Annotated in this window: 18 protein-coding genes (1 of these 18 running past the window's edge); 3 read left to right on the plus strand and 15 right to left on the minus strand. The window is 75.1% G+C overall.

Going from position 1 to position 57,671, the window contains the following annotated elements; translation table 11 throughout:
• Positions 1 to 126: 126 nt before the first annotated feature.
• From AB0N63_RS33715 to AB0N63_RS33755, 9 genes are all read right to left on the minus strand, one after another.
• A complete protein-coding gene (locus AB0N63_RS33715; protein WP_365535317.1) occupies positions 127 to 450 on the minus strand; it encodes a hypothetical protein in 324 nt (107 codons plus the stop codon).
• Positions 451 to 598: 148 nt separating this feature from the next.
• The gene (locus AB0N63_RS33720) at positions 599 to 1,711 is read right to left on the minus strand and encodes an NYN domain-containing protein (protein WP_365535320.1); all 1,113 of its coding nucleotides are present in this window, start codon (positions 1,709 to 1,711) and stop codon (positions 599 to 601) included.
• A 321-nt stretch (positions 1,712 to 2,032) separates the two neighbouring features.
• Positions 2,033 to 3,115: a hypothetical protein gene (locus AB0N63_RS33725; protein WP_365535323.1), complete on the minus strand. Its 1,083-nt coding sequence runs from the start codon at positions 3,113 to 3,115 to the stop codon at positions 2,033 to 2,035.
• Positions 3,116 to 3,277: 162 nt separating this feature from the next.
• Complete coding sequence (locus AB0N63_RS33730; RefSeq protein ID WP_365535324.1) at positions 3,278 to 18,085, minus strand: amino acid adenylation domain-containing protein; 14,808 nt, start codon at positions 18,083 to 18,085, stop codon at positions 3,278 to 3,280.
• Between the two features lie 17 nt (positions 18,086 to 18,102).
• Entirely contained in the window at positions 18,103 to 33,558 is a 15,456-nt protein-coding gene (locus AB0N63_RS33735; protein WP_365535326.1) for an amino acid adenylation domain-containing protein, read from the minus strand.
• Positions 33,555 to 39,827: an amino acid adenylation domain-containing protein gene (locus tag AB0N63_RS33740; RefSeq protein ID WP_365535328.1), complete on the minus strand. Its 6,273-nt coding sequence runs from the start codon at positions 39,825 to 39,827 to the stop codon at positions 33,555 to 33,557. Before AB0N63_RS33740 ends, AB0N63_RS33735 begins: the two co-directional genes overlap by 4 nt.
• Before the next feature lie 302 nt (positions 39,828 to 40,129).
• On the minus strand, positions 40,130 to 41,359 hold the full coding sequence (locus AB0N63_RS33745) for a cytochrome P450 (RefSeq protein ID WP_365535330.1): 1,230 nt from the start codon (positions 41,357 to 41,359) through the stop codon (positions 40,130 to 40,132).
• Positions 41,356 to 42,324 carry a TauD/TfdA family dioxygenase gene (locus AB0N63_RS33750; RefSeq protein ID WP_365535331.1) on the minus strand — a complete coding sequence of 323 codons (969 nt, stop codon included), beginning with the start codon at positions 42,322 to 42,324 and terminating at the stop codon, positions 41,356 to 41,358. The genes AB0N63_RS33745 and AB0N63_RS33750 overlap by 4 nt, the downstream gene beginning before the upstream one ends.
• On the minus strand, positions 42,324 to 46,370 hold the full coding sequence (locus AB0N63_RS33755; protein WP_365535333.1) for a PA14 domain-containing protein: 4,047 nt from the start codon (positions 46,368 to 46,370) through the stop codon (positions 42,324 to 42,326). The genes AB0N63_RS33750 and AB0N63_RS33755 overlap by 1 nt, the downstream gene beginning before the upstream one ends.
• Positions 46,371 to 46,558: 188 nt before the next feature.
• On the opposite strand from AB0N63_RS33755, the gene AB0N63_RS33760 reads away from it, so the two are divergent.
• On the plus strand, positions 46,559 to 47,209 hold the full coding sequence (locus tag AB0N63_RS33760) for a response regulator transcription factor (RefSeq protein ID WP_365535335.1): 651 nt from the start codon (positions 46,559 to 46,561) through the stop codon (positions 47,207 to 47,209).
• A gap of 63 nt (positions 47,210 to 47,272) precedes the next feature.
• Here the strand turns inward: AB0N63_RS33760 and AB0N63_RS33765 are convergent, their stop codons facing one another.
• The 3 genes from AB0N63_RS33765 to AB0N63_RS33775 form a co-directional block, all read right to left on the minus strand.
• Positions 47,273 to 47,530 carry a LysR family transcriptional regulator gene (locus tag AB0N63_RS33765; protein WP_365535337.1) on the minus strand — a complete coding sequence of 86 codons (258 nt, stop codon included), beginning with the start codon at positions 47,528 to 47,530 and terminating at the stop codon, positions 47,273 to 47,275.
• 243 nt (positions 47,531 to 47,773) lie between these two features.
• Positions 47,774 to 50,317: an ABC transporter permease gene (locus tag AB0N63_RS33770; RefSeq protein ID WP_365535339.1), complete on the minus strand. Its 2,544-nt coding sequence runs from the start codon at positions 50,315 to 50,317 to the stop codon at positions 47,774 to 47,776.
• Positions 50,317 to 51,087 carry an ABC transporter ATP-binding protein gene (locus AB0N63_RS33775; protein ID WP_365535342.1) on the minus strand — a complete coding sequence of 257 codons (771 nt, stop codon included), beginning with the start codon at positions 51,085 to 51,087 and terminating at the stop codon, positions 50,317 to 50,319. Before AB0N63_RS33775 ends, AB0N63_RS33770 begins: the two co-directional genes overlap by 1 nt.
• 258 nt (positions 51,088 to 51,345) lie before the next feature.
• On the opposite strand from AB0N63_RS33775, the gene AB0N63_RS33780 reads away from it, so the two are divergent.
• Positions 51,346 to 52,569, plus strand: coding sequence for a cytochrome P450 (locus AB0N63_RS33780; RefSeq protein ID WP_365535344.1), 1,224 nt, complete (start codon positions 51,346 to 51,348; stop codon positions 52,567 to 52,569).
• A gap of 40 nt (positions 52,570 to 52,609) precedes the next feature.
• Here AB0N63_RS33780 and AB0N63_RS33785 read toward each other — a convergent pair whose 3' ends face one another.
• The gene (locus tag AB0N63_RS33785) at positions 52,610 to 54,691 is read right to left on the minus strand and encodes an AarF/UbiB family protein (RefSeq protein WP_365535347.1); all 2,082 of its coding nucleotides are present in this window, start codon (positions 54,689 to 54,691) and stop codon (positions 52,610 to 52,612) included.
• Between the two features lie 244 nt (positions 54,692 to 54,935).
• On the opposite strand from AB0N63_RS33785, the gene AB0N63_RS33790 reads away from it, so the two are divergent.
• Positions 54,936 to 55,169, plus strand: a complete 234-nt coding sequence (locus AB0N63_RS33790; RefSeq protein WP_365535349.1) for a DUF6269 family protein — start codon at positions 54,936 to 54,938, stop codon at positions 55,167 to 55,169.
• Positions 55,170 to 55,331: 162 nt separating this feature from the next.
• On the opposite strand, the gene AB0N63_RS33795 is transcribed toward AB0N63_RS33790, so the two are convergent.
• A complete protein-coding gene (locus AB0N63_RS33795) occupies positions 55,332 to 57,446 on the minus strand; it encodes a BTAD domain-containing putative transcriptional regulator (RefSeq protein ID WP_365535351.1) in 2,115 nt (704 codons plus the stop codon).
• A 75-nt stretch (positions 57,447 to 57,521) separates the two neighbouring features.
• Positions 57,522 to 57,671, minus strand: partial view of an acyl-CoA carboxylase epsilon subunit gene (locus AB0N63_RS33800; RefSeq protein WP_365535353.1) — the 3' portion only. It continues 78 nt past the right edge of the window; the window shows 150 of its 228 coding nt (coding positions 79–228); its start codon lies beyond the right edge, outside the window; the stop codon is at positions 57,522 to 57,524.

A 57,671-nucleotide genomic window follows, 5' to 3' on the forward strand; every position in this document is an offset into this window, starting at 1 on the left:
GGCCGGCGTCTGCCGGGGGCCCACGTCCCCCGCGGCCACGGGGGGGGCGCCGCCACGGTGTGACTGGTTCCGGGCCCCGGCCCGTTCACGGCGGCGACGGCCGCACGGGCCGCCGGGAAGGGCGGATCAGCAGGGGACGAGGCCCACGTACCTGTCCGCGCTCCAGATGGCCTCGCTGGTCACGACCTTCTCGCCCGGCGCCAGGACGTGGCACTTGTCCGGGATGAAGGTCTTGCCGCCCTTGGTGTACTCGGCGTTCACCCGCTGGGTCGTGGAACAGCCGTTGGTGATCTCGACCCCGACGGTGACCAGGAGGAACGGCTTGCCCGTGACGCACGTGGGCACGGCGGCGGACGCCCCCGCCCCGGCCGCCTGCGCGGAGACCTGCGCGGCGCCGGCGAGCACGAGTCCGGCCGCCGCGGCCCCGATGACACGGGTGATTCTCTTCATGCGGAATACCTCCTGAATTGCCGACGGGATTTCCTGTGCCGCCGGACGGCCCGCCCGGCGGCGTATTTCATTCAATCGGCCCGTTCGCGGCCGGCCCAGCCCGTATCAACGAATTCGCTGTGGACCGTGCGGCCGGAAAGGGACGCGTTCAGCCGCGTCCGCAGTACCGGCAGCGGCCCCGCCGGCGCAGGTGGTACCCGTAGGTCGCCACGCCCAGCGCCGCTCCCCACACCGCCCAGAAGACCGCCGGGCCGAGCGTCCCCCACATGCCCGCGTCGTAGTCGCGGGCCGCCATCAGACCGGCCGGTACCAGCACCACGGCCACGATCGACGCCGGCACGACGGCCGTCGCCGGGTGCACCGGCCGGCCGCGCTTGAACCAGACCCAGCGCGGCCAGACCTCGCCCCAGTGGCCGACCAGCCCGTGCATCAGCAGACTGCCCAAGGTGGACACCACGCCCAGCGCCAGCCCCATGTCCAGCATGTGCGGGGTGTCCTGCATGTCCTTGAGGAACGCGCGGGTGATGCCGAGCGGCCAGCCGAAGTACCAGGCGATGCGCGTGATGTCGTAGGGCAGGGTGGACAGCACCGCCACCCGCACCGCCCACCGGCCCCAGCGCAGCGCCGCCGCCGGGTCGGTCCAGCCCGCCGCCGCCCGCTCGCCGCGCCCGCAGTGCACACAGCTCCCGCCGGTGCGGCGCTGGTAGGCCACGGTCGTGGCCAGCCACAGCAGTCCGCCGAAGAAGACGATGATCAGGTTGATGCGGTGCCAGTAGAGGATGTCGCCCAGCTCCTGCGGCCCGGGAACGCCGGTGAAGACGAACACCAGCAGCGCGGGCGAGAAGACGAGCAGCCCGAGCAGCGAGTAGTCCGGGACCAGGAAGGTGAGCGCGACGCCGGCCGTCCAGCCGAAGGCCAGCAGCGCCGTGCGCGCCCGGCCCGCGCACCGGCCGCGGACCATCAGCATCCCGGCCAGCACGCCCGCGGCGCCGAACGCCGCCATCACGGGAGCCACGACCGAGGCGCTGCTCGGCTCCAGGATCGACGAGGAGGACCGGTCCTCGATCGTCCTGGCGAAGGGGTAGCCGTCGCCGCCCAGGGCCCAGTACAGACCGGCCAGCCCGTACGCGAGCGACCAGAGGACCACCAGGCGCCCCGACCAGTCGGGCCACCGCCGCCACCAGCGGCGGCGCGGTCCGGTGTCCGCGGGCTTGCCGGGCGCCGCCGGGGCCGGTTCTTCTCCGAGGGCTGTGTCGGCCATGGAGCATTCCTCTCCTCACCGCTCGGTCGCGGCGACGGGGTCTGTGCGGACGGGAGTTCGTGGCGTCGGCCCGGGCTGGCGCGCCGCGGTCGCGGGCACGTCCGCCGATCGGCTCAGGCCTGCCCGGGCGCGGGCGCACGGGAAAGAGGCGGCCCCGGACCCGGCGGGGGATTGCGGGCCCGAGGCCGCCGGCCTGGTGGACAGCGCAGTCGGTGGGATCAGGAACCGGTGGGGACGCGGAGTCCGTGTGACGGACGCCCGGTTCGCGCTCCGCGCGTTCGCCGGGCCGCTGACGCGGGCCGCGGGCGCGTTCCGGGACCGTCAGCGCGAGCCGCGGCCGCAGCGCTTGCAGGCGCCGCGCCGGCGGAAGTAGTAGGCGAGCGTGGCGGCCGCCAGGGCGATGCCCCACACCGGCCAGATCGTCTCGGGCACGGTGGCGCCCCAGTTGTGCTTCGGGTCGTCGAAGGCGCCCTGGAAGTGCAACCGGATGTACATGATCCCGGCGGTCGTCACCATCACGGCGACGAGTGAGGCGGGCACGATGGCCAGGGCCGGCGGCACCCGCCTGCCCCGCAGCCCGATCATCCAGCGCGGGAAGACCTCGCCCCAGCGCTGCACCAGGCCGAGGGTGAGCAGCGAGCCGAGGGCGCCCATCGTGGCGAGGGCGGCGCCGAACAGCCACAGATGGTCCCGCTTGCCCTCCTGCCAGAGCTTGTCGGAGATGCCGAGCGGGTACCCCAGGGCCCAGGCCCACCGGGTGCTGGCGTACACCAGCGGCACCACGACGGCCGTGTACGCCGCTTTCCTGCCCCAGCGGGCGGCGGCGGCCGGCGAGGTCCAGCCGGCGCCCGAGTCGGTGCGCCCGCAGCTGACGCAGGCGCCGGTGATCCGGCGCTGGTAGGCCACGGCGGACATCGTCATGAGGCCTACGGCGACCACCGCGAACACCTGGTTGATCACCGTCCAGTTGATGGCCGAGAACCTCAGCATGAAGACGTAGGCGAGGTTGCCCAGGATGCGGAAGTCGGCGAGGGTGCCCAGCACCGCCGCGACGGCCAGCGCGGTGACGCCGAGCAGCACCGGGGCCGGGACCCGGCGGCGGCCGGGCAGCGCCAGCAGCAGGGCCACGGCGGCGCACAGCAGGAAACCGGCCGCCAGCCAGGGCGCCAGCTGTGCGCGGCCGATGTGCTCGAAGGCCGAGTACTCGGGGTTGGCGTCGTCGGCGCCGAAGGGGAACCCCCTGCCGCCCAGCGCCCAGTAGAGCTGTGCGAGGCCGTAGCCGATCAGGGCGAGGAAGGCCGCCCAGCCGACGGGGACCCGCGGCGTGTGCGCCGGATGCCGGTGTTCCGGCGGCGCGCCACGCCCGGCCCGTGGTGAGGGCGCGTTCCGGGTCGTCCGTGTCATGGCGCCTGCCTCCTTCGGTGTCCGGTGACCAGCATGGCCCGCGGCCGGGGGCCGCCACATCTGCCGATCGGCAGATCCCGCGCACCCTCCGGGCCGCCGAAGGGCCCGGCCCCGCCGGCCGTGAGCAGGCGGGGCCGGGCCCGGTGGGGCGGCGGGGCCGGTTCAGCCGCGGGCGGCGCGGAGCCGTTCCTGGAGCAGGCGGCCGACCTCGGCGACGGGGCCGGCCTGCAGCAGCTGCCGGTGCTCGCAGTCGATCTCGGCGACCTCCACGGCGCCGGTGACGAAACGGCTGAGCCGGGCCACCGAGCGCTCGGTCTTGTCCCCCGGGCCGTCCTCCTCCCGGGTGGCGACGATCAGGAGCACGTTCCCGTCGAAGACCCCGGGTTCGTAACCGATCGTCAGGTTCCAGTTGTTGTTGTTGACCGCGCCGATCCGCAGGATGTGCTCCTCGTCGAACGTCGCGAGCGCGCTGCCCTCCTCGCGCAGCACGGCCATGACCTCGTCGTGCCGCAGCGGGCCGTCCCCGAACGTCCGGACGTCGCGCCCCACGAAGTCCAGCAGGGCGAGCAGCACCTTCTGCTCGTCGGCGGCGACGTACTCGCCGTCCAGTTCCTCGGCGGTCATCGGCACCTGGTCCAGGTTGGCGAGCAGCGCGACCCGCTCCCCCTGCCGCTGGAGCCGGACGGCCACCTCGTGGGCGAGGATCGCGCCCATGGACCAGCCGGCCAGGTGATAGGGGCCGTGGGGCTGGACCTCGCGGATGCGGCGCGCGTAGTCCTCGGCCATCTCCGGCACCGAGCCCGGCAGCGGCTCCTCACGGGCGAGGCCCCGCGACTGGATGCCGTACAGGGGGTGGGCGCCGTCGATGTGGCGCATCAGACCGGAGTACATCCAGCTGACCCCGCCCACCGGGTGCAGGCAGAACAGCGGGGGCGCCTCTCCCCCGGCGCGCAGCGGGAGGACGACGTCGAAGGACTCGTCCCGGGTGCCGCCCTCGTCCAGCAGGTCCATCAGCGCGGCCACGGTGGGGGCCTGGAAGACCGCCCGGTTGGACAGCTCCACCCCGAAGACGGCGCGCACCCGGCTGGTGAGCTGGAGGGAGACGATGCTGTCGCCGCCCAGTTCGAAGAAGTTGTCGTCGATGCCGACGCGGTCCAGCTTGAGCAGTTCGGCCCACAGCCTGCACAGCAGTTCCTCGCGTGGGTTGCGCGGTCCGCGTCCCGCGGCCGAGGGGCCGAAGTCGGGAGCGGGCAGCGCCTTGCGGTCGATCTTCCCGTTGGCGGTGAGCGGCAGCTCGGCCAGGGGGACGACGGCGGAGGGGACCATGTAGTCCGGCAGCCGCCGCGCCAGCCGCTCGCGCAGGCCCGCGGTGTCCGCGCCGGGCGCCGGGACGACGTAGGCCACCAGCTTCTTGCTGCCCGGCCGGTCCTCGAGGACGGTCACCAGACTCCGGGACACCTGCGGCTGGGCCTCCAGGGCCGCCTCGATCTCGCCGAGTTCGATGCGCAGGCCGCGGATCTTGACCTGGTGGTCGGCCCGGCCCACGAACTCGATGCGGCCCTGGGCGTCCCAGCGCACCACGTCCCCGGTCCGGTACATCCGCTCCCCGGGCGCCCCGGACGGGTCGGCCACGAAGCGTTCCGCGGTCAGCCGCGGCAGCCCGAAGTAGCCGCGGGCCGTGCCCGTGCCGGCCAGGTACAGCTCGCCCGGCACACCGGGCGGCACCGGGCGCAGCCGGTCGTCCAGGACGTGGGCGCGCGTGTTGTCCATGGGGCGCCCGATCGGGACCGTGCGGCCGACGCGGTACGGGGCGTCCAGCGGCACACAGGTGGCGAAGACCGTGGTCTCGGTGGGGCCGTAGACGTGCACCACCGACGTGTCCGGGCAGGCGTCCAGCACGCGTTGGAACGCGGCGGGCGACACCTGTTCGCCGCCGGTCCAGATCTCGGCGAGCGGGGCGAAGCAGCCCGGGTCCTCCTCGGCGAGCAGGTTGAACAGGGCCGTGGTCATGAAGGCCGCCGTGACGCCGCCGGGCGCGGTGAGCCGGCGCAGCCCGGCCGCGTCCAGCTGTCCGGGCGGCGCCACGACGATCTCGCCGCCGCGCAGCAGGGTGGCCCAGATCTCGTACGTCGAGGCGTCGAAGGCGTGCGGCGAGTGCAGTAGCACCCGGTCGTGGCCCTCGCGCCAGCGGCCGTCCGCGGCGAGCGCGACGACGTTGGCGTGGGTGATCCCGATGCCCTTGGGCTGCCCGGTCGAGCCGGAGGTGTACATGACGTACGCCAGCTCACCGGGGTGGAGGCGGGGGCGCGGCGGCGTGCGGTCGCCGGCCGGGGCCGGGTCCGCCTCGGCGTCGACGACGACCACCTCGGCGGTGTGCCGGAACTCCACCCCGGCCAGGGCGCGGTCGGTCAGCAGCACCCGGGCGCCGGTCCGCTCCATCACGAGTTCGAGCCGGGAGACCGGATAGCGCACGTCCAACGGCACGTACGCCGCGCCGGCCTTGAGGACGGCGAGGGTCGCGACCACCAGCTCCGCCGAGCGCTCCTGGAGGATCGCCACCCGGTCCCCCGGCTCCACGCCGGCGTCGGCGAGCCGCAGGGCGAGCCGGTCGGCCCGTGCGTCCAGCTCGGCGTAGCCGAGGCGGACCGGGCCGTCGGTGACGGCCGGGGCGTCGGGCCGCTCGGCCACCCGTTCGGCGAACAGCGACACGATCGTGCCGTCCGGGACGTCGGCCGCGGTGTCGTTGGCCTCCCGCAGCAGCGCGTGCTCGCTCGGCCCGAGCAGGTCGAGGGCGGCGACCGCGCGGTCCGGGTCGGCCACGGCCCCGGTCAGCAGCCGGGTCAGCCGGTCGGCCAGCGACTCGGCCGTGGCCTGGTCGAACAGGGCGCTGTTGTACTCGAGTTCGCCACCGAGTCCGGCGGTTCCGGTCTCCCGCGGCACCTCGCCGAAGGCGAAGGACAGGTCGAACTTGGCGATGTCCGCCGACGTCGGCTGGGGCGCCAGGGTGAGGCCGGGCAGCTCCAGCCGCGCCTCCTCGTTGTTCTCCAGGCTGATGGCCACCTGGAACAGGGGGTTGCGGCCCAGCACCCGGGTCGGGCCGAGTTCGTCCACCAGTCGTTCGAAGGGGACGTCCTGGTGGCTGAAGGCGGCCAGGTCGGCGGCCCGGACCCGGTCGAGCAGCTCCCGGAAGGTGGGCTCCCCGGTCAGGTCGGTGCGCAGGACCAGGGTGTTGACGAAGAAGCCCACCAGGTCCTCCAGCGACTCGTCGCCGCGGCCCGCGACCACCGTTCCCAGCGGAACGTCCGGTCCGGCGCCGAGTCGGTGCAGCAGGGCGGCCACGGCGGCGTGCAGCACCATGAACAGGCTCGCCCCGCTCTGCGCGGCCAGCCGGTGCACCCCCTCGGCGACCTCGTCGGGCAGGCGCAGCGGGACCCGGCCGCCGCGGTTGTCGGGCCGGGCCGGACGCGGGCGGTCGGCGGGCAGTTCCAGCTCCTCCGGCAGTCCGGCCAGGGCCGAGCGCCAGTACGCCAGCTGCCGTGCGAACGGGCTGTCCGGGTCGCCGTCCCGGCCGAGGACGCGCTGCTGCCACAGGGCGTAGTCGGCGTACTGGACCGGCAGTCCGGCGAGTTCGGGCGCCCGGCCCTCGCGGCGGGCCGCGTAGGCGGCGCCGAGGTCGCGGGCGAGCGGGGCCAGCGAGGAGCCGTCGGCCGCGATGTGGTGCAGCACCAGCGCCAGTACGTGCTCGCGCGGCGACAGGCGCAGCAGGCGGGCCCGCAGCGGGAGGTCCGCGGACAGGTCGAACGGCGTGCGCGCCAGCTCGCCCAGCGAGTCCTCCAGCTCCTCCTCGGTGACGGTGGCCTCCTCCAGTACGGGCCGGTGGCCGGCGGCGTCGAGGACCCGCTGGTACGGGGCGCCGCCGTCGGCGGGGAAGACCGTGCGCAGGCTCTCGTGGCGCTCCACGACGTCGGCGAGGGCCGCCGCCATGGCCCGCGGGTCCACCTCTCCGAGCAGCCGGACGGCCAGCTGGATGTTGTAGAACCCGGCGGTGTCCTCCACCGAGTCGATGAACCACAGCCTGCGCTGCTGGTGCGACAGCGGGACGCGCTCCGGGCGCTCGGCCGGGGCCAGGCGCTGTCGGGCGGTCTCGGCGACGGAGAGCCGGGCGGCCAGGGCGGCGACCGTGGGCGCCTCGAAGACGGCGCGCACCGGGATCTCGACGCCGAGGGCGCCGCGGATCCGGTTGACCAGCCGGGTGGCCAGCAGGGAGTGGCCGCCGAGGTCGAAGAAGCCGTCGTCGATGCCGATCCCCGGGGTGCCGAGGACGTCGGCGAACAGGTCGCACAGCGTCTTCTCCCGCTCGTCGCGCGGGGCGCGGTGCTCGGTGGCCGCGGCGGGGCCGGGCGCGGGCAGCGCCCTGCGGTCGACCTTGCCGTTGCCGGTCAGCGGCAGCGCGTCGAGGACGACCAGTGCCGAGGGCACCATGTAGTCGGGCAGTTCGGTGCCGAGGTACTGCTTCAGCTCCCCGGTGTCGACGCCTTCGGCGGCGACCAGGTAGCCGACCAGGCGCTTGTCGCCCGGCCGGTCCTCGCGGACGACGACCGCGGCCCGGGTGACGGCCGGGTGGCGGGCGAGCCGGTCCTCGATCTCGCCGGGCTCGATCCGGAAGCCGCGCAGCTTGACCTGCTGGTCGGCGCGGCCGGCGAACTCCACCACGCCCTCGCCGGTCCACCGGGCCAGGTCGCCGGTGCGGTACAGCCGGGAGCCGGCCGGGCCGAACGGGTCGGCCACGAAGCGGGCGGCGGTGGCCGCGGGCTGTCCGCCGTAGCCGCGGGCGAGGCCGGCGCCGCCTATGTACAGCTCGCCGACGACCCCGGCCGGGACCGGGCGCAGCGCGGCGTCCAGGACGTACACGCGCATGTTGTCCAGGGGCCGGCCGATGGGGACGCGGGCCGGGACGGGTTCCGCCGGGGACAGGGCGTGGGACAGGGCGAAGGTGGTCGTCTCGGTCGGCCCGTAGCCGTCCACGACGACGGTGTCCGGGCAGGCCTCGCGCACCCGGCGCACGGCGGCCGCGGGTACCGCGTCGCCGCCGGTCCAGACCTCCCGCACCCCGGCCAGGCTCCCCGGAGCCTCGTCGGCGAGCAGGCCGAACAGACCGGCGGTGAGCCACAGTCCGGTGACGTCGTGCTCGGCCAGGAGGCGCCCCAGGCGGGCCACGTCCAGGTCGGCGGGCGGTGCCACGACGACCGCGCCGCCGTTCAGCAGGGGCACCCACAGCTCGTAGGTGGAGGCGTCGAACGCGGTCGGCGAGTGCAGGAGGACCCGGGCGTGCGCGCCGCCCCGCCAGCGCCGGTCCGCGGCCAGTTCCACGACGTCCTGGTGGGTGATCTCGACGCCCTTGGGCACACCCGTCGATCCGGAGGTGTACATGACGTAGGCGAGCTGGTCCGGCAGGACCCTGGTCCGGGGCGGGTCGGCGGGAAGGTCCTCGTGGGCGCCGACGACGGCGGCGCCGAGTTGTCCCGCCCGGTCGGCCAGGGCGCCGTCGGTGACGACGACCGCGGCACCGGTGCCGGCCAGCACGTGGCGCAGCCGGGCTGCCGGGTCGCCGGTGCGCAGGGGGACGTACGCCCCGCCCGCCTTGAGGATCGCGAGCAGCGCCACGGGCAGGTCGGCCGAACGCTCCATGAGGACGGCCACCGGCGTCTCGGCGCCGACGCCCTGCGCGGCCAGCCGGCCCGCGAGCCGGTCGGAGCGCTCGTCCAGGGTGCGGTAGTCCAGGCGCCGGCCGCCGAAGACGACGGCCGGGGCGTCGGGGGTGCGCCGGGCCTGTTCCCGGAACAGCTCGGGCACGGAGGTGTGCGGTACGGCATGCTCCGTGTCGTTCCACCGCACCAGCAGGGTGTCCCGTTCGGCGGGGGTCAGGACGTCGAGGGAGTCGACCCGGCGGCCGGGGTCCTCGCCGAAGGCCTCCAGCACGCCCAGCAGCCGCTGCGCGAGCGCGTGGACGGTGCCGTGGTCGAACAGGTCGGGCCGGTAGTCGAGGCGCAGGGAGACGGTGGCGCCGTGGTCCGAGGCGCCGAGGGCCAGCGGATAGTGGGTGCCGTCCTCGACCCGCGCGTCGACGATGCCGAGTCCCTCGGCGGTCTCCTCCAGCCGTTCCGCGTCGACCGGGTAGTTGCCGAACTCGGTGGAGGTGTCGAAGAGCGCGGCGGTCCCGCACAGGCGCTGGATGTCGGTCAGCCCGAGGTACTTGTGCGGCAGCAGCGCGTACTGCTGCTCCTGGAGCCGGGTGACCAGGTCCAACAGCGTGTCCCCGCGTTCGGCGCGCACACGTACCGGGAGCGTGTTGATGAACAGGCCCACCATGGTCTCCACGCCGGGCAGTTCGGCGGGGCGGCCGTTGACGGTCTCACCGAAGAGGACGTCGTCGCGGCCGGTGAGCCCGGCCAGCACCAGTCCCCAGGCGGCCTGGATCACCGTGTTCTTGGTGACGCCGTGCCGGCGGGCCGCCGCGGTGAGGGCGGCCGTGCCGCGGGCCGGCAGCCGGACCTCGTGGACGAGGGGCCGCAGGGGGCCGCGGGCCGGGTCGGCGGGCGCCACCAGGGTGGGCTCGTCCACCCCGGCCAGCGCCTGCCGCCAGGCGTCCTCGGCGGCGGCACGGTCCTGTCCGGCGAGCCAGGCCAGGTACTCCCTGTACGGCGTCACCGGTGGCAGCGCCGAGTCGTCCCCGCCGCTCCGGTAGAGCTCGAACAGCTCGCCGAACAGGACCGGTCCCGACCAGCCGTCGAACAGGATGTGATGGCTGGCCAGCAGCACCCGGTGGTCCTCGGGGCCGGTCCGTATCAGTGTGAAGCGCAGCAGCGGCGGGGTGCGCGGGTCGAACCGCTCGGCGGGCGCCGCCTCGGTCAGCCGCCGCAGTTCGCCGGCGCGCTCCTCCTCCGCGAGGCCGCTGAGGTCCACCTCGCGCCAGGGCACCTCGACGGTCCGGGGGATGATCTGCAGGGACTGGCCCGCGGCGCCGGGCCGGAAGGCCGCCCGCAGGTTGGGGTGCCGGCGCAGCAGGGCCTCGGCGGCCCGGCGCAGCCGGTCCGCCTCCAGCGGTCCGCGCAGGTCGAAGGCGAACAGCGTGGTGTAGATGTCGGCGCCGCGCTCGTCGTAGAGCCCGTGGAAGAGCAGGCCCTCCTGCAGCGGGGAGAGCGGCAGGACGTCGGCCAGGCCGTCGGAGGCGGCCTCCAGCCGGTCGATCTCGTCCTGGCCGAGGCTGACCAGGGTGAGGTCGGAGGGGGTGAGCCCGCCGGCCGTCCCGGCCCGTTCGGCGTGCTCGACCAGGGCCTTGAGGGCCCGGAACCAGCCGTCGGCCAGGTCGCGCACGTCGTCGTCCGCGAACAGCTCGCCGGCCCAGATCCAGTGGGCGACCAGCCGGGGGCCTTCGGGGTAGGCGACGGCGGTGGCGGTGAGGTCCAGGGCGTGCGGCAACGGCATGGCGGCCTCGGCGACACCGGACAGGTCGCGGTTGACGCGCGGCACGCCGGGCTCGGTGCCGTCGTCGGCGGCGCCGAGCCGGCCCAGGTAGTTGAAGCCGATCTGGGGCTGCGCGCAACGGCCGAGGACCTGTGCGGTCTGCGGGTTGAGGTGGCGCAGCAGGCCGTAGCCGACGCCGTGGTCGGGCAGGGCGCGCAGTTGCTCCTTGACCTGTTTGAGCGCCCGTCCGGCGGCCGCACCGCCGGACCACACCTCCGCGGAGGGCTCGCCGGCGTCCAGGCGCAGCGGGTGCAGGCTGGTGAACCAGCCCACCGTGCGGGACAGGTCCACGCCCGCGGCGATCTCCTCGCGCCCGTGGCCCTCGAGGTCGACGAGGACGTCGGTGCCCGAGCCGCGTCCGGTGCGCCGGCGCCAGTCGGCGACGGCCAGCGCGAGCGCGGTCAGCAGCACGTCGTTGATCCCGGCGTTGAACAGGGTGGGGACACGGCCGAGGAGCGGTGCGGTCAGGTCGGCCGGCAGCTGCACGGTCAGCTGCGCGGCGGTACCGAAGGTGTCCCGCGCCGCGTCCAGCGGGCGGGGGGTGAGCAGCGGATCGGCGCCCTCCAGGATGCCGCGCCACAGCGGCAGTTCCGCCATCCGCTCCGGGGCGGCGGCCAGTTCGGTCAGCTGCCGGGCCCAACTGCGGAAGGAGGTGCCGACGGGTTCCAGGGCGACGGGGCGGCCGGCCCGCACCGCCTCCAGCGCGGTGTCCAGGTCGGGCAGCAGGATCCGCCAGGACACGCCGTCGACCACCAGGTGGTGGGCGACGACGGTGAGCCGCCCCGGGGCGCCGGGGCCCGCGTCGAACCAGACGCAGCGCACCATGGCCCCGGCCTCGGGGTCCAGCCGTTCCTGGGCGGCGGTGATCTCGGCGGCGGCGCGCGCGTCGAGCTCGGCCTCCCCGGCGCCCGTCGCGAGCAGGGCCGCGACGTCCACCCGGTGGACGCAGTCCTCGGCGCGCACGGCGCCGGGCGCGGCCGTGCGCAGCGACCAGCCGAAGTCCTCGCCGAGCCGCGACAGCGTCATCCGCAGCGCGTCGTGGTGGTCGAGCACCGCCTGCAGGGCGGCGGTGAGGGCGGCGGCGTCGGTGCCCGGCGCCAGCTCCGTCGACATGGTCTGGTTGAACCGGTCGATGGAGCCGCCGCGTTCGCGGACCCAGTGGATGATCGGCGTCAGCGGCACCTCCCCCACGCCGTCCCCGGTCTCCGCCGGGGCGGCGGGGGTCTCCCGTCCCCGCTCCAGCAGCAGTTCGGCCAGCGCCTGCGGGGTGCGGTGCACGAACACGTCGCGGGGGCTGAAGCGGAGTCCTTCGCGGCGGGCGCGGCCGACCAGCTGGATGGAGCTGATGCTGTCGCCGCCGGCGGCGAAGAAGCTCTCGGCGACATCGACCCGTTCGACGCCGAGCACGTCGGCGAACAGGGCGCACAGCGTCGCCTCCGTCTCGTTGAGCGGCTCGCGGGACGGCTCGGCGACGCCGGTCTCCGGCTCGGGCAGCGCCTTGCGGTCCAGCTTGCCGTTGACCGTCAGCGGCAGGGCGTCGAGCGGGACGAACAGGGCGGGCACCATGTGTGCGGGCAGCGCGGCGGCCACGTGCTCGGTCAGGGCGTCCGGGTCGGGCCGGCGGCCGGGGGCGCCGACCACGTAGGCGATCAGGCGCTTGGTGCCGGGCGGGGCCTCGTGGACCAGGACGACGGCCCGGTCCACGTCGGGGTGGCGGGCCAGGACGGTCTGGATCTCTCCCAGCTCGATGCGCACCCCGCGGATCTTCACCTGCTGGTCGTCGCGGCCGACGAACTCCAGCGTGCCGTCGGCGCGGCGGCGGACCACGTCCCCGGTGCGGTACATGCGCCCGCCGGGCGTCCCGTAGGGGTCGGCGACGAACCGCTCGGAGGTGAGCGCGGGACGGTCGAGGTAGCCACGGGCCAGCGCACCGCCGGCGAGGTACAGCTCGCCGGGCACGCCGGGCGGCGTCAGGCGCAGCGCGGCGTCCAGGACGTAGGCGCGGCTGCCGGGGACCGGCCGGCCGATGGGCGGTGTGCCGCCGCCCGGGGCGAGCGGTTCGGACAGGGTGGTGGCCACGGTCGCCTCGGTGGGGCCGTAGGCGACGACGAAGCGCCGCCCCGGGCTCCAGGCGTCCACGAGTTCGGCGGAGACGGCGTCGCCGCCGACGGCCAGGCTGCGCACGCCGGGCACGGACCCGGGCGCCACGGTGGCGAGGACGGCGGGCTGGATCTGCAGGTGCGTGACCTCGCGGGCGGCGAGGAGTCCGGCCAGCGGCTCGCCGGCCAGCGGGCCGGGCTCGGGCACCACCAGGGTGGCGCCGGCGAGGAGCGACATGCACAGTTCCATCACCGAGGCGTCGAAGCTCGGCGAGGCGTACTGCAGCACCCGGCTGCCGGGCGTGACGTCGAAGCGCTCGCGCTCGGCGGCGGCGAAGTCGGCGAGTCCGCGGTGGGTGACGACGACGCCCTTGGGCACTCCGGTGGAACCGGAGGTGTAGATGACGTAGGCCGGGTGGTCCACGCTGAGCGGGACGACGCGGTCGGCGTCGGCGGGGGCGGCGCCCGGCAGCGCGGCGAGCCGCGCGGCGACCTCCGGGTCGTCCAGGACGGTGACCGGCACCGCCGCGTCCTCCGGTACGGCGGCGCGGTGGGCGGTGGTGGTCAGGACGGCGCCCGGGCGGGCGTCGCGGAACATGAAGGCGGTGCGCTCGGCCGGGTAGTCGGGGTCCACCGGCAGGTAGGCGGCGCCGGCCTTGAGCACCGCGAGCTGGGCGACGACCGACTCCACCGACCGCCCCAGGACCAGGGCGACGGTGCGCTCCGGCCCGGCCCCCTGGGCGATCAGCAGCCGGGCCAGGCGGTTGGCCCGCTCGTCCAGCTCCGCGTACGTCAGCCGCAGACCGGGTGCGTCCAGGGCCACGGCGTGCGGGGCGCGGGCGACCCGGGCGGCGAACAGGGCGGGCAGCGTGGCGGGTTCCACGGCCGCGCCGGCAAGGTGGCCGGAGGCGGTCATGGCGTCCCGCTCGGCCGCCGAGACGAGTTCCAGGGCGGCCAGCGGACGGGTGGGGTCGGTGACGAAGGTCTCCAGGACGCGCAGCACGCGCTCGCCGACCGCCTGGACGGCCGCTCGGGTGAGCAGGTCGGGCCGGTACTGCCACTGCACGGTCATCCGGTCGCCGCGCTGCGCCACGCCCAGGGCGAGCGGGTAGTGCATGGCGTCGTGCACCCGGGCGTCGACGACGCCGAGATCCCGTGCGGAGCTCTCCAGGTTCTCGACGTCCACGGGATAGTTCTCGAACACCAGCACGGTGTCGAAGAGTTCGCCCGTCCCCGCGAGCCGCTGCACGTCGGCGAGTCCCAGGTGCTGGTGGGCCAGCAGCCGGGACTGCTGGGTCTGCACCCGGGACAGCAGGCCGAGCAGGGAGTCGTCGGGGCGCGGGGTGATCCGCACCGGCAGGGTGTTGATGAACAGGCCGACCATCTTCTCCACGCCGGGCAGCTCCGGCGGACGGCCGGAGACGGTGGCGCCGAAGACCACGTCCGTGCGCCCGGTGAGCGCGCCGAGCACGATGCCCCACGCCCCCTGCACCAGGGTGTTGACGGTCAGTCCCCGCTCCCGGGCCCCTGCCACCAGCCGCGCGGCGAGGTCCTCGGGCAGTTCGACGAGCAGCCGCTCGGGGGCGACCGGGTCGCGGTCCTGGGCCTCGGTCGCGAGCAGCGTGGGCTCGTCGACGCCGGCCAGGGCGGTGCGCCAGGCCTCTTCGGACGCTCGCCGGTCCTGGGCCGCCAGCCAGCCGAGGTAGTCCTTGTACGGCACGGGTGCGGGCAGCCCGGAGGCGTCGGCGTCGCGCGCGTACAGGTCGAACAGCTCGCCGATGACCAAGGGCATGGACCAGCCGTCCAGCACGATGTGGTGCACGGTGAGCACGAAGCGGTGCCGCTGCCCGCCGACCCGGACCAGGGTGCAGCGCAGCAGGGGCGGGGCACCGAGGTCGAAACGGCGGGCGCGGTCGGCGGCGAGCAGTGCTTCCAGCTCCTTCTCCAGCGCTGCGCCGGAGAGGTGGCTCAGGTCGACCTCCTCCCACGGCAGCTCCGCCTGCGCCGGGACGACCTGGAGGGGCTCGCCGTCCGCGCCGGTGACGAAGCAGGCGCGCAGGTTGTCGTGCCGGGCCAGCAGGGCGCGCACCGAGCGGCGCAGCACCGCCGGGTCCAGCGGGCCGTCGAGGTCGAGCGCCGACTGGACGGTGTAGACGTCCGGCGCGGCGGTGTCGAACAGACCGTGGAAGTGCAGTCCGCGCTGCAGTGGGGAGAGCGGCAGCACGTCGGCGACCCGGCCGAAGGTGTCCTCCAGCCGGTCGATCTCCGGCTGAGCGACGCTCACCAGGGGCAGGTCGGAGGGGGTGAGGCCGCCGGCCCCGGGCCGGTCGGCGAGGTCGGCGAGGTCCTGCAGCGCCTCGAACCACAGACGGGCGACCGCACGGACCTCCTCCTCGGCGAGCAGCGGCCCGGACCAGGTCCAGGACGCGGTGAGCCGGACGCCGCCGGGGTGGTCGACGGCGGCGGCGTTCAGCTCCAGGGTGTACGCGAGCGGCATGCCGGCATCACCGGCACCGGTGAGGTCGCGCACCCGCACGGTCTCGGCGGCGGCCGTGTCGGCGGCGTCGGCGGCGCCCATGCGGCCGAGGTAGTTGAAGCCGATCTGCGGTTCGGGCAGGGCCGCCAGCTCCGGCCCGGTGGCCGGGTTGAGGTGCCGCAGCAGCCCGTAACCGATCCCCTTGTCGGGAACGGCCCGCAACTGCTCCTTCACCCGCTTCAGCGAAGCCCCGGCGTCACCGTCCTCAGGACCCGGATCGACCGCCACCGGATACAGACTGGTGAACCAGCCCACCGTCCGCGACAGATCCACGCCCGGCACGATCTCCTCACGGCCATGCCCCTCCAGCCCCACCAGCACCGCACTGCCCGCACCACGGCCCCGCTCCCGCCGCCAGCGCGCCACCGCCGACCCCAGGGCCGTCAGCAGCACCTCCTCCACGCCCGCGTTGAACAACGCGGGAACCGTGCCCAGCAGGCGCGCGGTGGCCTCGGCCGGCAAGGTGGCGGTCAGCTGACGGGCGACGCCGAGCACGTCCCGCTCGGGGTCGGTACGCCGGTCGGCGAGCAGCGGGTCCTCGGTGGCCAGCACCGAGCGCCACAGCGGCAGTTCGGCTGTGCGGCGCTCCGCCAGCGCCTCCCTGGCCAGCTCCGCCGACCAGCGGCGGAAGGAGGTGCCGACCGGCTCCAGCCGGACGGGTCCGCCGGCGTCGAGCGCGGTGAACGCGGCTTCCAGGTCGGGCAGCAGGATGCGCCAGGAGACGCCGTCGACGGCGAGGTGGTGGACGACCAGAGCCAACCGGCCCTCGGCGTCCGGTCCCGCGTCGAACCAGACCGCCTGCACCATCCGGCCCTCGGCCGGTGCCAGGCGCGCCGTCGCGGCCCGCACCTGCTCGGCCTCGTCGTCGCCGGCCGCGGCGCGGCGTACGCAGTCCTCGGCGCGGACCGCGCCCCGCTCGACGGCCTCCAGCGTCCAGCGGCCCTCCACGGTGCGGCCGAGCCTGAGGCGCAGCGCGTCGTGGTGGTCGAGCAGCGCCTGGAGCGCCGCGGCGACCCGGGCCTCGTCGAGGCCGGCGGGCACGGGCACGGTCAGCGTCTGGTTGAAGGCGTCGACGGGGCCGCCGCGGGCCAGCTGCCAGTGCATGATCGGGGTCAGCGGCACCGGGCCGGTCCCGTCGTCCGGTTCGGGGCGCGCGGGGCCGACGGCCGGTGCGGCCGCGGCGAGCGCGGCGAGCCGGGCGACCGTGCGGTGCTCGAAGATCTCCCGCAGGCTCAGCGCGACGCCCTCCTTGCGGGCGCGGTGGGCCAGCTGGATGGAGCTGATGGAGTCGCCGCCGCGCTCGAAGAAGCTGTCGTCGCGCGCGACGGACTCGACGCCGAGCACCTCGGCGAACAGGCGGGCGAGCAGTTCCTCGCGCTCGCCGTGCGGGCCGCCGCCGGCGGTCCGCACGGCGGCGTCGGCCGTGGCGCCGGTCCCGGGCCCGTCCGCCGGGGCCGGGCGGGACAGCAGGCGTTCGCGGTCGGCGTCGGTGAACAGGTGCAGGGAGCCGACCGCCCGGTCCGGGTCGGCGGCGAACGCCGCCAGGACGGCGAGCAGCCGGTCCAGCACGGCCCGGCCTGCGCCCTCGGCGAACAGGTCGGGGCGGTGGTCGAGGCGTACGGTCATGCGCTCGCCGCGCACGGTGCCCTCGAGGTTGAGGGCGTAGTGCGTGGCGTCGCGGGTGGTGGCGGCGACGGCGCCGATGCCCTCGGCGGAACTCTGCAGGCTGTCGGTGTCGATCGGGTAGTTGGCGAAGATCGTGATGGCGTCGAAGAGGGCTCCGCCGCCGACGAGCTGCTGGATCTCGGCGAGGCCGAGGTGCTTGTGGGCGAGGAGTTCGGCCTGGCCGTCCTGCAGCAGCCGCGCCTGCTCCCCCAGGGTGAGCGCGGCGTCCAGGCGCAGCCGCACCGGCAGGGTGTTGATGAACAGGCCGACCATCTTCTCCACGCCGGGCAGCTCCGGCGGACGGCCCGACACGGTCTCGCCGAAGACCACGTCGTCACGGCCCGTCAGGGAGCCCAGCACCAGCGCCCAGGCCGTCTGGAAGACGCTGTTGGGGGTCAGTCCCAGGGCCCGGGCGCGCTCCACGAGCGCGGTGGCCAGGGCCGGGTCCACGTCCTCGATCAGGGACTCGGGCAGCGCGGCGCCGGTGGCCGGTCCCGCGACCAGGGTGGGCCGGGCGCCGGCGAGCGCCCCCTTCCAGGCGCGTTCGGCCGCCTCCCGGTCCTGGCCCGCCAGCCAGCCGAGGTAGTCCCTGTACGGGGTGACGGGCGGCAGCCGGTCGATGTCCCCGCCGGCGAGGTAGAGCTCCATCAGCTCGCCGAGGACCAGGGGCATGGACCACCCGTCGAGCAGGATGTGGTGCGCGGTGAAGACGAACCGGTACTCCCGCTCGGCCAGCCTGACCAGGGAGAACCTCAGCGGGGGCCGGGAGAGGTCGAAGCGGCGGGTGCGGTCCCGGTCGAGCAGCCGCTCCAGCTCCCGGGTGCGCCGCGGCTCGGGAAGCCCGCTGAGGTCGGTCTCGGACCAGTCGGGTTCGGCCTCGCGCAGGATGACCTGGACCGGCTCTCCCGAGGCGCGGTTGCGGAACGAGGCGCGCAGGTTGTCGTGCCTGCCGAGGACGGCCGCCACGGCGCCGCGCAGGGCGGCCGGGTCGAGGTCGCGGCGCAGGTCGAGCGCCATCTGGATGACGTAGACGTCATCACCGCGGTCGGTCCCGGCGGCGTCGGCGCCCTCGTACAGGGCGTGGAAGAGCATGCCCTTCTGAAGCGGGGACAGCGGCCAGATGTCGACGAATCCAGGCTTCGTCACCTTGCTGTTTCCTTCCATCAGCTCAGATCACTCTCGAATTCATCGATCTCGTCCTGCGACAGCCGCAGCAGGGACACGTCGGACGGGGTCAGGCCGCCGGCCTGGGGCCGGTCGGCGAGGGCGGCCAGTTCGGCCAGGCACTGGGCCCACAGGTCGGCCAGGGCGCGGACCTCCCGCTCCGCGAAGAGGGCGTCCGGCCAGGACCAGATCGCCACGAGGCGCACCCCGTCGGACCGGTCCTGGGCCACCGCGCTGAGCGAGAGGGCATGGGCCAGGGGCCGCAGTCCGCTGCCTCCGCTGCCCAGGGACTCGGTCGCCTCCGGCGGGGCCGCCCAGTCCTCGGCGCGGACCGCGGACACGTCCACGGCCTCGAAGCGGCCGAGGTAGTTGAAGCCGATCTGCGGTTCGGGCAGGGCCGCCAGCTCCGGCCCGGTGGCCGGGTTGAGGTGCCGCAGCAGCCCGTAACCGATCCCCTTGTCGGGAACGGCCCGCAACTGCTCCTTCACCCGCTTCAGCGAAGCCCCGGCGTCACCGTCCTCAGGACCCGGATCGACCGCCACCGGATACAGACTGGTGAACCAGCCCACCGTCCGCGACAGATCCACGCCCGGCACGATCTCCTCACGGCCATGGCCCTCCAGCCCCACCAGCACCGCACTGCCCGCACCACGGCCCCGCTCCCGCCGCCAGCGCGCCACCGCCGACCCCAGGGCCGTCAGCAGCACCTCCTCCACGCCCGCGTTGAACAACGCGGGAACCGTGCCCAGCAGCGGCTCGCACACGTCGTGGGGCAGCGAGAGGGTCAGACTGCGGGCGGTGCCGACGACGTCGACGGCCGGGTCCAGGGGGCGGTCGGCGAGCAGCGGGTCCTCGGTGGCCAGCACCGAGCGCCACAGCGGCAGTTCGGCTGTGCGGCGCTCCGCCAGCGCTTCCCTGGCCAGCTCCGCCGACCAGCGGCGGAAGGAGGTGCGGACCGGCGCGAGAGCCGGTTCCCGGCCCTCGGCCAGTGCGGTCCAGGTCTCCTTGAGGTCCTCGCGCAGCACCCGCCAGGAGACGCCGTCGACGGCCAGGTGGTGCACCAGGAGCAGCAGCCGTCCCGGCCTGCCGGGACCCGCGTCGAACCACACCGCCCTGGCCATCTGCCCGGCCGCCGGCGCCAGTTCGCTCTGCACCCGGACCTGCGCCGCGGCGATCACGTCCAGCAGGTCGCCGGGTGCCACGTCCGCGATGTCGACGCGGGTCAGCAGCGCGGCGGCGTCGACCGAGCCGCGGGGCGCGGTCTCCAGGCGCGGTGCGCCGTGCCCGGCGACCGTCCGCGAGCGCAGGATGTCGTGGTGGTCGAGGACGGCCCGCAGCGTGGCCGCCAGGCGTTCGGCGTCGGCGTCGGCCGGCGCCTGCAGCAGCGCCGCCTGGTGGAAGTCGTCCGTGGGGCCGCCCCGCTCGTACAGGTCGAGCATGACCGGGGTGGCGGCCAGCTCGCCGACGCCGTCCTGCGCGCTCTCGCCGTCGGCGGGGCCGTCGTCCTGCCGGGCGACGCGGGCCAGGGCGCGGGCCGTCTTGTGCTTGAACACGTCCCGCAGGCTGATCAGGAGTCCCGCGGAGCGGGCCCGGCCGGCGAGCTGGATGGAGACGATGCTGTCCCCGCCCAGCGCGAAGAAGTCGTCGTCCGGACCGACCTCGTCGGCGCCCAGCAGTTCGGCGAACAGACCGACCAGGACGCGCTCGCGCGCCGCGGTGTCCGGGGCCGCGGCCCCGGCCGGCTCCGGCCGCTCGGCGTCCGCGGTCTCGTCCCCGGTCCGCTCCAGCCGGGCCCGGATTCCGGCCCACCAGGCGGTCAGCGGGTCGTCGGCCGGCCGCGCCGGCGCCTCGGCCTGCCCGGCCAGGTCCTGCAGCACCTCGCGCAGCCCCTCGGCCACGGCCTCCGCCTCGGCCTTGCCGAACAGGTCGGGACGGTAGCCGAACCGGCAGTCCAGCTGGTCGCCGGAGAGCCCGACGTCCAGGGTGAGCGGATAGTGCGTGGCGTCGTTCATCTCCAGGTCGACGGCTCGGACCCGGTCGGCGTCGCCGCCGAACCCGGCGCCGTCGGCGGGGATGTTCTGGAACACCAGCAGGGTGTCGAACAGCTCGCCCTTCCCGGCCAGCCGCTGCAGGTCGACCAGGCGGACGTACTGGTGCGGCATCAGTTCCAGCTGCCGCGCCCACAGTTGCCCGGGCACGGCGTGGGCCGGCTGTCCGGCGGCGAGGCTCACCCGCACCGGGACGGTGTTGATGAACAGCCCGACCATCCGCTCGACGCCCGGGACCTGGGGCGGCCGGCCCGAGACGGTCGCGCCGAACACCACGTCGTCGCGGCCAGTGAGCCGGGCGAGCAGGATGCCCCAGGCGGCCTGCACGACCGTGTTCATCGTGGTGCCGTGGCGGGCCGCGAGCGCCCCCAGCCCGGTGACCAGGTCACCGCCGAAGGTGACGGAGAGCTTCTCGGTGGCCACGGCGGAGCGGTCGGGGTCGGGCGGTGCCAGCAGCGTCGGCTCGACCGTCTCGTCCAGCGCCTGCCGCCAGGCGCGCTCGGCGGCCGTACGGTCCTGGCGGCCCAGCCAGGCCAGGTAGTCGGCGTAGGGGCGCGCCTCTGGCAGGCCCGAGGGGTCGCCGTCGGCGGCGTACAGGCGCATCAGCTCGTCCAGCAGGATCGGGGTGGACCAGCCGTCCAGCAGGAGGTGGTGCAGGGTCAGGACGAGCCGGGCCCGGCCGCCGCCCAGGCGCAGCAGGACGCAGCGGAGCAGCGGGGGCCGGCCGGGGTCGAACCGTTCCTCGCGGGCCGCGCGCATCACGCGCCGCACCTCGGCGTCCCGCGCCGTCTCGTCGAGACCGCTCAGGTCGGTCTCGGTCCAGGGCAGTTCCGCCTCGGCGGGGACGAACTGCACGGGCTGCGACAGGCCTTCGTGGGCGAAGCCGGCGCGCAGGTTTCCGTGCCGGGCCAGCAGGGCGTCCACCGCTGCGCGCAGCACCGGCGTCCGCGGGTCGCCCTCCAGGTCGAGCCCGAACTGGACGGTGTAGACGTCCGGGTCGCGCCGGTCGTAGAGGGAGTGGAAGAGCAGTCCCTCCTGCAACGGCGCCAGCGGCAGGACGTCGGCGATCCGGCGCCCGTCCCGTTCGAGGACGTCGATGTCGTCCTGGGTCAGCCGGACCAGCGGGAAGTCGGACGGGGAGCGTCCGCCGCCGCGTGCGTCGGCGGCCACCTCGAGCACCGCCCGCCGCCAGTCCTCGGCCAGTTCCTCGGCCTCGTCGGCCGCGAGCAGTGCCTCGGGCCAGGACCAGCGGGCGACCAGGCGAGGCCCGTCGGGGCCGTCGTGGACCCAGGTGTGTACGTCGAGGGCGTGCGCGACCGGCGTGTCCGCGGCCTCGGCGCGGTCGGGGCGGACCGCGCCGGCCGCCGCCAGCGGCACCGCGCCGTCGGGCAGCGGCTGCCGGAAGCGGCCGAGGTGGGCGAACCCGATCCGCGGGGCGGGCAGCGCGGCCAGCAGCGGCACGGTCTGCGGGTTGAGGTACCTGAGCAGTCCGTACCCGGCGCCGCCGCCCGGAGCGGCCGCCAGCAGTTCCTTGGCCCGCTTGACGTGGGCGGCGGGGGTGCCGCCCGGTTCCCCGGCGCACAGCAGCACCGGCCGGAGGCTGGTCAGCGGGCCGAGGGTGCGGCCGAGCGCGGGGTCGGTACGGGGGTCGTGCGCCACGTCGACCGCCAGCCCGGCGCCGGCGGGCAGGTCCCGCCGGGCCCGCCACCGCTCGACGGCGGTGGCGAAGGCGCCGAGCAGTACCTGCTCCACGCCGGTGGCGAAGGCGTCGGGCACGGTGGCGAGCAGGGCCGCCGACTCCTCGGCGGGCAGGGTCACCTCCAGGTGACGGAGGGTGGCCTCGGTGTCCCGGCTCGGGTCGGGGCGGGTCGCCGCGGGCGGTACGGCCTCGGCGGCGAGCACCTCGGTCCAGCTCTCGAGTTCCTCGATCAGTCCGGGGGCGGCGGCCGCGGCGGACGTCCGCTCGGCCCAGCCGCGGTAGGAGACCGCCGCCGGGGCGAGTCGCGGAGTGCGGCCCGCGGCGACCTCGTCCCAGGCCGTGCGCAGGTCCTCGGTCAGGACGCGCCAGGAGGCGGTGTCCGCGGCCAGGGCGTGCACGGCGAGCAGCAGTCGGTGCTCGCCACCGGGTCCGCCGTCCAGCCACACGGCGCGCAGCACGATGCCGTCCTCCGGCGCCAGGGCGGCGCGTGCGGCCTCGGTCTGCCGGGCCAGCTCGGCGGTCCACCGCTCCGCGCCGGCACCGGTGAGGTCGACCCGGGTGAGCAGCGCGCCGGCCGGGGTGGCCCCGCGCGGTCCGACCTCCAGGCCCCAGACCAGGTTGCCGGCCCGGCGGGTGAGTTTGAGCCGCAGGGCGTCGTGGTGGTCCACCAGCGTCTGGAGCACGGTGAGCAGGGTGGCCTCGTCGGTCCCGGCGGGCAGGGCGAGGACGGCGGTGGAGGCCGTCTCGGCGGGCCGCCGGACGCGTTCGCGCAGCGCGTGGACGGCCGGGCCGAGCGGGACCTCGCCGACGCCGGAGTCGTCCTGGAGCGCCTCGCGGTCCGGGCCGTCCGGGCCGGTGGCGGCCGCGGCCAGATCCCCGACGGTGCGGTGGCGCAGCACGTCCGCCGCGGTGAACTCCAGCCCGGCCTCCAGGGCGCGGCTGACCAGCTGGATGGAGACGATGCTGTCGCCGCCGAGGTCGAAGAAGCTGTCGTCGACGCCGACCGACTCCACGCCCAGGAGGTCGCCGATCAGTTCGCACAGCAGGGCCTCCTTCGCGTCGCGCGGCGCGCGGCCCGCGGGGCGGGCGCCGAGGTCGGGCTCCGGCAGTGCGGCGCGGTCGACCTTGCCGTTGGCGCTCAGCGGCAGCGCGTCGAGGAAGGTGTACACGGCCGGCGTCATGTACTCCGGCAGCCGTGCGGCGAGGTCGGCGCGGAGGCTGTCCGGGCCGGTCCCGCCGCCCTCGGCGGCGACCACATAGGCCACCAGCTGCTTGCGGCCGTCCGGCCCCTGGCGGACGGCGACCGCCGAGCGGGCGACGCCGGGATGCGCGTCGAGGGCCGCCTCGATCTCCCCCGGTTCGATGCGGAAGCCGCGGATCTTCACCTGGTCGTCGGCGCGGCCGGCGAACCGCAGCTGCCCGTCGGCCTCCCACCGCACCAGGTCGCCGGTGCGGTACAGGCGTTCCCCGGGTCCTCCGAAGGGGTCGGCGACGAAGCGTTCGCCGGTGAGCGCCGGGCGGCCGAGGTAGCCGCGGGCCAGCCCGTCGCCGGCCAGGTACAGCTCACCGGTCACGCCGGTCGGCACGGGCCGCAGGAAGTCGTCCAGGACGTAGGCGCGGGTGTTCCACAGCGGGACGCCGATCGGCGGGTGCACCGCGCCGGACTGGGGCCGGCTCATGGTGGCGCACACGGTCGCCTCGCTCGGGCCGTACACGTTGAGCAGCAGGCGCCCCCGGGACCAGTGGGCGACCTGGTCGGGCGGACAGGCCTCGCCGCCGACCGCGAGGGTGCGCAGGGCGGGCAGCGCGGTGCGCGGCAGGGTGGCGAGGACACCCGCGGTGATCTGCAGGTGGGTGACCTCGTGTTCGGTCAGCAGGGCGGAGAGTTCGGCGCCGGCCGGGGCACGGCTGCCCGCGGGCAGCACCAGGGCGGCGCCGCTGAGGAGGGTCATCGCCACATCGGCCATGGAGACGTCGAAACTCGGCGACACGGCCTGCAGCACCCGGCTGGTCCCGTCGACGGCGAAGTTCTCCGCGTGCGCCGCGGCCATGCCCGCGATGCCCCGGTGGGTGACCACGACGCCCTTGGGACGGCCGGTGGAGCCGGAGGTGTAGATGACGTACGCGGGGTGGCCGAGGGCGAGCGCGGCCCGCCGGTCGCCGTCGCCCGGGTCCGTGTCCGGCGCGGCGGCCACGGCCGCCCGCGTCGCCGCCGCGTCGGCGCGCAGCACCGGCGTGCCGGGCGGCAGCGTCCAGCCGTCGTCCGACGCGTCCGCCGTGATCACCAGGGCCGGACGGGCGTCCTGGACCATGTAGGCGATGCGGTCGGCCGGGTAGCCGGGGTCCACGGGGAGGTAGGCGGCGCCGGCCTTCAGCACGCCCAGGGTGACGGCGAGCCATTCGGGCGAGCGCGGTACGGCGACCATCACCCGCTGTTCGGGCCCCGCCCCGGCGGCTATGAGGTGGTGCGCCCACCGGTTGGCCCGGGCGTTGAGTTCGTCGTAGGTCAGCTGTTCCTCACCGGCGATGACCGCGGTGTGGTCCGGGGTCGCCGCGGCCTGGCGTTCGAACAGGGCCGGCAGGGGGGCCGCGGGCGTCTGGCGGGCGGTGTCGTTCCACTCGGTGACCAGCCTGCGCAGTTCGTCGGCCGGCATCAGGTCGGTCCGGTCCAGCGGGCGGCCGGGGTCGTCGGCGACCGCGGCCAGCAGCGCGGTGAACCGCGCCGTGACCGACTCCACCGTCGTCCGGTCGAACAGGTCGGTGCGGTAGCTGACCAGGCCGCGCATCCCGGCCGGGGCGCCGTCCGAGAACTCCTCGGCGAGTTCGATGCCGAGGTCGGTCTTGGCCGAGGTCAGGGCGATGTCGGCGGGCTCGGCGACGAGGTCGGGCAGGGCGAGAGCGGGGGCCCTGTGGTTCTGGAAGGCGAGGAACACCTGGAAGAGCGGGGTGTGGGCGAGGGAGCGCGCCTCGGCGCCGAGGTCGTCGACGATCTGCTCGAAGGGCAGGTCCTGGTGGGCGTAGGCCGCGAGGTCCGCGCGGCGCACCCGGCCCAGCAGTTCGGCGAAGGTCGGGGCGCCCGAGGTGTCGGTGCGCAGGACCAGCGTGTTGACGAAGAAGCCGACGAGGTCTTCCAGCGCTTCCTCGGGGCGGCCGGCGACCGCCGTGCCGATGGGCACGTCGGTGCCCGCGCCGAGCCGGGTGAGCAGGGCCGCGAGCGCCGCCTGGGCCACCATGAACAGGCTCACCTGGTGGGCGCGGGCCAGTTCGGCCAGCCGGGCGTGCAGGTCGGCGTCGACGCGGAACTCCACGGTGGCGCCGTCCCCGGACATCTCCGCCGGGCGGGGCCGGTCGAAGGGCAGGGCCAGTTCGGCGGGCGCGCCGGCCAGGGTCTCGCGCCAGAAGGCCAGTTGGCGCGCCGCGAGGCTGTCGGGGTCGTCCACGTCGCCGAGCAGCTCGCGCTGCCACAGCGTGTAGTCGGCGTACTGGACGGGCAGCGGGGTGAAGCCGGGCGCGCGGCCCGAGCAGCGGGCGGTGTAGGCGAGCGAGAGGTCGCGGGCCAGCGGGGCGTTGGACCAGCCGTCGGAGGCGATGTGGTGGAGGGTGAGCAGCAGCACGTGCTCGGTGCCGGAGACGGTGAACAGGGTGGCGCGCAGGGGTGGTTCGCAAGCCAGGTCGAAGCCCCGCGCGGCCTCCTCGCGCAGCGCCTCGGCGAGGTCCTGCGGCGCCGTCCGGACCGTCCGGAGGGTCACCGGGGCGTCGGCCGCGGCCAGCACCTCCTGCCGGGGCAGGCCTCCGGTGTCCGGGAAGACGGTCCGCAGGCTCTCGTGCCGGGCCACCACGTCGGCGATCGCGGCCCGCAGCGCGGGCACGTCGAGGGCGCCGGTGAGCCGGATGCCGAGCGGGATGTTGTACGCGCCGGACGGGCCGCTGAGCCGGTCCAGGAACCACAGCCGGCGCTGTGCGGAGGACAGCGGCGTCGGCGTGGGGCGGCTGCGCGCGGTCAGTTCCGGCCGGCCGGCGCCGCCGGGGGCGATCCGGGCGGCGAGCAGGGCCGGGGTCGGCGCCTCGAACACAGCGCGGACGTCGACCTCGGCGCCGAAGGCGGAACGGACCCGGCTGAGCAGCCGGACGGCGCTCAGGGAGTTGCCGCCGAGTTCGAAGAAGTGGTCGTCCACGCCCGCCCCGGGCCGCTCCAGCACCTGGGCGAAGAGCCCGCACAGGATCTCCTCCTGCGGGGTGCGCGGGGCGCGGACGGCGGCTGCCGGGGCGAAGTCCGGTTCCGGCAGCGCTCCGCGGTCCAGCTTCCCGTTGGGGGTGAGGGGCAGCTCGGCCAGGACGACGACGGCGTCGGGGACCATGTACTCGGGCAGGGCGGCGGTCAGCCGCTCGCGCAGTTCCTGGCCCGTCGGGGCGTGCCCGGCCGCGGGCACGGCGTACGCGACGAGCCGTCCGCCGTCCGCGCCGTCGCGGACCAGGACGGCCTGCGCGGCGACGCCGGGCAGCGCGGCGACGGCCGCGGCGACCTCGCCCAGTTCCACGCGGTGGCCGCGGATCTTCACCTGGTCGTCGGCGCGGCCGACGAAGACCAGGTCGCCGCCGGGCAGCCGGCGGGCCACGTCGCCCGTACGGTACATGCGTGCGCCGGACGGCCCGTAGGGGTCGGCGGTGAACCGCTCCGCGGTCAGGCCGGGCCGGCCGAGGTAGCCGCGGGCCAGGCACGGTCCGGCCAGGTACAACTCGCCGGCCACGCCGTCCGGCGCCGGGCGCAGCGCCCGATCCAGCACGTAGGCGCGGACGTTGCCCTGCGGGCGGCCGATCGGGACCGGTCCGGGGGTCAGCGGCGCGCCGGGGTCGATGCGGTGCTCGGTGACGTTGACGGTGGCCTCGGTGGGGCCGTAGACGTTCCAGACGGTGGCGTCCGGGTGCCGTTCCCGCCAGCCGGCCAGGGCTTCGCCGAGCAGCGCCTCGCCGCCCAGCAGGAGTTCGCCCGCGGGCGAGTAGGCGTCGGGCAGCGCGTCGAGCAGCGGCAGGTGGCTGGGGGTGGCCTTCATGAAGGTGAGGGGCGCCGCGGCCAGCCGGGCCGAGGTCGCCGCATCCTCCTCCAGTGCGGCCACGACGACCGTGCCGCCCGTGGTCAGGGGCGTGAACAGCGCGGTGACGCTCAGGTCGAAGGCGACCGGTGAGTGCAGCAGCGCGACACCGGCGGCCGCCGGGTAGGCGAGCTGGGTCCAGCCGAGGTAGTCGACGACCGAGCGGTGGGTGACCACCACGCCCTTGGGGCGGCCGGTGGAGCCCGAGGTGTAGATGACGTACGCGGGGTGGTCCGCGCCGATCGGCGCGCCCGGGCCGGCGCCGTCAGGCTCGCCGGTGGGGAGCGCGGCGAGACGCGCCGCGGTGCCGGGGGCGTCGAGGACGAGGACGGGCACGCCGCCGTCCGGCAGCCCGGCGGCGGTGGCCCGGTCGGTCAGCAGCAGCCGGGGGCGGGCGTCGGCGAGCACGTGCGCGATGCGCTCGGCGGGGTGGGCCGGGTCCAGGGGCACGTAGGCGGCGCCGGACTTCAGCACCGCGAGCAGGGTCACGACCAGTTCGGCGGAGCGCTCCATGGCGACGGCCACGAGTTCCTCGGGGCCCGCGCCGTCGGCGACGAGGACGCGGGCGAGGCGGTCGGCGCGGGCGTCCAGCTCGGCGTAGGTCAGTTCGGCCGTGCCGTCGGCGAGGGCCACGGCGCCGGGGGTGCGCGCGGCCTGGGCCTCGATCAGCTCGTGGACCAGTGCCGCCGACTCGGGCACGGCGACGCCGGCGGCGCCCGAGGTCAGCCGCAGCGTCTCCGCCTCGTCCGCCATCGGCAGCCGGCCTACCGGGGTGGCGGGCGCCTCGGCGAAGGTGCGCAGGACCGAGCGCAGTGCGCGGGTGGCGCCGCGCACCAGTTCCTCGTCCAGGAGGTCGCCGCGGTAGTACCAGTTGAGGACCGTGCGCCGCTCGTCGTGCATGACGACCATGCCGAGCGGATAGTGGTTGTCCCCCTTGGTGTCCACCTCGGACAGGGTCAGGCCGTGCACGGTCCGTCCGCCGGTCTCCTCCGCGGGGAAGTTCTCGAAGACGACGGCCGTGTCGAACAGGGTGCCGAGGCCGGTCAGCCGCTGGAGGTCGGCCAGGCCGAGGTAGTGGTGGGCCAGCAGGTCCACCCGTCCGGCCTGGACGCGGGCGAGGGTGTCGGCGAGGGAGAGGGCCGGGTCGACGCGGACCCGTACCGGAACCGTGTTGCTGAACAGGCCGACCATGGACTCCACGCCCGGCAGCTCCGGCGGCCGGCCGGAGACCGTCTCGCCGAACAGCACGTCGTCGCGGCCGGTGAGGCGGGCGAGCACCAGTCCCCAGGCGCCCTGCACCACGGCGTTCATGGTCAGGCCGTGGGCGCGGGCGGCCGCGGTGAGCGCGGCGGTCAGCCCGGCCGGCAGTTCGTCGGCGATCCGGCCGGGGAGCGCGGCCGCGCCCCCGGCGGCGTGCGGGGCGACGAGGGTCGGTTCCTCCACGCCGGCGAGCGCCGTGCTCCAGGCCGCCTCGGCGGCAGGGCGGTCCTGGCCGGCGAGCCAGGCCAGGTACTCCTTGTAGGGCGCGACGGCCGGCAGGGCGGAGGCGTCGCCGCGCTGTCCGTACAGTGCGAACAGCTCGCCGGCGAGCACCTGTGCCGACCAGCCGTCCAGCAGCAGGTGGTGGGCGGCGAACAGCAGCCGGTACCGGTCCTCGCCGAGCCGGATGAGGGTGAAGCGCAGGAGCGGCGGGCGTTCGGGGTCGAAGCGCCGGGAGCGCTCGGCGACCAGCAGCCGGTCCAGCTCGGCCCGTCGCGCGTCCTCGTCCAGGGCGCTCAGGTCGACGTCGTGCCAGGGCAGTTCGGCCTGCGCGGGGATCAGCTGGACGGGGGTGCCGTCGGCGGTGCGGTGGAAGCAGGCGCGCAGGCTGGCGTGCCGGACGAGCAGTCCGGCGACGGCGGCGCGCAGTGCCTCGGTGTCGAGGTCGCCGTGGACGTCCAGCGCCAGCCGGGTGATGTAGACGTCCTCGGCCTCCTGGTCGTACTCGGTGTGGAAGAGCAGGCCCTCCTGGAGCGGGGAGAGCGGCAGGACGTCGGTGAGGCCGGGCCGGGCCCGGCCCAGGCGGTCGATCTCGGCCTGGGCGAGGTCCACCAACGGCAGGTCCGAAGGGACGAGTCCGGCGGCGGTACCGGGCAGTTCGGCGCAGGCGACCAGGGCGCGCAGGGCGTCGAACCAGGCGGTGGCGAGCTGCCGTACCTCCTCCTCGGTGAGCAGCGCGCCGGGCCAGGTCCAGGTGGCCGCCAGCCGGGGCCCGTCGGGGTGGGTCTCGGTGACCGCGTTGGCGGTGAGGGTGTACGGCAGCGGCGTGGCGGGATCGGCTCCGCCGCCGAGTCCGGCGTCCCGGCCGTCGTCGCCGACGCCGCCGATGCGGCCGAGGTAGTTGAAGCCGATCTGCGGTTCGGCGAAGCGGGCCAGGGCGACGGCGGTGCGCGGGTTGAGGTGGCGCAGCAGACCGAAGCCGATGCCGTTGTCCGGGATGGCCCGCAGCTGCTCCTTGACGGCCCGCAGCGCGGCGGCCGCCTGCGGGCCGCCCTCGGCGAGCTGCCCGAGGGAGGTCTCGCCGGGGTCGAGCCGGACCGGGTAGAGGCTGGTGAACCAGCCGACGGTGCGCGAGAGGTCGGCCCCGTCGAGGATGTCCTCGCGGCCGTGGCCCTCCAGCCCGATCAGCACGGAGGACTCCTCACCGCCGCCCCGCGCGCGGCGCCAGCCGGCGACGGCGAGCGCCAGCGCGGTCAGCAGGACGTCGTTGATCCGCGCGTTGAAGGCGGCCGGCACCCGGCCGAGGAGCGGTTCGGTGATCTCGGCGGGCAGCCGCAGGGTGAGGTGTCCGGCGGTGGCGAGGGTGTCGGTGGCCGCGTCGAGCGGGCGCTGGGTCAGCAGGGGGTCGGGGCCGGACAGGATGGAGCGCCACAGCGGGAGTTCGCGCACGCGCGCGGGCTCGCCGGCCGCCGCGGTCAGGTGGCGGGCCCAGCGGCGGAAGGAGGTGCCCACCGGTTCGGGGGTGAACGCGGCGCCGCGGGCGGCCGCTTCCAGCGCGGCGGACAGGTCGGGCAGCAGGATGCGCCAGGAGACGCCGTCCACGGACAGGTGGTGGACGACGAGCAGCAGCCGGCCGGGGGCGTCGGCGCCGGCGTCGAACCAGACGGCCTGCGCCATCCGGCCGTCCTCGGGGGCGAGCCGGTCCTGCGCGGCGGCGAACTCCCGCTCCACGAGCGCGTCGAGGGCGGCGGCGTCGAGACCGGCGGCGTCGACGCGGTGCAGCGCCCCGGCGGCGGTGACGGAGCCGGGCGGGGTGATCTCCAGGGCCCACTCGTCGATGTCCTCGATCCGGGTGAGCTTCAGACGCAGGGCGTCGTGGTGGTCGAGGAGGGTCTGCAGGACGGCGGTGACGCGGGCGGTGTCCAGGCCTGCGGGCGTCGGCAGCGGCATGGCCTGGGTGAACCGGGCGGCCGGGCCGCTGTGCTCGCGGAACCAGTGGATGATCGGGGTGAGCGGGACGCCGCCGACGCCGTCGGAGGGCGCGGCCCGGCGGGCGGGCGCCGCGGCGGCGTCCTGGGCCACGGCGGCCAGCGCCTCGACGGTGCGGTGGGTGAAGACGTCCCGCGGGCTGAAGCGCAGCCCCGCCTTGCGGGCGCGGCTGATCAGCTGGATCGAGCCGATGCTGTCGCCGCCCAGTTCGAAGAAGCTCCGGTCGGCGGCGACCCGGTCCACGCCGAGCACCTCGGCGAAGAGCCGGCACAGCAGTTCCTCGCGCTCGCCGACCGGGGCGCGGCCGGCGTCCGCGGACTGCTCGGGCGCGGGCAGGGCCTTGCGGTCCAGCTTGCCGTTGGCGGTCAGCGGCAGGGTGTCGAGGGTGACGACGAGCGAGGGGACGAGGTACTCCGGCAGCCGGGTGGCCAGGCCGGCGAGCAGGGCCTCGGCGTCGACGCCGCCGGGCCCGGCGGGCACGACGTAGGCCACGAGCCGACGGACGCCCTCCGGCGTGGCGTGGACGGCCACGGCCGCCCGGTCCACCTCCGGGTGGCGGGCCAGGGCGCTCTCGATCTCGCCGAGTTCGATGCGGAAGCCGCGGATCTTGACCTGGTCGTCGGCGCGGCCGACGAACTCCAGTTGTCCGTCGGCGCGCATCCGGACGACGTCACCGGTGCGGTACATCCGCTCACCGGGGGCGCCGAAGGGGTTGGCGACGAAGCGCGCGGCGCTCAGGCCGGGCCGGCGCAGATAGCCGCGGGCCAGCCCGTCGCCGGAGACGTACAGCTCGCCCTCGGTGCCCGGGGGCACCAGGCGCAGCGCCGCGTCCAGGACGTGCACGCGGGTGCCGAGGACGGGGGCGCCGATCGGGGGGACGGTCCCGGTGTCCTCCAGCGGGTCGCTCATGGACACGGCGACGGTGGACTCGGTGGGGCCGTAGGCGTTGACCATGCGGCGGCCGGGGGCCCAGCGCGCGACGAGTTCGGGCGGACAGGCGTCGCCGCCGACGATCAGGCAGGAGAAGCCGGGCAGGCCGGCCGCGGGCACGCTGGCCAGGGCGGCCGGGGGGATCAGCGCGTGGGTGACGCTCCGAGCCGCGATCAGCTCGGCGAGCGGTTCCCCGGCCAGCGGACCGGGTTCGGGAACCACGAGGGTGGCGCCGGCGGTCAGGGCCATGCACAGTTCGAGCACCGAGGCGTCGAAGCTCGGCGAGGAGAACTGCAGGACCCGGCTGGCGGCGTCGACGGCGAAGCGCTCGCGCTCGGTCGCGGCGAAGGCGGCCAGCCCGGTGTGGGCGACCACGACGCCCTTGGGCACGCCGGTCGAGCCCGAGGTGTAGATCAGGTAGGCGGGCGAGGCCGCGGAGACCGGTCCGGCGGGTGCGGCGCCGCCGTCGGCGGGCGGCCGGCCGAGGTCCACGAGGAGGACGGGGGCGTCGGCCCGGCCCGGGACGGCGGCGCGGTACGCCTCGGTGGTGAGCACGGCAGCGGGACGCGCGTCCTCGAACATGAACGCGATGCGCTCGGCCGGGTAGTCCGGGTCGACCGGGAGGTAGGCGGCGCCGGCCTTCAGCACGGCGAGCGAGGCGACCACGGACTCCGCGCTGCGGCCGAGGACGAGGGCCACGATCTGCTCCGGGCCGACGCCCGCGCCGGCCAGGCGTGCGGCGAGGGCGTCGGCGCGCGCGTCCAGTTCCGCGTAGGTGAGGGACAGGCCGGCCGACTCCACGGCGACGTTGCCGGGGGTGCGGGCCGCCTGGGCGGCGAACAGCTCGCAGAAGGTGGCCTGTTCGACGGAGCGGGCGTCGGCCGTCAGCCGCCGGCGCTCGTCGTCGGCGAGCAGGTCGAGCCCGGCGACGGTGGCCGCCGGGTCCTCGCTCAGGGTCTCCAGGATGCGCACCAGGCGGCCGCCGATGACCTCCACCTGCTCACGGTCGAACAGGTCCGGGCGGTAGTTGAGCAGCAGCCTGAGCCGGCCCTCGTGCACGTGGGACACCAGGCAGAGCGGGTAGTGGTTGGCGTCGAGGACGTCGAACCCGTCGATGGACAGGCCGCCCGCGAGGTCGCGCAGCGCCCGCAGGTCGAACGGGAAGTTCTCGAAGGCGACGTAGGTGTCGAAGAGTTCGGGGTGGCCGGAGAGGCGGTGGATGTCGCGCATGCCGGTGAACTGATGGTCCGTCATCCGCAGGTGCTCGCCCTGCAGCCGGGCCAGCACGGTGTGCAGCGAGTCGCCGCCGGCCAGCCGGACGCGCACCGGCAGGGTGTTGATGAGCATGCCGACCATGCGCTCGACGCCGGGGACCTCCGGCGGCCGGCCGGAGACGACGGTGCCGAAGACCACGTCGTCACGGCCGGTGAGCACGGACAGCAGCAGCGCCCAGGAGCCGTGCACGGCGGTGGAGAAGGTCAGGTCGTGGGCGCGCAGCCGGGCCGACAGCGCCTCGGTCGCCGCCTCGGACAGCTCCAGCGCGTACTGCTCGGGGTGGACCACCTCGCGGGTGGGGTCGGCGGGCACCAGGCGGGTGGGCGCGTCGATCCCGGCCAGCGCCTGCCGCCAGGCCTCCTCGGAGGCCTCGTGGTCCTGGCGGGAGAGGTGGGCCAGGTGGTCGCGGAACGGCGTCACCGGCGGCAGCCCGGCGGCGTCGCCCCCGGCGGAGTAGGCCTGGAGGAGTTCGCCGAGCAGCACGGAGGTGGACCAGCCGTCGAGCAGGATGTGGTGGAAGGTGATGAGCAGCCGGTACGCGTCGTCGGCCAGCCGCACCAGCCGGTAGCGCATCAGCGGGGGCCGGGCCAGGTCGAAGACGTGCGCCTTCTCCTCGGCCTGCAGCTCGCCCAGCCGCGTCTCGGTCTCCCGCGCCCCGAGCGTCCTCAGGTCGGTCTCGGACCAGGGCAGCTCCACGTGCCGGGCGACGACCTGCACAGGGCGGCTCTGCTTGGGGTGCAGGAAGCCGACCCGGAGGTTGGCGTGGCGGTCCAGCAGCGCCTGTGCGGCCGTCCTGAGGGCGGCGGAGTCCAGGTCGCCCCCGAGGTCGAGGACCACCTGCACCGTGTAGACGTCCTCGCCGGCCTCGTCGTACAGGGCGTGGAAGAGAAGTCCCTCCTGGAGCGGGGACAGCGGAAGGATGTCCTCGGGACCCGTCTTCGTCATTGCAGCGTCCTCCACTCGGCTTCGAGGCCGTCGATCTCGTCTTGGGAAAGCTCCACCAGCGCCAGGTCCGACGGAGTGTGGCCGCCGGCGTCGGGACGCTCGGCGTGATGCAGCAGCGCGCGTACGGCGCGGAACCAGGCGTCCGCGAGCTCGCGGACCTCGGCTTCGGAAAGGAGCCGTCCCGGGTAGGTCCAGCGGGCGGTCAGGCGCGGTCCTCCGGGGCCGTCCTGGACCAGTGCGTTGATCTCCAGCACGTGGGACAGCGGCAGGTCCGCCCCGTCGGTCAAGACCAGGTCGATCTCGGGCGCGGTCTCCCAGGCGCCGCCGGAGGCGGTCACGCGGCCCAGGTAGTTGAAGAGGACCGGGGAGGCGGCGAGGGCGGCGAGCCGGGGTCCGGCGGCCGGGTCGAGGTAGCGCAGCAGCCCGTACCCGATGCCCTCGTCGGGCACGGCGCGGAACTGCTCCTTGACCGCGCGCAGCGCCCGGCCGGCCGCGGGGCCGCCCGCCCACAGGTCCTCCCAGTCGGTGACCTCGGGGTCGAGGCGGGCCGGGCGCAGAGTGGTGAACCAGCCGACGGTGCGGGACAGGTCGATCCCTTCGGCGATCTCCTGCCGGCCGTGGCCCTCCACGTCGATCAGGACGCCGCCGTCCCGGTCACGGCGCCGCCTGCGGTGCCAGTGGTCGAGCGCCACGGCGAGCGCGGCGATCAGCACCTCGTGCACGCCCGCCTTCAGGGCCGCGGCGGCCGGTCCCAGGAGGGCGGCGGTCTCGTCGGCGTGCAGGGACCGGGTGAGGTGCCGGGCGGCGAAGGCGGTGTCGCGGGCCGGGTCGAGGGGCCGGTCGGTCAGGGCCGGCGCGGGCCGCGTCAGCATGCGCGTCCACAGCGGTTCCTCGTCGGCCCGTTCGGCCGCCTGCTCGCCGAGCAGCCGCGCCCAGCTGCGCAACGGTGTGCCGACCGGGGCGAGTTCGGGTGTCTTCCCGGCGGCGGCGGCCTCCCACGCGGCGTGCAGGTCGGGCAGCAGGACGCCCCAGGAGACCCCGTCCACGACGAGGTGGTGCGCGGCGAACAGCAGGCGGCCGGGTGCGTCCGGCCCGGCGTCGAACCAGACCAGCTGGACCAGGGTCCCGGCGGCCGGGTCGAGCCGGGACCAGGCCGTGCGGGCCTCCCGGTCGAGCGTGGCGCGCAGGGCGGCGGGGTCCTGTCCGGCGACGTCCGTCCGGCGCACCAGGGCGGCCGCCGCGACGGCGCCGGGGGCGAGGATCTCGTAGGCCGGCCGGCCGCCGGCGCCTTCGCGGCGGCTGACGCGCAACGCGTCGTGCCGGTCGAGCACCGCCTGGAGCGCGGCCGTCAGCGGCTGCTCGCCGAGTCCGGGCGGAACCTGGACGAGCATCGTCTGGTGGAAGGCGTCGAGGGGACCGCCGCGCTCCTCCAGCCAGCGCATGATCGGCGTCGCGGGCAGCGGGCCGGTCGGCGGTGTGTCGTCGGCCCGGACCGGCGGGGCCGTCTCGTCCAGCCGGGCGGCCAGGGCCGCCACCGTCTTCAGCTCGAAGACGTCCTTGGGGGTGAGCGCCAGTCCCCTGCGGCGGGCGCGGGCCACCAGCTGGATGGAGACGATGCTGTCGCCGCCCAGTTCGAAGAAGCCGGCATCCGGGCCCACGCTGTCGCGTCCGAGCACCTCGGCGAAGAGGTCGGCGAGGACCTTCTCCGTCGGCGTGCGCGGGGCGCGCCCGCCGGCGTCGGCCACGGCGCGTTCCGGCGCCGGCAGGGCCCTTCGGTCCAGCTTGCCGTTGGGGGTGAGCGGCAGTTCGCCGAGGACGACGACCGCGGCCGGCGTCATGTAGGCGGGCAGCAGTCCGGCGGCGTGCGCGAGCACGTCCTCGGGTACCGCGCGCTCCCCCGCCGCGGCCACGACGTAGCCGACGAGCCGGCGCTGTCCGGGGACGTCCTCGCGCACCGCGGCGGCCGCGTGCGCCACCCGCGGATGGCGGGCCAGGACGGCCTCGATCTCGCCGAGCTCGATGCGGAAGCCGTTCAGCTTGACCTGGTCGTCCACGCGGCCCAGGTACTCCAGCTCGCCGTCGGCGCGCCAGCGGCCCACGTCGCCCGTACGGTACATGCGCGCGCCCGCCGGGCCGTACGGGTCGGCGACGAACCGCCCGGCGGTGAGGGCCGGCCGGCCCAGGTAGCCGCGGGCGAGCTGGCCGCCGCCGATGTAGATCTCGCCGGGCACCCGGGGCGGCACCGGGTTGAGCGACCGGTCCAGGACCCGGATCGAGGAGTTCGCCATGGGGCGGCCGATCGGCACCGGGCCGGCCGGTGTCTCCTCGTCCGGCTCCAGCCGGTACCCCACGCAGCCGACGGTGGCCTCGGTGGGCCCGTACTCGTTGACGACCGTGATGCCCGGGCGGTGCCGGCGCAGTTCGGCCACGGCCTCGCCGAGGAGCATCTCGCCGCCCACGACCAGTTCCCGGCGGGGCGACAGCTCCTCGGGGAGCACGCCGAGCAGGGCCAGGTGGGCGGGGGTCGCCTTGAGGAAGGCGGGCCGCGGGGCGCCGGTGGCGGGGCCTTCGAGCGCGGTGACGCGCACCGTGCCGCCACTGATCAGCGGGGCGTACAGCGAGGTGACGGTCAGGTCGAAGGAGACCGGGGAGTGCAGCAGGGTGCCGTCGGCGACGGAGGGGTAGTGCTCGCGGGCGTACTGGAGGTAGCCGGCGACCGAGCGGTGCTCCACCACGACGCCCTTGGGCCGGCCGGTGGAGCCGGAGGTGTAGATGACGTAGGCCGGGTGCGCCTCGGTCAGCGGCCGCCTCCGGTCGGCGTCGGTCGGGTCGGTCCCGGGGCCCGGGTGCTCCGCCGCCGGGTCGAGGACCGGTGTCCCGGCCGGTACGGCGGCCCGGGTGCGCGCGTCGGCGAGGACCAGCGCGGGCCCGGCGTCCTCCAGCATGTAGGCGATCCGGCCGGCGGGGTACTCCGGGTCCACGGGGACGTAGGCGGCGCCGGACTTGGCGACCGCCAGGAGGGCGGTCACCAGGTCGGCCGAGCGGGGCAGCAGCACCGCGACCCGCTGTTCGGGCGCGGCGCCCGCGGCGATCAGGGCGTGCGCCAGCCGGTTGGCGCGCGTGTTGAGTTCCGCGTACGTCAGCACCCGGTCCCCGTCGCGCAGCGCCTCGGCCTGCGGGGTGCGCGCGGCCTGCCGCTCGAACAGCGCGGGCAGCAGCGCCTCGGGGCGCAGGGCCGGGCCGGCGCCGAACCGGTCCAGCACCAGCGCGCGTTCGCCCTCCGAGAGGATGTCGATGGCGTCGATGCCGCGCCCGGGATCGGCCGTGAACGCCTCCAGCACGCGCAGCAGCCGCGTGCTCATCGCCTCGACGGTGGCCCGGTCGAAGAGATCGGTGCTGTACTCCAGCCGGCCCGAGATGCCGGCCGGCGCCTCGTGACCGGCCGAGCGCTCGTCCAGGCCGAAGAGCAGGTCGATCTTGGTGACGCCGGGGTCGACCTGCTGGGGCGTGGTCAGCAGGCCGGGCAGCTCCAGGGTGGACTCGGCCGGGGTCTGCACGTCCATCATGACCTGGAACAGCGGGTTGCGGGCGAGCGTGCGCTCGGGGTTGAGCGCCTCCACCAGCCGCTCGAAGGGGACGTCCTGGTGGGCCTGCGCGGACAGCGCCATCTCCCGGGTCCGGTCCAGGAGTCCGGCGACGGTGGGGCTGCCGGAGACGTCGTTGCGGAACACGACGGTGTTGACGAAGCAGCCGATCAGGTCGTCCAGCCGGGCGTCGCCGCGACCGGCGACGGCACTGCCCAGAGGGATGTCCTCGCCCGCGCCGAGCTTGCTCAGCAGCACGGCGACCGCGCTCTGCAGCACCATGAACAGGCTGGCCCGGTGGGTCCGGCCGAGTTCGATCAGGCGCCGGTGCAGATCGGGGCCGATCTCGAAGCGGACGATGTCGCCGCGCCCGCTGGGTTCGCCGGGCCGGGGCCGGTCCAGCGGCAGGTCAAGTTCCTCGGGCAGCCCGGCCAGCGCCCCCTTCCAGTAGGCGAGCTGGCGGCCCAGCGGGCTGTCCGGGTCGTCCTCGGCGCCGAGGGCCGCCTGCTGTCCCAGGGTGTGGTCGGCGTACTGGAGCGGCAGCGGTGCGAAGGCGGGCGGGCGGCCCTGCGCGCGGGCGGTGTAGGCGAGGCCGAGGTCGCGGGCGAGGGGCGCCAGCGAAAGGCCGTCCGCCACGATGTGGTGCAGGACGACGAGGAGGACGTGGTCCTCCTCACCCAGCACCAGCAGCCGGGGGCGCACGGCGAGCTGGGTGGTGAGGTCGAAGCCCTCGGCGACCACCTCGGCGACGGTGGCGCCGAGTGTCGCCTCGTCGGCGGGCCGCTCCACGAGCACCGCGCGGGCGGCGGCCTCGGCGGCCGTCAGGATGTGCTGGCGGGGGCGCCCGTCGGTCTCCGGGAAGACCGTGCGCAGGCTCTCGTGCCGGGCGAGGACGTCGTCCAGCGCCGCCGCCAGGGCGGCCCGGTCGAGGCGGCCGGTGAGCCGGAGCGCGAGGCCCATGTTGTAGGCGCCGCTCGGTCCGTGGACCCGGTTGACCAGCCAGAGTCCCTGCTGGGTGAGGGAGAGGGGGAGTTCGGCGGGGCGGGGGGCGGGCGTCACCGGGCGGTGGCTGTCCTCGGCCTCGTCCAGCCGGGCGGCGAGCGCGGTGACCGTCGGCGCCTCGAAGACGGTACGGACGGGCAGTTCGGCGCCGAACTCGTCGCGGATGCGGCTGAGCAGGCGGATCGCGGTCAGCGAGTGGCCGCCCAGCTCGAAGAAGTTGTCGTCGACGCCGACCCGGTCGGCCTTCAGGACCTCGGCGACCAGCGCGCACAGGGTCCGCTCCCGCGCGGTCCGCGGGGCGCGGTGGGCGGCGCGCTCGCGTACGGGCTCGGGCGCGGCCGGCTCCGCGGGCGGTGACCAGCCGGCCGGTGCGGTGAGCGGGACGGCCTCCAGCGGGGTGTCGGGGGCCGCGTCGGCCAGGGCGGCGAGGAACGCGGTCAGCGCCTCGCGGTGACCGGCGAGGGACTCCTCGGTGTAGAGGTCGGCGTTGGCGTGGAGGTCGAGCAGGAAGCCCGCGTCCGGGCTCCGGTTGTCGACCACGACGGACAGGTCCTCCTCCGGCCCGACCGAGAAGCCCCGTACGGTCGCCTCGCGGCCGGCGAAGACCAGCGGCTCGCCGTACATGAGGAGGTTGACCTCGGGGCCCCACAGCCGCTTGCGGTCGCCGACCAGGCCGAGGTCGCGGTGGATGTCCTCGTAGCGGTAACGCTGGTGGCGCAGCGCCTGGTGGATGCCGTCGCTGACGGAGCGCACCGTTTGGGCGACGGTGAGGCCGGGGGTCAGGCGGACCCGCAGCGGCAGGGCGTTGGAGACCATGCCGGGGGTGCGGCGGGCGGCCGGGACGGGACGGGCCGCGGCGGCCAGACCGAGCACCACGTCGTCGGCGCCGGTGAGGCGGCCCAGGTAGGCGGCGAGGCCGGCGACCACCACGGCCGGCCAGCTCGCCCGGGTCTCCCGGGCCAGGGCGCGCAGCGCCTCGGCGCGCTCGGGGGCGACGGCGCCGGTGTGGCGGACGTGGTCGACGGGGACGCGGACGGGCCGTCCGGCCAGGGCGGCCGGTGCGGCGGCCGAGGCCAGGCGTTCGTTCCAGTAGGCGGCGTCCTCGGTGAACTGCGGGGAGGCCCGGTAGGCGGTGTCCAGGTCGACCAGTTCGCGCAGTGTGCCGAACCGGGAGGGCGCCGGTTCCTGTCCGGCCACGAGCGCGGAGTACACGGCGGCGACACGGGAGACGATCAGCGACCAGCTGTATCCGTCCACGAGGGTGTGGTGGACCCGGCTGAACCAGGTGTGCCGGTCGTCGGCCAGCTTGATCAGGCCGAAGGTGAACAGCGGCCCGCCCGCCAGGTCCACCGGGGCCTTCACCCGCTCGAGCATCCACTCCTCGGCGGCGGCGACCGGGTCGGCGGCGCCGCTGACGTCGGGTGTGTCCAGCCGCCAGTCGAGGTCGTCGGCCACGGACTGCACCGGGCCTTCGGGGCCGGCGTGCAGCCGCACGCGCAGCGCCTCGGTCTCCGCGACGGTCCGGCGCAGCGCGTCCTCGAAGAGTGCCGTGTCGACGCCGCCCGGTATCTCCACGCACTCGGCGATGCTGTACATCGGGTTTTCCGGATTCACCTGCTGCGCCAGCCACATTCCGTACTGAGCGGCCGTCAGCGGCAGTTGAAGTCCATTCCGATCGGCCATGGCCATTCACTCCGAGGGGTAGATGCGTCGAGACCCGAGGAAAAACGCTCGCCGGCAGGGGCGGTTGTGGCGACCCGGCCCACACTACGAATGAAATTCCGCAGGCCCGCGGACTCATGGAAAACTTCGATGCGCCCGAGGTGCCATATCGAAGAATGCTCATCGCGCTGTACAGCCGGCCCGGCCGGCCGTGCGCGCGCCCCTTTCCACGTCGTCGAGTTCACGTCGTCGCGAAAGCCGAACGCCCCGTCCGCGGGAAGCGGGACGGGGCGCCCGGGGCGCTCGGCCGGTGGTCGGGGGTCCTACCGTTCCGGGCGCAGGGAGACGGGCAGTGAGCTGTACCCGTGCAGGAAGTTGGAGTGGATGGGCCGGGCCGGGGCGGCCGGCGCCGCCTCGGCCACATGGGTGCGCAGCGCGGTCAGCAGGCCGTTGATCTCCGCGCGGCCCAGGTAGGCGCCGAGGCAGAAGTGCGGCCCGTAGCCGAACGACACGTGCTTGTTCGACGTGCGGCCCAGGTCGAAGACCTCGGGGGTGTCGAAGACCTCCTCGTCGTGGTTGGCGGAGACGTTCCAGAGCGTGACCACGTCGCCGGCGCGGACCGTCCGGCCGCCGATCTCCACGTCGGTCAGGGCGCGGCGGCCGAAGTGCATGGCGGGGGTGACCCAGCGCAGCACCTCCTCGACGGCGCTCTCCACCGTGACGTCGCCGTCCTTGAGCCGCTGCCATTGCGCGGGGTGGCGGATCAGCTCGTCCATCGCGCCGATCATGGAGAGCCGGCTGGTCTCGTCGCCGCCGATGATGACGCTGTAGCAGTTGAAGACGATCTCCTGCTCGGTGAGCGGCTCGCCGTCGATCGTGGCGGCGGCCAGCACGCTCACCACGTCGTCGCGCGGGTCGTCGCGCCGCTCGGCCGCCAGATCGCTGAAGTAGAGCAGCAGTTCGTTGCGGGCGACGAGCGCCTCCTCCTCCGCCTGGCCCTCCTCCTCGGAGCTGAGGGCCTGTTTGGTGAGGGAGAGCAGGTAGTCCCGGTCGGCGGCGGGCACGCCGAGCAGATCGGCGACGGTGGCCATCGGGATGTGCTCGGCGACGTCCTGCGCGAAGTCGCAGTCGCCGCGGGCCACCGCCTCGCGCACCAGCCGGTCCGCCCGCCGGCGTACCCCGTCGACGACGGGTTCCAGCACGCGCGGCGCGAACGCCTTGAGCAGCACGTTGCGCAGTTCCCGGTGGCGCCGGCCGTCGGTGACGGCCAGCATGCGCCCGGCGGCCGAGTCGCCGCCCTCCAGGAGGGTGGCGAGGACGTTGCCCCGCTCGGAGGTGAACCGTTTGTTGTCCCGGTACACCTCCAGCACGTCGCGGTAGCGGGAGAGCACCCAGAACCCGGGCACCGCGCGGCCCTGCACCGGGTGCCAGTGGACGGGGTGACCGGTGCGGAACGAGCGCCACAGCGCGGTCAGTTCGTCCCGGCCGGCGAGGAAGGTGCTCGGGTCGGTGAGATCGACGTCGGGCGGTGCGGCGGGCGGTGCGGCGGTCATGCCGCCTCGCGCTGCGTCATGGCCACCACGACCTTGCGCTCGCCGGTGAAGGGTCGCCGGCCGTGCGAGGTGAGGATGTTGTCGATCATCAGCACGTCCCCGGTGCGCCACGGCTCGGCGAGCGTCCTGTCGTCGTAGACGCCGCGGATGGTCGCGATCTCGTCGGCGGTGATGGGCGTGCCGTCGCCGTAGTACGCGTTGCGGGGCAGCCCGTCCTCACCGCAGATCTCCAGCAGCCCCTCGCGCACCGCCTCGGGCAGCGCGTGCACGTGGAACAGGTGCGCCTGGTTGAACCACACCTTGCGGCCGGTGACCGGGTGCACGGCGACCGCGGGGCGCTGCTGCCGGGTGCGCAGCACGTCGCCGTCCCACGCGGTCTCGATGCCGTGGTCGGCGCAGTAGCTCTCCACGTAGCCCTTGTCGTCGCTCTGGAAGCCCTCCTGCCAGGACAGGCCCATGCCGGTGCGGTAGGTACGGGTGTACAGCACGCCGCCCCTGTCCTCGAACCGGCGCACCAGGTCGGCAGGGAGCGCCCGGAGCACGGCCGCGCTGTCGGCGACCGGCGTCTCCCCGCCGGTCTCGGCGGCGCGCGCGCAGAAGAAGAAGACGTTGTGCGGCCAGTTCTGGGAGTAGGCGCTCTCGTTGTGCTGCGCGATCGTCTGGTCCTGCGGGTACTCCGTGGAGGTGTAGACCTTCCCGGTGACCCGGCTGCGCGGGGTGGAGCGCTCGTTGTACTCCAGGGTGCGGCCGCCGATCTCCTCGGCGATCGGGGCGAGTTCGGCCTCGTCGGCGAGGCCGCTCGCCTTGACCATGACGGCGGCGTGCTCGTACATCGCCGAGCGCAGCGCCTGGGCGTTCGCGGAGAACCAGGCGCGGTGGTCCGCGGTGTTCGGTGCGACCCGGAGCAGGTGGGTGCCGTTGTGCTCGGTCAGCTCGGTGTCGGCGTCGGTGAATGGCGTCGTCATCAGTCCTTCTCCACGTCCAGGCTGTAGCCGTCGGTGCTCGTGTGGTTGACCGGGTCGCCGGCCGCGTACTCGTAGGGGTTGAGGAAGGGGCCCGCGGACACGGGGGCGGAGAACCGTCCGAAGGCGGGGTTCAGGACCCGGGTGTCGAGCACGACGCTGTAGAGGGCGCCCTGGTGCTCGGTGCCGACCTGGTAGCGGCCGAGCCAGCCGTAGTCGAAGTCGCCGGGCAGGTTGTCGGGCACGTGCCGCGGGTCGACGGCTCCGTCGGCCCTGAGCGGCTCGCCGTACAGGCCGTACTGGTAGTGGTCGCCGCGCTGGCGGCCGTCGTCGCCGGTGACGAGGAAGATGTCGCCGCGGACCGTCGGGTGGCTCCAGGTGGTGCGGGCCGCGCCCTTGGCGTGGGCGTCGACGGTGAGCACCACGCCGCCGGGCAGCCCGACCACCCTGGCCAGCAGCCGCTTGCCGGCGTCGAGCACGAGGTCGGGGCTCGCCTCGGTCATGTCGGTGTGGCCGTACAGGACGGTCTCGGCGCCGTGGGCGGTGGTCGCCGTGCGGGCCATGAGGTGGTCGGCGATGTCCTTGGTGTAGCGCACGTCGGCGGCGTCGGGGCCGGTGACGGCGGAGCCGAGGTAGCGCTCGACGGCGTCCTGGCGCTGGGTCACCCGCAGCCCGTCCTGCTCGTAGCCGGTGAGGTGGCCGTTGAGGGCGTACGAGGCGCCGGTGAGGGGGTGGTCGCCCGTGGTCGCCAGCAGCCGGTCGGCGGCGTCGTAGCAGTAGCCGGTGACCGTGGCGCCCTTGGCGGTGCGGTCCGTCAGCCGGATCACGTCGCCGTTCGCGCCGGCGCCGGGACGCGTGCCGGCCGGGCAGCCGGCCGGCCGGTCGGTGGTGAAGTCGCGGACGTACTCGTGGCCGGTGACGAAGGCGTGCACCAGCCGGCCGGCCGCGTCGTACTCGAAGTCCGGGCCGTCCGGGCGGGCGTCCACGCCGGCCACGGACTCGTCGACGACGGTGCCCGACCGCGAGCGCGTCACACGGGCGGACTGCACCGTGCCGTCGGCGAGGGTCCAGTCCTCGTCGGTGATCCGGCCCGCCGGGTCGCGCCGCACGACGAGCCGGGTGCCGTTGGCGTAGCGCACGTCCTCGAGCGCGCCGGCGTCGTCGTACGCGGCCGAGGCCAGCCGGCGCCCGTCGAGGACGACGTCCAGGACCCGGCCGGCGGCGTCGTAGCGGGTCTGCTGGACCTGCGGGGCGTCGGCGGAGGAGGGCGGGCTCACCCGCTGCAGCACGGCCCGGCCCGCCCGGTCGTAGCTCGTGCGGGTGCGGGTGCCCTGGCCGTCGGTGTAGCTCACGGTGCGGCCCAGCAGGTCGACGGTGCTCGTCATGGAGTGGTCGTGCTGGCTCGCCCGCAGGGTCAGCGGGTCGCCGCCGTAGGCGCTGTCGTAGGTGACGGTCCACGCGGGCAGGCTCGCGTTGCCCGGCATGGACATGCTGGAGATGCGGCCGCGGGCGTCGTAGCGGACGCAGGTCCAGTCGGGCCCGCCGAAGTTCACGGCGGCGGGCAGGCCGCGCGCGTTGTAGACGTACTTCTCGACGCGCGCCGAGCCGTCGGCCCCGGCGGGCAGCGCCACGGACTTCGGCAGACCGCGCTGGGGCGCCGGGTCGCTCGTCGCGGTACAGGGGTTGTCGGCGCTCTCGCCGGCCCCGTAGTAGCCGTAGGTCTTGCGGGTGCCCGCCGGACTGGTCTCGGCGACCGGGCGGAACGCCTCGTCGAAGGAGTAGGCGGTGGTCAGGGCGAGACCGTCGGGGTCGGTCACCACATCGGCGGGCAGCCCCAGTTCGTTCAGGTCGGTGCGGGTCGTCAGGGCCGGCACGCCGTCGGAGTCGGCGCGCACGGTGGTGATGCCGGTGGGCCCGTACGAGGTGGTCCGGGCGGGGACCCGGGCGCAGCCCCGGGGGGCGGGGGCGATCGGGCGCAGGTCGGCGCCGAAGCAGTCGGCCGGGCCCGGGCCGTACGACCCCGTCGGCATGCCGGACCCGTCGTAGACGGTCGTCGTCAGCCGCCCGGCCGGGTCGGTCCGCGTCAACGGCTGGCCGGACTCCGTCCAGGTGAAGCGCGTGGTGCGGCCGGTCCCGTCGGTGTCGGCGGCGAGCCGTCCGGCGCCGTCGAAGGCGACCTTGCGGGTCCAGCCCTGCGGGGCGTCGGCGCCGGCCACGCGCAGCCGCGTCTCCCCGGCGGTCACGGTGTAGGAGTGCTCGGGGCGCAGCGAGGAGGCAGCGTCGGCGCCCGCCGGGTCGGGGCCGGTGACGCGGGCGGCCGTGGCGCTGTCGCCCCGGTAGTCGACACGGTACTGGGCGGCGGCGGTGTCGCGGCCGGTGACGGCCGCGATCCAGTCCATGACCAGCGGGGGCCGCACCGCGGTGAGCCGGTGGTCGGCCGCGTAGCCGAAGTCGGTGGTCTCTGCGCCCGGGCTGACGAAGCGGACCAGCTTGCCGTCGCGGTAGTGCAGCTGTGTCACGCCGGCGCCCGGCACCCGCACGGCGCACACGTAGCCGGCGGGCGCCTGGCGGTCGGCGCACTGCTCGTCGCCCGCATAAACGAAGGCCAGGCCCTCGTCCTCGGCCGCGGCGACGCCCGCGGTCTGGCCCTCCGCGGTCGCGGCGGCGGTGCGGCGCCCGGCGTGGCCGCGCTGCTCGCGGGCGCCCTCGGGGCGGGCCGCGGCGCGGGAGGAGCCGCCGGAAGCGGAGGCGGCGGCCGGGCCCTGCCCGGGAGCCGGGGTGGCCGCGCCCTGCCCCGAGGCGGCGGTGGCCGTGCCCCGCCCGGTGGCCGGGGCGGCGGCCGCGGTAGTGGGCGCGTTGGCGGCGGCCGCGGTGTCCGGGCCCGTCGCGGCCGGGGTCACGCTCCAGCCGGGCGGCAGCACGGCGCCCGACGGCTGCAGCCAGGAGGCGGGGACGGGGACGGTGTGACCGGCGCCGGCCGCCCACAGCGTGACCTGCCCGCCCTTGCCGGTGCGGCGGTAGTCGACGGCGACGGTGTGGGTCCGCCCTGCCCGGAGCCGTACCGCGGTGCCGTACGCGGGGCCGTCGCCGGCCTTCGCGCCCGTCCAGTCGTCCAGCACCGTGCGGCCGTCGATCCGTACGCGCAGCCCGCCGTCATGGCTGCCGCCGAAGCGGTAGAGGCCGTCGGCGGGCACGGCGAGCCGGCCCGTCCAGCGCACCCGGAAGGCGGCGTCGCGGTCGGCCTGCGGATACGGCGCCTGGTCGCCCCAGTGGAAGTCGACGCGGGCGTCGGTGCGGACGGCGGCGGCCTTCTCCTTGTCGCCGATGCCGGTGGCGGAGTCGCCCGCGTAGTACGAGCCGGTCAGCCCGGACACCGTGCTGGCGGCCTGCGCGTCGTACCGGAAGGTGGCTCCCAGCGTCCCCGAACCGGTCGAGACCTGCGGGGTGTTGACGGAGGCGGTGACGTTGCCGGTGGCGAGGTTGACGGTGACCGGGCCGAGGGTGTCCGTGGGGACCGGGCCGTCGGCCTGCTGGGCGCCCAGCCGCTGGTCGACGGCGAAGGAGCGCGCCGCCGCGTCCCGACCGACCCGGCCGGTGCGGTCCTTGACGCGCACCGTCCAGGTGTAGTGGCCGCCGTCCTTGAGAAGTCCGGCAGGAACCTGCCATCGGGCAGCCGTGATCCAGCCCGACGAGGTGACCTGGCCGGTGCGCGGGGCGTCGCCGGTGGACAGGACGAACTCGTAGGCGGCCGCGCCGTGCCGGGCCGTGGCGCGGAGCCAGGGCCGGACGGTGGTGAGGGTCGCCCCGCCGGCGGGCGCGGCCGCCACGACCGCGGGACCGGTGGCGTGGCCGGTGGCGGAGTCGAACCGGCCCTGCGGCCAGCCAGCCGAGGTGGGCGCGCCCGCCGGAGCGGCCAGGTACGGCACCCGCGTCGCGTCGCCCTGCGCCGCGGCCTCGGTGACCGCCGGGCGCACCGCGCCCAGCAGCGTGAAGGAAAGAACCGTCGCCGCGGCCGCGGCGGTCCATCCGGGTCTTCTGGTGCGAGCCATGCCCAGTCACCACTCCAAAGATGGGGAATCGCGAGGGAAAGAGAGGGGGAGAACGCAGCGCACGGCGGCACCGGCACAGCGACCGTTCCCGATGCTGTCAGCGGCCGAATCCGCACCGAAGTCCGCAGAGAATCTTTGAATACGGTCCCGGTGGCCGACCCGCTGACCGGCCAACTACCGTGCTCTTCGTGACCATTCGCATACTTCTCGCCGACGACCAGGAGTCCGTGCGCATCGGATTCCGGCTGATCCTGGACTCCCAGCCGGACATGGAGGTCGTGGGCGAGGCATCGGACGGCCGGCAGGCCGTCGAACTGGCTCAGGCGCTCAGACCCGACGTGCTGCTCGCCGACATCCGCATGCCGCGCATGGACGGTCTGGAGGTGACCCGGCGGCTCGCCGGACCGGAGGCCGTGGACCCGGTGCGCGTGGTGGTGGTGACGACGTTCGGGCTCGACGAGTACGTCCACACCGCGCTGCACAACGGCGCCTGCGGCTTCCTGCTGAAGCGGTCGGGGCCCGCGCTGCTGGTGGAGGCGGTCCGGGCCGCGATGGCCGGCGACACCCTGATCAGCCCGTCGCTCACGGTCAGCCTGCTGCGGCACGCGCAGGAAGCCGCGCGGCCCCGGCCCGCGCAGCCGGCGGACGCGCTGACGGAGCGTGAGACCGAGATCGCGCGGCTGGTCGCCAAGGGGCTGACCAACGCCGAGATCGGGGCGCAGTTGTTCATCTCCGCCGGTACGGCGAAGACGCACATCGCCAACGTGCAGCGCAAGCTGGACGCCCGCAACCGCGTCGGCATCGCCGCCTGGGTGTGGGGCAACGGCCTGATGGAGTGAGGAGCCCGGCCAGCCGTTCCCGGCGGTTCCGGCCCCGCGGGCGGCCGGGCCGGAACCGCCGGGTCAGGACGGCGCACAGACGTCCTTCATGCTGTCGATCAGGGCGAGTACGGCTCGGGCGGAGGGCAGTATCATGCGGCCCTCCCGGGTGAGTCTCGCCCCGGTGGAATCACGGGTGAAGAGTTTGATCCCCAGCACCTGCTCCAGACACTTGATCTGATAACTGATGGCCGGCTGCGAATATCCAAGCACTCTTGCGGCCTGATCCATGCGACCGACCTCGGCAACGGACACAAAGGCACGGAACTCACGCTCGTGCATCACTCCCCCTGTCTCTCCGGTGGAACACAAGCGGATCCAACTGCCTCCCGCGCTCAGGCGCCGGAACTGTTGAGAGGCGGTTCCATACCAGCCCAGAGGAAATGCCAGGGGCAATGGAAGGTGCAGGAAGCTGCAAGGCGTGCCGACCGGCACGCCCGGCACGTCCGAAAGGCGCCTCCGGAGGGATTCCGGGGGCGCCTTCCGGGTCGTCAGCCGGTCCGGCTGCCGCCCTGTCCTGACCGGTCAGCCCTGGCTGATGGCCGCGAGCACGTTCAGCCGGGCGCCGCGCCGGGCGGGGGCGAGCGAGGCGATGACGCCGACGACCGCCGCACCGATCAGGTAGGCGAGCATCTGGCCCCAGGGCAGGGAGAGACGGGTGACGCCCTGGTCCTTCATCCCGTGGGCCACCGCGAGCCCGAGCACCGCGCCCACCACGAGACCGAGCACCGCGCCGAACAGCGAGATCACCACCGACTCGGTCATGATCATGCGCACCGTCTGACCGCGGCTGAGACCGATGGCGCGCAGGGCGCCCATCTCCCGGGTGCGCTCCAGGATCGACAGGGCCAGCGTGTTGACGATGCCGAGCACGGCGATCAGCATGGCCACGGCCAGCAGCGCCTGGACGACGGCGAGCATCATGGCGAACCCGCCGCTGAACTTGTCGATCACCTCGTCGCGGGTCTGCACGGTCACCTCCGGGCTGTCCTTCAGCAGGGACTCGATCCGGGAGCGCACCTGTGCCGTGTCGGCCCCCTTCGCCAGCTGGAAGTAGGCCTGCGAGGGCTGCTTGGAGCGGAACCCGGCCTGTGCGTCGGCCCACGGGACGACGACCCCGTTGGCGAGCGCGGAGTCGGCGAACAGGCCGGCCACCCGGTAGGTGCGGGCCTCGCCGCGCTGCAACTGGACGCGGACGCTGTCGCCGACCTTCAGCCCGCGGTTGCCGGCGGTGCTCTCGTTCATCACCACGGTGCCCGCAGCCAGGGTGTCCACGCTGCCGCCGGCGCCCTTCAGACCGAGCACCTCGCGCGCCTTGGACCAGTCCTGCCAGGAGGCGACCGACTGGGTGTCCTTGCCGACCGTGGCCGAGTCCATCGCCGCGGCGGCGACGTTGCCGACCCCCGGCTCCCGGGCGATCCGGGTGAGCGCGGCCGGGTCGATGGCCGCCGAGTTGGCCGAACCGGCCTCACCCATGGCCACCAGGTCCGCCCGCAGGTCCCGCCTGATGTCGCGGGTGACGCTCTCCTCGGAGGAGACGGCCACCGTGCTGATGGCGGTGACCAGGGCCACTCCGATCATCATGGCCGAGGCCGTGATGGCGGTGCGGCGGGGATTGCGGGCCGAGTTGCCGCGCCCGAGGCGGCCGGGCAGCGACCGGGCGAACAGCGCCCCGAGCCACCGCACGGCCGGACCGCTGAGCAGCGGGGTGAGCAGGGCGACGCCGACGAAGGCGGGCAGGACGCCGAGGAGGATCGCGGAGACCCCACCGGCTCCCGTGCTGCCGAGGACGAGCAGCAGCGCGCCCAGGGCCAGCAGCGCCGCCCCGGTCCAGGTCTGCTTGCGGTGCCGTCCCTGCGGTGCGGCGCTCGACCGGATCACCGCCAGCGGAGCCACCTTGGAGGCGCGCAGCGCGGGCGCCAGCGCGGCCAGCATCGTGGTGACGATGCCCACCGCGAAGGCGGTGACCACCGCGGACGCGGGCACCCCGAGCGAGGCCACCTTCAGCCCGTCCGTCGAGCCGGCCAGCAGGTCGGAGCCGAGCGCCCCGATGCCGATCCCGGCGGCCAGCCCCAGGGCCGAGGAGACCAGGCCCACCGCGAAGGACTCCAGGAGCACGGAGCCGATCATCTGCCGGCGGCTGGCGCCCAGGGCGCGCAGCAGGGCCAGTTCGCGCATGCGCTGCGCCACGATGATGGAGAAGGTGTTGACGATGAGGAAGACACCGACGAGGACGGCGACGGCGGCGAAGCCGAGCAGCAGCATGCCCATCATGTCGAGGATGCCTCGGGCCTTGTCCGACGCCTTCTCGGCCAGCTCACGGCCGGTCAGCACGTCGTAGCCGTCGCCGAGTTCACGGTCGAGGGCCTGGGTCACCTGTGCGGCCGAGGCGCCGGGGGCGAGGCTGATCCGCACCCCGGAGAACTCTCCGGTGCGGCCGAGCATCAGCTGCTGGGCGACCGGCTCGGCGAAGATCACCGTCTGCTCGCCGCCGACGGAGTCCCGCTGGCCGGAGTAGCCGAAGACGCCGGCCACGGTGAAGGTCCGCCGGGGCTCGTTCGTCAGCACGCCGATGCTGTCGCCGACCTTCAGGCCCGCCTTCTTCGCCAGTCCGGCGTTGACTGCCACCTCGCCGGCGGCGCGCGGTTCGTGGCCCGAGCGCAGCTTGATCAGGTCGCTCTCGCCGCGCCAGCTGCCGCCGTAACGGGGACCGCCGGTGCCCGGGACGATCTTGCCGTCCTTGCCGACGGCCCGGGCGCCCTCGGCCAGGACCAGGCCGCTCGCCCTGGCCACCCCGGGGACGCCGGCCGCCTTGGCGATGTCGGCCGCGTCCACCGCGGGCACCGCGGCCGGGTCGTCGGCGGTGCCCGCGGACACCTTGGGCCGGTGCTCGACGTAGAGGTCGATGTCCTCGTAGGCGCCGGTGAACTGGGCGTCGATGGAGCGGTTGAGGGTGTCCTTGATGACCATGGCGCCGGACACGAACATCACGGCGAGCACGATCGCCAGGCCGGACAGGACCAGGCGCAGTTTGCGGGAGAACAGGCTCTTGAGCGTCGCGGTCAGCATCACGCCACCCGCGTCCGGCCGTCGAGGGCGCGCATCTTGTCGAGGACGGCGTCCGCGGTCGGCTCCCGCAGCTCGTCCACGACCTCGCCGTCGGCCAGGAAGACGACGCGGTCGGCGTAGGAGGCGGCCCGGGGGTCGTGGGTCACCATGACGATGGTCTGCCCGAGGGCGCGGACCGACTCCCGCAGGAACTGCAGGACTTCGGTGCCGGAGGCGGAGTCCAGGTTGCCGGTGGGCTCGTCGGCGAAGATGACCTCCGGCTGGGAGACCAGCGCCCGCGCGCAGGCGACGCGCTGCTGCTGGCCGCCGGACAGCTCGCTGGGCCGGTGGCCGAGCCGCTGGGCCAGGCCGACGGTGTCGACGACCCGGTCGAACCAGTCCTGGGACGGTTTGCGCCCGGCGATCGCCAGCGGCAGCAGGATGTTCTCCTCGGCCGTGAGCGTCGGCAGCAGGTTGAACTGCTGGAAGATGAAACCGATCTGGTTGCGGCGCAGCAGTGTCAGCTGCTTGTCGGTCATGTCGTTCACCTTGGCGTCGCCGATGAAGACCTCGCCCTCCGTGAGGGTGTCCAGGCCGGCCAGCGTGTGCATGAGGGTCGACTTGCCGGAGCCGGACGGCCCCATGATCGCGGTGAACTCACCGGCGGCGAACTCGACGTCCACGCCGCGCAGTGCCGCGACTTGGGCCTCCCCTTCGCCGTACAGCTTCGTCACCCCGACAGCCCGGGCGGCGACCTGTCGCTTCGTCGAAGCCGAAATGGTCGCGGTCATGACTCACACTCCCCACAGGGATCGATTCGAGAACGGTCCATGACCGGAGCACTGTGCACCGTGTCCGGCTCGGAAAGGGACCTTACGAGCGGCCCGGTCAGGGCCGCATCTGCCGAACGGCATAGATGTTCGCCTCCCCGGGCGGCCGCCTCCGAGGACAGATCGAACTCTTGAAAGCAGCACTGCGCCCGGCCGCCGGGCCTCCTAGCGTGCCGGGGGACCGGCGGTATGCCCGCGCTGCGCTACGGAGGTCAGAAGATGGCGGCCACGCGGACCCTTTCCAAGTTCTGGATGCTGACGAACGAGTTCACCCAGAACCCCTATCCGTTGCTCGAACACGTGCGGAAGGAGAGCCCGGTGTGCGAGCTGGCCTTCCCGGACGGCGGCCGGGCCTGGGTGGTGACCCGCTACGACGACGCCAAGGCGGCGCTGGCCGATCCCCGGCTGAGCCGGGACATCCACGTGCAGTACCGCCTGATGTCCGAGCGCACCGGACGGCCGATGGCGCCGCCGCCCGAGGAGGCCAACCACCTCGCCAACCAGGAGCCGCCGCGCCACACCCCGCTGCGCCGGGCGATCAGCTTCGCGTTCACCCCGCGCCGGGCGGAGGCGCTGCGCCCGCGGGTGGAGGAGATCGCCGGCCGCCTCCTCGACGCCCTGCCGGAGGGTTCGCCGGCCGATCTCGTCGCCGGGTACGCCGATCCGCTGCCCGTCATCACCATCGCCGAGCTGATGGGCGTGCCCTCCGACAGCTGGCCGGACTTCCTGCGGTGGTCGGCCGCGCTGCGCGCGCACTCCCCCACCGACTCCTCCGGGCGGCTGCAGAGCACCGTCCGGGAGCTGTCCGACTTCATGGCCGCGCTGATCGCGCGCAAGGAGCGCGAGCCGGGCGAGGACCTGCTGTCCGCGCTGATCCACGCCGACCCCGAACGCCGGCTGACCAGCACCGAGATCCTGTCCACCGGCTTCGCCCTGATGACGGGCGGCAACGACACCACCGCCAGTCTGGTCGGCGGGGTGCTCGCCGCCCTCCTCACCCACCCCGCCGAACGCTCCCGGCTCATGTCGGAGCCGGGCCGCTGGACGGCGTCCATGGACGAACTGATCCGGTACGTGAGCCCGATCAGCAACGCGCTGCAGCGCGTCACCACCGAGCCGGTGGAGCTGGGCGGGGTGACCATCCCGGCCGGCGAGGTCGTCGTCATCTGCGTGATGTCGACCAACCGGGACGCCGGCCAGTTCCCCGACCGCCCCGACGTGCTCGACCTGGACCGGCCCAAGCCGGCCCATCTCAGCTTCGGGCACGGCATCCACTACTGCTCCGGCGCACACCTGGCGAAGGTCATCACCGAGGTCTCCGCGCGCCGGCTCTTCGAACGCTTCCCCGAGGCCCGGCTCGCGGTGGACCCGGCGCGGCTGGAGTACGAGCAGAACGTGGTCGTGCGCCCGCTGCGGGCGCTGCCGGTCCTGCTGCGCCCCTGAGCGGGCCCGGCGCGCGGGACCGCCGCGCGCCGGGGCCGGGTCACTCGGGGCGGCGCATGGCGGTGTACAACGCCCTGAGCATCAGGATCGCGCTGAACGCGAGCACGTGGTAGCCGAGCAGCGGGTACAACTCCAGCTGCCGGGTCACCCGCGGCCCCTTCCCGGTGCCGAACACCAGCAGCATGACCCCCATCATGCCCATGCAGGCGGCCATCAGACTGATCGTCACCTGGTGGACCAGCCCGGAGACGAAGCGGCGTTCCCGCTCGTCGGCGAGCACCCGGACCCGCACGCCGAGCCTGCCCTCCTCCAGCGAGGCGCTGATCCGCTCGGCCCGGCGCGGCAGCCTGCGCATCATGGGCAGCACGTGCAGCAGCTCCTGCGCCGCGCCGTGCAGCAGGGACGGCACCGCCTGGGGCGCCAGGCCGCCCGCGTCCGCGTCGTCGGCCGGCGGGGCGCCCGGCCGGCGCCGGAACCGGTCGGTGAGCATGCCCACCGCGAACGACCGGGCCTCCTGCAGCAGGTTGAAGCCGGGAGCGAGCCGGGTGAGGGTCCCCTCGATGGTGGCCAGCGCTCGGAAGACGGCCGCGATCTCGGGCGGCACCGCCAGCCCGAACCGGGCCAGCATCCGGAACAGGGCGGTGAACATCTCCGTGTCCGGCTGTGCGTCCACCCCCAGGTGCCGGGCCATGAACCGGCCCAGCTCCCGTTCCAGCAGCGGCCCGGGCAGCAGGTCCTCGTGCATGGTGGCGCGGGTGCCGAGCAGGGTCAGCAGCGCGTCGTGCAGCCCGGCCGGGTCACCGCGGTCGACGGCGATCAGCAGCTCGCGGATGGCGAGCCGGGCGGAGGGGTCGATACGGCCCACCGAGCCGAAGTCGATCAGCCCGATGTTCCCGTCGTCGAGCAGCAGCAGGTTCCCCGGATGCGGGTCGGCGTGGAAGACGCCCACCCGCAGGATCTGGTGCAGCATCGAGCCGAACGCGGTGCGGGCCAGCGCCTCCCGGTCGAGTCCGGCCTCCTCGGCGACCGCTCCGGCCCGGTCGAAGGTGACGCCCTCCAGCCACTCCTGGACCAGCACCCGGGCCGAGGTGTACTCCTCGTGCACGCGCGGGATACGCACCCGGGCGCCCTCGCGGACCCCCCGGGTGGCGTGGATCACCGCGTTCGCGTTGCGCGCCTCGATGCGGAAGTCCAGTTCCTCGCGCAGCGACTGTGCGAACCCGTCGCTCAGTTCGCGCAGCCCGAAGGCGTGGGCGGAGCGGACGCGGCTCTGCAGACCGCGGCTGAGCGCGAGGACGATGTCCAGGTCCCGCTCGACCGCCTCGCGGACGCCCGGCCGCTGGATCTTGACGACGACCGTGGAGCCGTCGAGCAGCCGGGCGCGGTGCACCTGCGCGACGGAGGCCGCCGCCAGCGGCTGGTGCTCGATGCTCTCGAATACCTCGGAGACGGGCCGGCCCAGCTCCTTGCGCAGCACCGCCTCGACCTCCGGCCAGGGCGCGGGCGGCACGGCGCTCTGCAGCCTGCTGAACTCGTCGATGAAGTGGGGCGGCAGCAGGTCGCGCCGGGTGGAGAGCACCTGGCCGAGCTTGATCAGCGCCCCGCCGCACTCCTCCAGGGCCAGCCGCGCCGAGCGGGCCGACTGCTCGCCGAACGGCCCGGGCCGCATCGCCCGGTCCCAGCCGCCGCGTCCGCGCAGCACCCAGCCGAGGCCGTTGCCGATGAGGATCCGGCTGATCTGCAGATAGCGGCGCGTCCTGCGCACCCGGTCGCCCAGACCGCGCGCCGCCTGCAGTGGGCGGGCCCAGCTGCCGTACGGCAGGAAGACCTCCAGGACCACCAGTGCGGCCATCGCGGCCAACAGGGCCAGCGGGATCTGGAGGGTGGACAGCGCGCCCCGCTCGGCATCGCTGCCGCGCAGCACCTGCCCGTACACGACCAGGCTGGCCACGCCGACGAGGCCGGCGCCGAGCATGCGCAGCGCCCCGACCCTGATCCCGAGAAGCCGGCGCGAGGCCGTCGAGACGCCGACGGCGAGGGCGACGAGCAGCACCGCGGCGGTCACGGCCACCAGGAGGGTGAGTGGTATGCCGCTGAACGCGGCCTCGGCCATGGATGTCATCGAACCGCTCCCTCGATCGTCGCGCGCCACCTTAGGGCGCGGGCGCGCACCGGCTGAGAGAGGTGGCAGCTTGCTGCAACGCCGCCGGTGGCGCCGCGAGCGGTGGAAGGTCTGTACAGGGTCTGTATCCGCCTGGCGGACGACTCGACCGGGGAGCGGAGAAATCGGCGGTCTCGCGTATCCCTCCCTGGCGGAGGCTGTCAGCGGGTCCCCGCAGGGCCCCGTCCGCGGCAGAGGAGGAACCATGTACGACGACCACGCGGCCACCGGGCAGGTACGGCATCCGCTCGCGCTTCTGACGGAGATCGAACAACGGGCCGTCGTCGAGGCGGTGCCCTCGGAGGAGCGCACCACGCCCTCGGTCAGACTGCTCACGGAGTACGTGCAGGCGCTGGGTGAGCTGGTCGCCCAGCGCGGCACGCTCGAGGAGCCGGAGGCGTACTCCTTCGACGAGGGCCACGCCGGCGGATGCGGCTGAGCCGGCGCGGGCCCGGCCCGCCCGACGACGCGACACGGCGTCGCCCGGTACCCGGCGGCGCGGTGTCCCGTCCGCCCGACGCCCCGGCGCCACTCCGCCCGCAGGGCCGGCGGACGACGTCCGGGGCTGGGGGCCGGGGCGCGAGGCGGCGGAGGCGCCCCGCTACGCCGCGGTGAGCGCCGCCGCGCCGTGTCCGGCGGCCAGGAGACGGGCCAGGGCCGTCACGCGATAGCTGGGCCACGGGCCGGCGTCGGCGGGGCGGCCCTCCAGCAGTCGTGCGTCGGCGAGCCGGCCGAGCGTCTCCTCGGCGTCCTCGGCCGGTACGCCCAGGAGCAGGGCCGCGTCCGCGGCGGTGAACCGGCGCGGCCCCGCCGCCGCGAGCACGGTGAAGGTCTCCCGGAGTTCGCCGGGAAGCCCGCGCAGCACGGCACGCAGCCCCGCTCCCGCGTCCAGGCCGCCGAACCTCAGCTCGGCCAGCCTGCGTTCCTCGGGTTCGAGGCGGTCGGCGAGGTGGGCGACGGACCAGTGGGGCCGGGCGGCGAGCCGGGCCCCGGCGATCCGCAGGGCGAGCGGGGTGCGGTCGCACAGTTCGGCGATGCGCACGGCCGCCCGGGGCTCCGCGATGATCCGCTCCGGTCCCGCGACCGCCGCGAGCAGCCGTATGGCATCGGCGGGCGCCAGCGGTCCGAGCCGCACCGGCCGGACGCCCTCCAGTGCTCCCAGCGCGGCGCCGACGCCCGTGACGACGGTACGACTCGCCCCGGCGCCCGGCAGCAGCGGGCGCACCTGCGCGTCGTCGTCCGCCCCGTCCAGGACGACCAGCATCCGCCGGCCCGCCGTACGGGTCCGGTAGAGCTGCACCCGTTCGTCGAGGTTCGCGGGCAGCAGCGTCGGGGCCACGCCCAGCGCGCGCAGGAACCAGCCGAGGACCTCGTACGGGGCGCGGGCGGGTCCGGCGGTGCACAGGTCGGCGTGGAGGAGACCGTCCGGGAAGGCGTCGCGGCAGCTTTCGGCGACGTACCGGGCCAGTGCCGACTTCCCGCTCCCGGGCGCGCCGGTGATCAGCACGTCCCGCCGTCCGCGCAGGGCCCCGGCGACCTCCGCGGCCTCCCTGCGCCGCCCGGTGAAATCCGCGGGGGCGGCCGGGACCTGTCTGGGCACGGCCGTCTGCCGCGCCCCCCGGCCCGCCGGACCGCCGTCCCGGGACCGACCGCCGTCGCCGGGCGGCGCGGCGACGGCGGGCCCGCAGCGTCCGTGCGGCGCGTCCTGCGTTTCCGCCACGACGTATCCGAACGGGAGGAACGCGCCCGGCCCCGCGCCGTACGGTCCCGGCGCGGGCACCCCGTCGGCCTCGGCGACAGCCCCGGGACCGGCCGCGCCCGTGCCTTCCTCTCCGGCGCCGGCCGCCCCCTTTGCGCTCTCCCCGGTGCCGGCCGCTCCCCCGCCGACCGCCCCGGCAGCCTCGTCGGCCGTCGCGCCCGGAGGGAACCGGCCGGGCGGCGGTCCGCCCGCCGTGTCCGCCACCGGCCCGCCGAGGGCCGCGGAGGGCAGTGTGCCGGTGAGGACGTGCTGGTGCAGGGCGCGCAGCGCCGGGCCGGGGTCGATACCGAGTTCCTCGGCGAGCAGGCGGCGGCCCGACTCGTAGACCGCGAGGGCGTCGGCCCGCCGGCCGCAGCGGTGGAGAGCCGTCATCAACTGGCCGCGCAGACGCTCGCGCAGCGGATGCAGGAGCACCTCGCGTGTCAGCGCCGGCACCGCCTCCGCGTGGCCGCCCAGGGCGAGCGCGGCCTCGGCGTGGCCCTCCACCGCGGCGAGCCGGGCCTCGGCCAGCCGCGGCGCCTCGGCCTCGGCGAACCACTCGGTCACCCCGGTCAGCGCCGGACCGCGCCACAGGGCGAGGGCGGCCGCGTACCGCCGTTCGGCCGCCGTGTGCCGGCCCGCGCGCAGGTCGGCGCCGGCCGCCTCGGCCAGGTCGCGGAAGGCGGCCCAGTCGAAGAACGCCCCGCCCGTGTCCATCCGGTAGCCACGACCGCCGCGTTCCAGGCGGACCGCGTCGCCGAGCCGGGTGCGCAGCCGGGACACGTAGGTGTAGAGCTGTTTGGTGCTCGTCGTGGGCGGCTGCCAGCCCCACAGCAGTGCGGTGAGCCGCTCGTCCGTCACCACCGCGCCCTGGGCCAGCAGCAGGGCGGCCAGCACGGTGCGCTGCTTGTCGCCGTCGAGAGCGACGGTACGGCCCGCGCCCTCCGCCGACACCAGACCGAGCACTCTGAAGTCCATTCCGCCCTCCCTCGTCACGGCCCGGCCGCCCGGTGGGCGGGGCTGCGCACCGGCGTCGCCTCCGGACACGGCGGCCTACCGGACGCGCGGCCGTCCGCCGGCCATCCAGGACGCCGGCGGACACAGCTCCGGGCGGGGCCAGCCGGCGCCGCGGACGGGCGGTTCGCTCACCTCACGGGCGGCGGCCAGGGCCGTGAGCAGCGCGGTGACGGCGGCCAGTTCCTC

The sequence above is a fragment of the Streptomyces sp. NPDC093260 genome, assembly GCF_040683715.1.
Classification (GTDB): Bacteria; Actinomycetota; Actinomycetes; order Streptomycetales; family Streptomycetaceae; genus Streptomyces; species Streptomyces sennicomposti.

Coding starts and splice junctions, on each gene's coding strand:
- AB0N63_RS33765 (WP_365535337.1), bottom strand. CDS start 47,530: ATGCACGAGCGTGAGTTCCGTGCCTTTGTGTCCGTTGCCGAGGTCGGT.
- AB0N63_RS33755 (WP_365535333.1), bottom strand. CDS start 46,370: ATGGCTCGCACCAGAAGACCCGGATGGACCGCCGCGGCCGCGGCGACG.
- AB0N63_RS33740 (WP_365535328.1), bottom strand. CDS start 39,827: ATGGCCGATCGGAATGGACTTCAACTGCCGCTGACGGCCGCTCAGTAC.
- AB0N63_RS33725 (WP_365535323.1), bottom strand. CDS start 3,115: ATGACACGGACGACCCGGAACGCGCCCTCACCACGGGCCGGGCGTGGC.
- AB0N63_RS33775 (WP_365535342.1), bottom strand. CDS start 51,087: ATGACCGCGACCATTTCGGCTTCGACGAAGCGACAGGTCGCCGCCCGG.
- AB0N63_RS33790 (WP_365535349.1), top strand. CDS start 54,936: ATGTACGACGACCACGCGGCCACCGGGCAGGTACGGCATCCGCTCGCG.
- AB0N63_RS33785 (WP_365535347.1), bottom strand. CDS start 54,691: ATGACATCCATGGCCGAGGCCGCGTTCAGCGGCATACCACTCACCCTC.
- AB0N63_RS33770 (WP_365535339.1), bottom strand. CDS start 50,317: ATGCTGACCGCGACGCTCAAGAGCCTGTTCTCCCGCAAACTGCGCCTG.
- AB0N63_RS33750 (WP_365535331.1), bottom strand. CDS start 42,324: ATGACGACGCCATTCACCGACGCCGACACCGAGCTGACCGAGCACAAC.
- AB0N63_RS33715 (WP_365535317.1), bottom strand. CDS start 450: ATGAAGAGAATCACCCGTGTCATCGGGGCCGCGGCGGCCGGACTCGTG.
- AB0N63_RS33720 (WP_365535320.1), bottom strand. CDS start 1,711: ATGGCCGACACAGCCCTCGGAGAAGAACCGGCCCCGGCGGCGCCCGGC.
- AB0N63_RS33795 (WP_365535351.1), bottom strand. CDS start 57,446: ATGGACTTCAGAGTGCTCGGTCTGGTGTCGGCGGAGGGCGCGGGCCGT.
- AB0N63_RS33745 (WP_365535330.1), bottom strand. CDS start 41,359: ATGACCGCCGCACCGCCCGCCGCACCGCCCGACGTCGATCTCACCGAC.
- AB0N63_RS33780 (WP_365535344.1), top strand. CDS start 51,346: ATGGCGGCCACGCGGACCCTTTCCAAGTTCTGGATGCTGACGAACGAG.
- AB0N63_RS33735 (WP_365535326.1), bottom strand. CDS start 33,558: ATGACGAAGACGGGTCCCGAGGACATCCTTCCGCTGTCCCCGCTCCAG.